55 protein-coding genes (2 of these 55 only partly in view) are annotated in these 57,502 nt (G+C 43.4%); 24 read left to right on the top strand and 31 right to left on the bottom strand.

Translation table 11 applies throughout. From position 1 onward, the window contains the following. Positions 1-795: the 5' portion of a patatin-like phospholipase family protein gene (locus LEP1GSC050_RS18420; protein WP_010569828.1), read on the bottom strand. Its footprint begins 966 nt before the window's first position; only the first 795 of its 1,761 coding nucleotides appear in the window; it begins with the start codon at positions 793-795; the stop codon falls past the left edge of the window. A gap of 134 nt (positions 796-929) precedes the next feature. Between LEP1GSC050_RS18420 and LEP1GSC050_RS18425 the strand changes: the two genes are divergently transcribed. Further along, positions 930-1,532, top strand: a complete 603-nt coding sequence (locus LEP1GSC050_RS18425) for a DUF4254 domain-containing protein (protein WP_010569829.1) — start codon at positions 930-932, stop codon at positions 1,530-1,532. After that, positions 1,529-2,587 (top strand): glycosyltransferase family 9 protein, encoded by a 1,059-nt coding sequence (locus LEP1GSC050_RS18430; RefSeq protein ID WP_010569830.1) that lies wholly within the window; start codon positions 1,529-1,531, stop codon positions 2,585-2,587. Before LEP1GSC050_RS18425 ends, LEP1GSC050_RS18430 begins: the two co-directional genes overlap by 4 nt. Before the next feature lie 8 nt (positions 2,588-2,595). Here the strand turns inward: LEP1GSC050_RS18430 and LEP1GSC050_RS18435 are convergent, their stop codons facing one another. Further along, the gene (locus tag LEP1GSC050_RS18435) at positions 2,596-3,891 is read right to left on the bottom strand and encodes a glycosyltransferase (protein WP_010569831.1); all 1,296 of its coding nucleotides are present in this window, start codon (positions 3,889-3,891) and stop codon (positions 2,596-2,598) included. Positions 3,892-4,021: 130 nt separating this feature from the next. Here LEP1GSC050_RS18435 and LEP1GSC050_RS18440 point away from each other — a divergent pair, with 130 nt between their 5' ends. Continuing rightward, positions 4,022-5,374 carry an O-antigen ligase family protein gene (locus LEP1GSC050_RS18440; protein ID WP_020987888.1) on the top strand — a complete coding sequence of 451 codons (1,353 nt, stop codon included), beginning with the start codon at positions 4,022-4,024 and terminating at the stop codon, positions 5,372-5,374. Here the strand turns inward: LEP1GSC050_RS18440 and LEP1GSC050_RS18445 are convergent. The 8 genes from LEP1GSC050_RS18445 to rpmB are packed head-to-tail and all read right to left on the bottom strand — an operon-like array spanning position 5,330 to position 14,449. Further along, positions 5,330-7,117, bottom strand: coding sequence for a phospholipase D-like domain-containing protein (locus tag LEP1GSC050_RS18445; RefSeq protein ID WP_232225830.1), 1,788 nt, complete (start codon positions 7,115-7,117; stop codon positions 5,330-5,332). The two genes, LEP1GSC050_RS18440 and LEP1GSC050_RS18445, sit on opposite strands and share 45 nt — an antisense overlap. After that, the gene (locus LEP1GSC050_RS18450) at positions 7,114-8,523 is read right to left on the bottom strand and encodes an LA_2168 family protein (protein WP_051185003.1); all 1,410 of its coding nucleotides are present in this window, start codon (positions 8,521-8,523) and stop codon (positions 7,114-7,116) included. The genes LEP1GSC050_RS18445 and LEP1GSC050_RS18450 overlap by 4 nt, the downstream gene beginning before the upstream one ends. Then, the gene (locus tag LEP1GSC050_RS18455; protein ID WP_010569835.1) at positions 8,520-10,700 is read right to left on the bottom strand and encodes an LIC11755 family lipoprotein; all 2,181 of its coding nucleotides are present in this window, start codon (positions 10,698-10,700) and stop codon (positions 8,520-8,522) included. Before LEP1GSC050_RS18455 ends, LEP1GSC050_RS18450 begins: the two co-directional genes overlap by 4 nt. A 51-nt stretch (positions 10,701-10,751) precedes the next feature. Beyond that, complete coding sequence (uvrC, locus tag LEP1GSC050_RS18460) at positions 10,752-12,608, bottom strand: excinuclease ABC subunit UvrC (RefSeq protein ID WP_020987924.1); 1,857 nt, start codon at positions 12,606-12,608, stop codon at positions 10,752-10,754. Position 12,609: 1 nt separating this feature from the next. Next, complete coding sequence (locus LEP1GSC050_RS18465; protein WP_010569836.1) at positions 12,610-13,065, bottom strand: peptide chain release factor family protein; 456 nt, start codon at positions 13,063-13,065, stop codon at positions 12,610-12,612. A gap of 2 nt (positions 13,066-13,067) precedes the next feature. Then, positions 13,068-13,493 carry an acyl-CoA thioesterase gene (locus tag LEP1GSC050_RS18470; protein WP_039934537.1) on the bottom strand — a complete coding sequence of 142 codons (426 nt, stop codon included), beginning with the start codon at positions 13,491-13,493 and terminating at the stop codon, positions 13,068-13,070. 7 nt (positions 13,494-13,500) lie between these two features. Then, positions 13,501-14,238: an endonuclease III domain-containing protein gene (locus tag LEP1GSC050_RS18475; protein WP_040911931.1), complete on the bottom strand. Its 738-nt coding sequence runs from the start codon at positions 14,236-14,238 to the stop codon at positions 13,501-13,503. After that, positions 14,168-14,449 (bottom strand): 50S ribosomal protein L28, encoded by a 282-nt coding sequence (gene rpmB / locus LEP1GSC050_RS18480; protein ID WP_010419731.1) that lies wholly within the window; start codon positions 14,447-14,449, stop codon positions 14,168-14,170. Before rpmB ends, LEP1GSC050_RS18475 begins: the two co-directional genes overlap by 71 nt. A 140-nt stretch (positions 14,450-14,589) precedes the next feature. On the opposite strand from rpmB, the gene LEP1GSC050_RS18485 reads away from it, so the two are divergent. Beyond that, a complete protein-coding gene (locus tag LEP1GSC050_RS18485; protein ID WP_010569838.1) occupies positions 14,590-15,015 on the top strand; it encodes a hypothetical protein in 426 nt (141 codons plus the stop codon). On the opposite strand, the gene LEP1GSC050_RS18490 is transcribed toward LEP1GSC050_RS18485, so the two are convergent. Further along, a complete protein-coding gene (locus LEP1GSC050_RS18490; protein WP_010569839.1) occupies positions 15,012-15,788 on the bottom strand; it encodes an LOG family protein in 777 nt (258 codons plus the stop codon). The genes LEP1GSC050_RS18485 and LEP1GSC050_RS18490 overlap by 4 nt on opposite strands. A 68-nt stretch (positions 15,789-15,856) precedes the next feature. On the opposite strand from LEP1GSC050_RS18490, the gene LEP1GSC050_RS18495 reads away from it, so the two are divergent. Then, positions 15,857-16,996: a hypothetical protein gene (locus LEP1GSC050_RS18495; RefSeq protein ID WP_198012862.1), complete on the top strand. Its 1,140-nt coding sequence runs from the start codon at positions 15,857-15,859 to the stop codon at positions 16,994-16,996. Here LEP1GSC050_RS18495 and LEP1GSC050_RS18500 read toward each other — a convergent pair. Both LEP1GSC050_RS18500 and LEP1GSC050_RS18505 read right to left on the bottom strand, forming a co-directional pair. Beyond that, entirely contained in the window at positions 16,894-18,036 is a 1,143-nt protein-coding gene (locus tag LEP1GSC050_RS18500; RefSeq protein WP_010569841.1) for a pyridoxal phosphate-dependent aminotransferase, read from the bottom strand. The two genes, LEP1GSC050_RS18495 and LEP1GSC050_RS18500, sit on opposite strands and share 103 nt — an antisense overlap. Positions 18,037-18,057: 21 nt before the next feature. Beyond that, a complete protein-coding gene (locus LEP1GSC050_RS18505; RefSeq protein ID WP_010569842.1) occupies positions 18,058-18,423 on the bottom strand; it encodes a hypothetical protein in 366 nt (121 codons plus the stop codon). An 81-nt stretch (positions 18,424-18,504) separates the two neighbouring features. Between LEP1GSC050_RS18505 and LEP1GSC050_RS18510 the strand changes: the two genes are divergently transcribed. Genes LEP1GSC050_RS18510 through LEP1GSC050_RS18525 form a run of 4 tightly spaced genes read left to right on the top strand, consistent with a single transcriptional unit; the run spans position 18,505 to position 23,026 of the window. Then, positions 18,505-20,271: a phospho-sugar mutase gene (locus LEP1GSC050_RS18510; RefSeq protein WP_010569843.1), complete on the top strand. Its 1,767-nt coding sequence runs from the start codon at positions 18,505-18,507 to the stop codon at positions 20,269-20,271. Beyond that, the gene (locus tag LEP1GSC050_RS18515) at positions 20,268-21,494 is read left to right on the top strand and encodes an acetylornithine transaminase (protein WP_010569844.1); all 1,227 of its coding nucleotides are present in this window, start codon (positions 20,268-20,270) and stop codon (positions 21,492-21,494) included. The genes LEP1GSC050_RS18510 and LEP1GSC050_RS18515 overlap by 4 nt, the downstream gene beginning before the upstream one ends. Before the next feature lie 17 nt (positions 21,495-21,511). Further along, positions 21,512-22,588: a 3-isopropylmalate dehydrogenase gene (leuB, locus tag LEP1GSC050_RS18520; RefSeq protein ID WP_010569845.1), complete on the top strand. Its 1,077-nt coding sequence runs from the start codon at positions 21,512-21,514 to the stop codon at positions 22,586-22,588. Between the two features lie 30 nt (positions 22,589-22,618). Further along, entirely contained in the window at positions 22,619-23,026 is a 408-nt protein-coding gene (locus tag LEP1GSC050_RS18525) for a response regulator (RefSeq protein ID WP_010569846.1), read from the top strand. 22 nt (positions 23,027-23,048) lie between these two features. Here the strand turns inward: LEP1GSC050_RS18525 and LEP1GSC050_RS18530 are convergent, their stop codons facing one another. Further along, positions 23,049-23,747 (bottom strand): polyphenol oxidase family protein, encoded by a 699-nt coding sequence (locus LEP1GSC050_RS18530; RefSeq protein WP_010569847.1) that lies wholly within the window; start codon positions 23,745-23,747, stop codon positions 23,049-23,051. A gap of 95 nt (positions 23,748-23,842) precedes the next feature. On the opposite strand from LEP1GSC050_RS18530, the gene LEP1GSC050_RS18535 reads away from it, so the two are divergent. Both LEP1GSC050_RS18535 and mutS read left to right on the top strand, forming a co-directional pair. Beyond that, entirely contained in the window at positions 23,843-24,502 is a 660-nt protein-coding gene (locus tag LEP1GSC050_RS18535) for a phosphoribosylanthranilate isomerase (RefSeq protein ID WP_010569848.1), read from the top strand. After that, positions 24,474-27,038 carry a DNA mismatch repair protein MutS gene (gene mutS, locus LEP1GSC050_RS18540; RefSeq protein WP_010569849.1) on the top strand — a complete coding sequence of 855 codons (2,565 nt, stop codon included), beginning with the start codon at positions 24,474-24,476 and terminating at the stop codon, positions 27,036-27,038. Before LEP1GSC050_RS18535 ends, mutS begins: the two co-directional genes overlap by 29 nt. A gap of 27 nt (positions 27,039-27,065) precedes the next feature. On the opposite strand, the gene serB is transcribed toward mutS, so the two are convergent. The 9 genes from serB to LEP1GSC050_RS18580 all read right to left on the bottom strand — a co-directional run bounded on the left by serB (position 27,066) and on the right by LEP1GSC050_RS18580 (position 35,398). After that, positions 27,066-27,929 (bottom strand): phosphoserine phosphatase SerB, encoded by an 864-nt coding sequence (serB, locus tag LEP1GSC050_RS18545; RefSeq protein WP_010569850.1) that lies wholly within the window; start codon positions 27,927-27,929, stop codon positions 27,066-27,068. A 6-nt stretch (positions 27,930-27,935) separates the two neighbouring features. After that, a complete protein-coding gene (locus LEP1GSC050_RS18550; RefSeq protein WP_010569851.1) occupies positions 27,936-28,682 on the bottom strand; it encodes a GDSL-type esterase/lipase family protein in 747 nt (248 codons plus the stop codon). Positions 28,683-28,709: 27 nt separating this feature from the next. Next, positions 28,710-28,883: a hypothetical protein gene (locus LEP1GSC050_RS21050; RefSeq protein WP_010419775.1), complete on the bottom strand. Its 174-nt coding sequence runs from the start codon at positions 28,881-28,883 to the stop codon at positions 28,710-28,712. Positions 28,884-29,043: 160 nt separating this feature from the next. Then, entirely contained in the window at positions 29,044-30,135 is a 1,092-nt protein-coding gene (gene bioB / locus LEP1GSC050_RS18555; RefSeq protein ID WP_010569852.1) for a biotin synthase BioB, read from the bottom strand. A gap of 63 nt (positions 30,136-30,198) precedes the next feature. Further along, the gene (bioA, locus tag LEP1GSC050_RS18560; RefSeq protein ID WP_010569853.1) at positions 30,199-31,503 is read right to left on the bottom strand and encodes an adenosylmethionine--8-amino-7-oxononanoate transaminase; all 1,305 of its coding nucleotides are present in this window, start codon (positions 31,501-31,503) and stop codon (positions 30,199-30,201) included. After that, positions 31,500-32,165, bottom strand: coding sequence for a dethiobiotin synthase (gene bioD, locus LEP1GSC050_RS18565; RefSeq protein ID WP_010569854.1), 666 nt, complete (start codon positions 32,163-32,165; stop codon positions 31,500-31,502). Before bioD ends, bioA begins: the two co-directional genes overlap by 4 nt. Before the next feature lie 2 nt (positions 32,166-32,167). Beyond that, entirely contained in the window at positions 32,168-33,310 is a 1,143-nt protein-coding gene (locus tag LEP1GSC050_RS18570) for an aminotransferase class I/II-fold pyridoxal phosphate-dependent enzyme (RefSeq protein WP_010569855.1), read from the bottom strand. An 18-nt stretch (positions 33,311-33,328) separates the two neighbouring features. Then, positions 33,329-34,309, bottom strand: a complete 981-nt coding sequence (locus LEP1GSC050_RS18575) for a malate dehydrogenase (protein ID WP_010569856.1) — start codon at positions 34,307-34,309, stop codon at positions 33,329-33,331. A gap of 27 nt (positions 34,310-34,336) precedes the next feature. Then, positions 34,337-35,398 carry a DsbA family protein gene (locus LEP1GSC050_RS18580; RefSeq protein WP_010569857.1) on the bottom strand — a complete coding sequence of 354 codons (1,062 nt, stop codon included), beginning with the start codon at positions 35,396-35,398 and terminating at the stop codon, positions 34,337-34,339. 343 nt (positions 35,399-35,741) lie between these two features. On the opposite strand from LEP1GSC050_RS18580, the gene LEP1GSC050_RS18585 reads away from it, so the two are divergent. Together LEP1GSC050_RS18585 and LEP1GSC050_RS18590 are read left to right on the top strand one after the other, a co-directional pair. Continuing rightward, positions 35,742-36,059 (top strand): hypothetical protein, encoded by a 318-nt coding sequence (locus LEP1GSC050_RS18585; RefSeq protein ID WP_010569858.1) that lies wholly within the window; start codon positions 35,742-35,744, stop codon positions 36,057-36,059. A gap of 3 nt (positions 36,060-36,062) precedes the next feature. Next, positions 36,063-36,704, top strand: a complete 642-nt coding sequence (locus tag LEP1GSC050_RS18590; protein ID WP_010569859.1) for a hypothetical protein — start codon at positions 36,063-36,065, stop codon at positions 36,702-36,704. A 17-nt stretch (positions 36,705-36,721) separates the two neighbouring features. On the opposite strand, the gene thrB is transcribed toward LEP1GSC050_RS18590, so the two are convergent. Next, positions 36,722-37,678 (bottom strand): homoserine kinase, encoded by a 957-nt coding sequence (thrB, locus tag LEP1GSC050_RS18595; protein WP_010569860.1) that lies wholly within the window; start codon positions 37,676-37,678, stop codon positions 36,722-36,724. Between the two features lie 94 nt (positions 37,679-37,772). On the opposite strand from thrB, the gene LEP1GSC050_RS18600 reads away from it, so the two are divergent. After that, positions 37,773-39,230, top strand: coding sequence for a sodium:solute symporter family transporter (locus tag LEP1GSC050_RS18600; RefSeq protein WP_040911934.1), 1,458 nt, complete (start codon positions 37,773-37,775; stop codon positions 39,228-39,230). Here LEP1GSC050_RS18600 and LEP1GSC050_RS18605 read toward each other — a convergent pair. The 5 genes from LEP1GSC050_RS18605 to LEP1GSC050_RS18625 all read right to left on the bottom strand — a co-directional run bounded on the left by LEP1GSC050_RS18605 (position 39,205) and on the right by LEP1GSC050_RS18625 (position 44,958). Continuing rightward, complete coding sequence (locus tag LEP1GSC050_RS18605) at positions 39,205-40,014, bottom strand: alpha/beta fold hydrolase (RefSeq protein ID WP_010569862.1); 810 nt, start codon at positions 40,012-40,014, stop codon at positions 39,205-39,207. The two genes, LEP1GSC050_RS18600 and LEP1GSC050_RS18605, sit on opposite strands and share 26 nt — an antisense overlap. Beyond that, complete coding sequence (locus LEP1GSC050_RS18610; RefSeq protein ID WP_010569863.1) at positions 40,011-41,000, bottom strand: hypothetical protein; 990 nt, start codon at positions 40,998-41,000, stop codon at positions 40,011-40,013. The genes LEP1GSC050_RS18605 and LEP1GSC050_RS18610 overlap by 4 nt, the downstream gene beginning before the upstream one ends. 5 nt (positions 41,001-41,005) lie before the next feature. Then, positions 41,006-42,223, bottom strand: a complete 1,218-nt coding sequence (locus tag LEP1GSC050_RS18615; RefSeq protein ID WP_010569864.1) for a pyridoxal phosphate-dependent aminotransferase — start codon at positions 42,221-42,223, stop codon at positions 41,006-41,008. 56 nt (positions 42,224-42,279) lie between these two features. Further along, positions 42,280-43,977 carry a DNA repair helicase XPB gene (locus LEP1GSC050_RS18620; protein ID WP_010569865.1) on the bottom strand — a complete coding sequence of 566 codons (1,698 nt, stop codon included), beginning with the start codon at positions 43,975-43,977 and terminating at the stop codon, positions 42,280-42,282. 78 nt (positions 43,978-44,055) lie between these two features. Next, positions 44,056-44,958, bottom strand: a complete 903-nt coding sequence (locus LEP1GSC050_RS18625; protein ID WP_040911986.1) for an aldose 1-epimerase — start codon at positions 44,956-44,958, stop codon at positions 44,056-44,058. 138 nt (positions 44,959-45,096) lie between these two features. Here LEP1GSC050_RS18625 and sppA point away from each other — a divergent pair, with 138 nt between their 5' ends. From sppA to LEP1GSC050_RS18655, 6 genes are all read left to right on the top strand, one after another. Next, entirely contained in the window at positions 45,097-46,074 is a 978-nt protein-coding gene (gene sppA / locus LEP1GSC050_RS18630; protein WP_020987958.1) for a signal peptide peptidase SppA, read from the top strand. Between the two features lie 33 nt (positions 46,075-46,107). After that, positions 46,108-47,526: an MBOAT family O-acyltransferase gene (locus LEP1GSC050_RS18635; protein ID WP_010569868.1), complete on the top strand. Its 1,419-nt coding sequence runs from the start codon at positions 46,108-46,110 to the stop codon at positions 47,524-47,526. A 122-nt stretch (positions 47,527-47,648) separates the two neighbouring features. Further along, positions 47,649-48,263, top strand: coding sequence for a hypothetical protein (locus LEP1GSC050_RS18640; protein WP_010569869.1), 615 nt, complete (start codon positions 47,649-47,651; stop codon positions 48,261-48,263). Continuing rightward, positions 48,260-49,240, top strand: a complete 981-nt coding sequence (locus tag LEP1GSC050_RS18645) for a PP2C family protein-serine/threonine phosphatase (RefSeq protein ID WP_010569870.1) — start codon at positions 48,260-48,262, stop codon at positions 49,238-49,240. The genes LEP1GSC050_RS18640 and LEP1GSC050_RS18645 overlap by 4 nt, the downstream gene beginning before the upstream one ends. Positions 49,241-49,301: 61 nt before the next feature. Beyond that, complete coding sequence (locus LEP1GSC050_RS18650) at positions 49,302-49,592, top strand: hypothetical protein (RefSeq protein ID WP_010569871.1); 291 nt, start codon at positions 49,302-49,304, stop codon at positions 49,590-49,592. 88 nt (positions 49,593-49,680) lie between these two features. Beyond that, positions 49,681-50,973: a hypothetical protein gene (locus LEP1GSC050_RS18655; RefSeq protein ID WP_010569872.1), complete on the top strand. Its 1,293-nt coding sequence runs from the start codon at positions 49,681-49,683 to the stop codon at positions 50,971-50,973. A gap of 272 nt (positions 50,974-51,245) precedes the next feature. Here the strand turns inward: LEP1GSC050_RS18655 and glpK are convergent, their stop codons facing one another. Next, on the bottom strand, positions 51,246-52,736 hold the full coding sequence (glpK, locus tag LEP1GSC050_RS18660) for a glycerol kinase GlpK (RefSeq protein ID WP_010569873.1): 1,491 nt from the start codon (positions 52,734-52,736) through the stop codon (positions 51,246-51,248). Between the two features lie 38 nt (positions 52,737-52,774). Further along, positions 52,775-53,731 carry an MBL fold metallo-hydrolase gene (locus LEP1GSC050_RS18665; protein WP_010569874.1) on the bottom strand — a complete coding sequence of 319 codons (957 nt, stop codon included), beginning with the start codon at positions 53,729-53,731 and terminating at the stop codon, positions 52,775-52,777. Between the two features lie 285 nt (positions 53,732-54,016). On the opposite strand from LEP1GSC050_RS18665, the gene LEP1GSC050_RS18670 reads away from it, so the two are divergent. From LEP1GSC050_RS18670 to LEP1GSC050_RS18685, 4 genes are all read left to right on the top strand, one after another. Further along, positions 54,017-54,331: an STAS domain-containing protein gene (locus LEP1GSC050_RS18670; RefSeq protein WP_010569875.1), complete on the top strand. Its 315-nt coding sequence runs from the start codon at positions 54,017-54,019 to the stop codon at positions 54,329-54,331. A gap of 5 nt (positions 54,332-54,336) precedes the next feature. After that, complete coding sequence (locus LEP1GSC050_RS18675; protein ID WP_010569876.1) at positions 54,337-55,152, top strand: hydroxyacylglutathione hydrolase family protein; 816 nt, start codon at positions 54,337-54,339, stop codon at positions 55,150-55,152. Positions 55,153-55,261: 109 nt separating this feature from the next. Next, positions 55,262-56,641, top strand: coding sequence for a dihydrolipoyl dehydrogenase (locus tag LEP1GSC050_RS18680; RefSeq protein ID WP_010569877.1), 1,380 nt, complete (start codon positions 55,262-55,264; stop codon positions 56,639-56,641). Positions 56,642-56,713: 72 nt separating this feature from the next. Then, positions 56,714-57,502 carry the 5' portion of an ABC transporter ATP-binding protein gene (locus LEP1GSC050_RS18685; RefSeq protein WP_010569878.1) on the top strand. It continues 129 nt past the right edge of the window, so only the first 789 of its 918 coding nucleotides appear in the window; the start codon lies at positions 56,714-56,716; its stop codon lies off the right edge, out of view.

Below are 57,502 nucleotides of genomic sequence, written 5' to 3' on the forward strand. Positions count from 1 at the left end.
GTAATTACGTATACGAGGTCTCCAATAGTCGATGATTTCGGTTTTCTGTTTTACGTTTCTTTCAGGATTATCCTCCCAAAAAACGATCTGATCGCATTGCTGCACGACCTTATCAAATTCAGGCATTATGCTCGGGGTGCGAAAATAAATATGCAGGACCGGTGATTTTTTTCTGAGCTGGGAAATCATCCGAATCATATCCGACAGAGATTTATCTTTGAACGCATCGATCTTGAATAGAGAGACATTTCCTTCATGGGATCGCCTCCCTGTTTCGACAATCGAATCTAGGTGGTGCTTAAAATCCTCGATCTCTTCGGTAGGAATGTGGCAAATCAATCTTCGCGGCACCGAAGGGTTCTTAATGACTCCTTCGATTACTTCGCGCATCCTAATTCCCATGAGACGCATTAGATTTTGAGATAAGATCTTTTCCTTCGCAGCCAGGCGGAGAAAATATTCACCGTCCAATACATACAGTAAAGTGTCCAAGACGGCCGTCGCAGAACCTGAGTGGACCGACCTTGTCAGAACGCTATTTTCCGCAAAAATATCACCCTCACCTAAATATCGAACAGTCTGTCCGGCTTCTCCTAAAGTGACCATGACCTCGCCGTGTCGTATTAGATATAATTCCTTTGAAATCTCGCCCTTGTAATAAATCACATCATGATTATAAATATTCCGCTCTTCGATATGCTTATAGATTTGAACCAGTAGCTTTCGTGGAAGATTTTTAAATAAGGGAATTGAGGCAAGAAATTGCAATGCTTCGGGAGGGACGAAACGTATCATTCCGGCAAATCCTATGGCCCCTCTAACGTTTTGTAAAGTCTATCTCGTATCGAGAATGAAATACGAACGTAAAGGTCCTTGTTTCCTGCTGGAAATCTCTTGATTTCTGAGTTTATAGGGAAATTCTAGCTCCGATGCACTTAGATTCAGCCTCCGTTGTTTCGATTTTTCAAAAATCCATCCAAGATTGGCATGCAAGCGAATCCTTATCAAAAAACCCCTATCCTCAAACTAGTTTAGAGCATTTATTCTATAAAAAGAACCAAATTGATACCGTCCAATGGCATGTCGAAGACGAAATCCGAAGGCCGGATTTGCCGGACTCGAATCTAGTTCAGTTTAAGCGTCAGATAGACGCTTTAAACCAGGAAAGAACGGATACTGTAGAGTTAATCGACGATTTTATTTCCTCTCGGTTTAAAGATGTACCCCGCAAACCGAATGCCCGCATGAATTCCGAAACACCGGCATGGTTGATAGATCGAATGAGCATTTTGGAGCTCAAAATCTATCATATGGAAGAGCAAACACGTAGGACCGACGCGACCACAGCGCATATCGAGGCTTGTAAAACGAAGCTAAGTATACTCCTCGAGCAAAGGAAGGATTTGTCGATTTGCCTAGATGAGATTTTGGACGATCTTTCCAAAGGCGAGAAATATTATAAAGTATATCGTCAAATGAAAATGTACAACGATAAGAATCTTAACCCATCTTTGTATACCAATAAAGCATGAACCTTCTTGTTCTTCGGTTTTCGGCAATGGGAGACGTTGCCCTAATGGCGCCGGCTCTGATAGCGGTCGTTGCGAAATATACGAATATCCAGCTTACCGTTGTGACGCGAGGAAATTATGCTCCTTTTTTCTATAATATACCGAACGTTCACGTAATCGGAATTAATCTTAAAAAATATAGAGGGATTATGGGCCTTTACCGATTATTTCGGGAGCTGAATAAGCTCGGCCCTTACGAGAAAATAGTCGATTTACACTCGAGCGTCAGATCTAGATTTATCAGTTTATTTTTCCGATTTAGGGGCGTACCTATTTTTCAAATCGTAAAAGGAAGACGTGAAAAATTACGCCAGATTCGTAGAAATAGAAAAGTACTTCGAAAACTCCCACACACCGTTGATAGATACTTGAAGGTATTCGATAAGGCGGGATATCCAGCTTCCGTTCGAAAAGGACCCTGGATAAACGTAGATCCCGAATCCAAGATTTTTGCAAAGGACTTCCTGCTGTCCAGAAAAATCGACAAAAAGGAAGGCCTTTGGGTCGGATACGCACCGTTTGCCGGTCACAAACTAAAAGAATGGCCTCACGAAAAAAGTATCGCGTTGCTTAAACTGCTCAAGGAAGAATTCCCGAATATTAGAATTTTCTTATTCGGTTCGTCCCAGGAAGCCTCTATCATGGAGGAATGGAGAAACGGCGATCAATCGATGACTATCGTTTCCGGAGGAAAACTCGGAATAAGAGGAGAACTCGGTATCATGGAAAGAATGGATGTGATTATAGGAATGGATTCATCCAACATTCACATCGCCGCGCTTCTGAAGCGTCCTGTCGTGGCACTCTTCGGCACGACACATCCTTATTCGGGTTTTGCACCTTTCGGTCAGGAAGATACCGGCGTGCTACAAATAGAAGATCTTAACTGTAGACCTTGCAGCATTTACGGAAATACAACTTGCTTTAGAAAAGACTTTGCCTGTATGGAGTGGATCACTCCCGAGGACGTTATCAAACGCATTAATGTGATCATAAACATCAATACACTTTTCTAAATTCGGCTTTAGCCGAATAGACCGAACGGGTCGAGCGAGAAAATCATATTAAAAAGCGAAGGGCTCTTTTTCTTACCTTTTAACTCGGCAACAGCTTTATAAACATCTTCCATTCTATCCACGCAGGCTTTAATTTCGTGACTTTGAGCGATTCTAATCGATTCGATCGAAAATGCTGCAAATAACTCGGGATCTTTAAGTATCTTAACCGATTTCTCCGCGATATCTTTCACATCGAACGGCTTAGCGATATATCCGTTTTTGGCATTGTGAATCAATTCAGGAATAGCGAAAGAATCCACACCGACCGCCGGCAAACCGCAGGCTATCGACTCTAAAATAACCAAGCCTTGAGTCTCCATTGTGGATGCGGTTAAAAATAGATCATAATTCGGATATTCCTTCGGTAAATCCTTTCGATCGATAAACCCTTTAAAGAAGACGGATTTTTCAATTCCGAGTTTTTCCGACTGCAATTTTAAGGAGGCAAGAGCAGGGCCATCTCCGATAATCGTCAAACTCGCATCAGGAAGCGAATCCTTAATCAATTTAAAGGAATTGATGATTACATCGCAGTTTTTTTCGTAGGAAATTCTTCCAACGTGAAGAAGTTTCGGGCCCCCTTCCAATTTTTTAGGCTGTCCTTTGAATTCGGATAGGTCCAATCCGTTAGAAATCACTGCAACCGGTTTTTTAATCCCGAATTCTTCCAGCTGCTTTTTTATGAGATGCGAGGGAGAGATTATTAGATCGCATCTATCATACAAATTGTTCGTAATCTTCAATATGATTTTTTTCCGAATATTGAATCTGTCGAACTTTTCAAATTTTATCAGATCCTTAATCCGCAGTCTTTTATTAAGCTTACCGACTTTCATAAAGAGTTTGTCTAACTTCAAAAGTCTGTATAAAGACAAATACATATCCTGCTCGGACATCAAAGTGTGATAGGTTCCGATGCTCGGTATTCCATAACGTTCCGTAGCATTAATTCCGTATAAGCCGAGTAATCCCGGAGTGTGAATATGAACTAAGTCAGGCTGGAATTCTTTGATAATTCTTTTGATTTTTGCGGGAGAAGGTAAAACAACCTTTATATCCGGATAGCTAGGTAAATATCCGCTGCGAAATCGTTCTATGCGAATACGATCTCCCATCCGATCGAAGTCCCCATCTCCATATTTGGGACAACATATCAAAAATTCATGCCCTCTCTCGGCAAGCAACTCAGCGAAATTCCGCATCGAGATTGCGACCCCGTCGACTTTAGGAAGGAATGTGTCCGAAAAATAAAGGATTTTCATCGTAGCCCTGATGGGGAACCAATCTCATTCAAAGGAGGGATTTTTCCACTCCATTCTACTTTATGTCGGGAAAAATAATCGAATTTACAAGGAAGAGCGAGTTTACATTCTGTTACAGGCATTTCTACCAATGACAGAATTCTTACGTAAGGCGCATGTATTTTGTCTAATTGCTACGTTCTGCACGATAGGCGTTTCTGTAAGCATAAGCCAAGCTTTTTTAGTATTCTCCTTCTGCTTCGGATTGGGGCACGCGATTCGTTCTCGATCGGTTTCAAACTGGTTTCCCAAACATCCTATTTTTTATCTATCTGTTGCCCTCTTTATCTGGTATTTTCTAGATTTCATAATTCATTTCCTCTCCGGCGAAGATGCATCCTATTTTAGTCGAGCATTTAACGGCGAGCTAAAGGACTTTTTTCTATTCTTTGGATTCCTGTCAGTTTGGTTCTTAAAGGAAGAGGATATTCCAAAAGCATTCACAGGATTACTGGTTCTTTTCTTAGTATTAATTTTCACCGGAATCGTAGGCGGTTTTTCTCCCGTTAGATTGTCCAGATTGGTTAGCGATTTATACAAGGAGTCCAGCGCGTATAAATTTACGCATCCGCTAGGAACTTTTGCGAAGATTCCTTTATATATTTCTATCGGCCTGATGAATACTCATTTGACGTTTGGGGGATTACTCCAGTTCTTTTCCGGCTTTGCCGTATTTCGCTTTTTAAAGGATCTCGGATCGGAAAACAAAAAGAAAATTTTACAAAGCGGTCTCTTTTTGTTTCTCTTTGTATTTGTTTGCCTACTAAATCAGGCCCGTTCTAGCCTGATCGGCGCGTTCTGCTCGATTTTACTGGCAACATTACATCTATTCTGGATTCGCAAAGAATTACCGATGTCGTACCTGATACGAGGTGGATTTGCCTTTTTGACGATTTCTATTTTATTAGGCCTCGGTCTCGCGTTTAGCCCGGCGGGAAAAAAAGTGTTAGGGCCTATCTTCGGAAAGGAAAAACATACGGATTCGGGCAGAACCTTCATTTGGGATTCAACGTTTCCTATAATCGCGGCCCATCCAATCATCGGAGTCGGACCGGGTAATTATAATCGATCCATCGAAAAGGTTCGGATGGAGCATTCTGAAACCTACCCCGAGCTGGCTTATTTTTATGAGGTTACCCAAAGGGGACATGCGCATAATGACTATTTTCATTTTACGTCCGTTTTCGGAGTTCCGAGCTTACTTATTTACCTATCGATTGCCGCGCTTTTTTCGTACTTTCTCCTACAATCCCAACAACCCTTGAATCGACTCATCTTTTATTATGGAATATTTGGATTCTTCGTTTCCGGACTGTTTCAATGCTATTTTCAAGATGATGAAGTCGTTATCCTTTTTTGGCTTATCATAGGTTTATTCGTTCGGGGAGAATTGAAGTCTTCAGATTCCGACGGCGCAAAGGCGATCTCTCCTTCGATGCGGTAATCCGGGCAGCGAGAAAAAAGATCGATCAGCATCTTCTAAGATACGTCGATTGCTTTCTGAAAACGAGTAAGGTCGAGTTATCGCATATGCGGCATCCATTAATTCCTCCGTCCATGAAAGTTTTGATGTCTCCGATTTAAAGCAAAAGAACACAGTAAATCCATTGTAATCGATTAATACGGCGCCACTGCCTATGGGCAACGAATCGTTGGTTCGAAGCAGGTTCCCGTTCGAAATAAGGCTACTTTTGAACGGGAGCTTCCCTCTTCCTATAACCCATGCGGAATTTGCAGACTGGCTTGCGGAAAGATTTTCAAGAATCCTATTATCCGCATTTTTCCAAATCCAAGCCGATTCGTTCGGCAAAAAAACTTCCGGACGGAGAAAGAGCAACGGTTTGCTCAGAACCGACAAAAATTCTCTGCCGTTATCCGATCCTACCCCGGACAACAAAACGTTTCCGAACCTGTCGGATATAGAGAACGGAAAAAAGGAAACCGCTTCCGTCGGAAATTCGAACTTTCCTCCGAATAACCTCGCACTTGCAGTTTCAAAGTTGTCGATCTTTCTACAGATTTCATCAATTCCAAATTTATAATATAATTTCCAGCGCATCCAAGATTCCCCAATATCCAAAAGAAATTCCCGCTCATTCAAATCTGCTCGGCAAAATCCGGATCGATCGCCGGTTAAGTAAATTTCGAGATCCTCCCTATTTCTCCGAAATATAGGCAGGGGATTTGCAGCTTTTTGAATGCGTAAATGTTCTAATTCGAACTCTTTAACTAAGTTCGTATGGCTAGTCCGAATCAAAATTTCCCGATTTATATCTCTGGCGCTTACCGAATAATTGAAGGAGCCAGTAAGTAACGTAGAAGAATCTAATATCATAGTCTTATGATGTAATAACCCACCCTTACCGAAAGAAGGGTCGTCCAGGCGATCTTCGTTACCGTCTTCTAAAATTCTCACTCCTTCTAGTGCAGATAATTGAATTCCTTCCGGATCCACCGGGCGATCATAGATGCCTTCAATCTCTCCTCCTTTCTTGTTAAAAAGAGAGAATTCAAGACTTAGAACCGGATCATAGTGATCGAAAATCAAGAATTTTGCCAGTCGTTCAGCTTTCCGAACAGATTCGGTTAGGACATGTTGAATGATTCTGCCGTTGTTCGGCGAATTCCAGAATTCAAAATCTCGAAGGATCAATTTCGAAAAAGGATACTCCTCTCGTAAAAAAGAATGGAATTTTTCCTGTTCTGATTCGGTTAAATTAAATAATAAGTATCCATTATTATCTCTTTCCAGCCCGTAATATGTGAAATTGCCTGTCCCGATAAAGACCAGTTTTCCGTCCGAAACCAGGACTTTAGTATGTTGCAACCCGCTTCCCTTCCAGTACCGCAGGTATTTATAAAAAGAACTCGGATAGGTTTTTCCGAATTCTCCCATAATTTCCAAACTTATACCTCGCTTTGTCGCTGAGAGTATCGCCTCTTCGATTTCAGGATCATCAAAAGAGTAAATGTGAAGGTAAAGAGAGGATTGAGTTTGCTCAATTAAGCGAAGAATCACATCTCTAACCTCCCTTTTTTTCCCGACCGGAGTGAAACGACCTGGATAAGAGAAATATGCGACCGGATAGCCGCTCTGGTCCATCCAATGAGCTAGGAAATCGGCCTTCGCATCCTGAGTACAATGGATTAAAAAACCCAATATCGGAATTATTTTTGTCCGCATCATAGAACCCATCCTAATTTTAATAGTAGGTACCATTCTCTTAGCCCTAAAGAAGGATCGGATTCGAAACCGCCCACTTCTAATTCTAAGATGGATGTTTGATATTCCGGCGGAATCCAGCCAAACGAAATGACGCCTTCCCGCAGAAATGAATTCGAAAAAATTTTCTTTGAACTAGACCATGATCCGCTCGAATCCTTCTCAGTTGTTAAAAACGCAATGTAACTAGTCCGAATTCCTAATTTAATATGCGAAATTCGTAAAGAGCTTTGAATTCCAAAAACACCAGCAGGACGTTTAGTCGGAAAAAGCGACTGATCCCTTTCCAAACCGGCCCCGGTTATCCACGCGGACGGCGTCCATCCCCAGATTTGATTGAGTAAAGGATTAGGTAACGGCGAGGCTCCCATACCGACGAAACCTAATTCCAAAATCTCTCCGTTTTTGTTTCTCTTATCAGGATTAGGAAGGAAACCGAAAACGGAAAAATGCCCGCCGGACCCTTGAAGACCTATATCGAATCGGACCGCCTCTCCGCTAATCGGTAAACTTTTCTCCGGTCGAAGCGGATGAGATGCCGTTTTGTCTAAACCGCGAACTAGGAATGCTTCTAAATGACTAAAGAAAGGACCGGATAAAAATCCTATCCCGGTCTTTGCCTGCGTAAGATAGTCTTTATCCCCGTCCAAGCGTTCAGATCTTGCCTCCTGAACATCTTTCCCGAATCTTCCCCAATTTCCTAAAGAAACGTACCGTATTCCGATATTATAAAATACTCCCGATTCTTCTCTTGCCCAAAAACCGATACCGGCCCTATATCTAAACTCGGTTTGCGTAAGATCCTTTACTGGTATCGAATTCAAGCCGAACTCGCTTCGTGCGGATTTCGGCAAAAAGGAATCCCGTCCTTGTGCAAGTAGCCAATTGTTTTCGGCCAACGGGAACCCTCGGTAGAAATCCAAAACGTCGAATCGAACTTTAAAACGTCCATTATCTTTCGTTTCGACAAAAACTCCCTCGACTCCGTCTTTCCAATAAAACCATCCGGGTAACGAATTGGGATCGGACCTTCTACCGAAACCCCAACGGAACCCCTTAGCGATTAATGCAAAATATGCGTCTTTTCCGGGAAGAATCTTCAATCGATTATCGGAGACCGAGAAAACATCCATTTGTAGATTCGCTTCCCAAAAATCACGCTGGTGCTCTCCTTTTACATTTATCCAGAATGGAAGTGCAATGCCACTTACCCTTTCCGCTTCCTTTGAAGTTTTATCGCTTGAATTTAGTCGTCCCTGCGCTTTAAAACCTAAGAAATAAATATTGAGATCCAATTTGTCCGAAACGGTTTCTGCAGCCAAAATACTTGGAATGAATGAAACGAAGAACATCGCTATCCGTATTCTCATTCTTGTCGTACCGGAGACAAATTCGAGGTCCCGGGACTCGCGTGAGTATTGGGGCATTCAGGAAGTCTGTCTATAGAGTCCGAAATATCGGAATCTTTCCAGGACCGATTCCCGTTCGAATCTATGATCTGATAGCCGGACCGTCTAATTTTGTTTTTTGTATCATTTTTGCCCGGCCCGGCGGAAGAATATCGTAGCTCATCCCAGAGTTCTCCCGTGACCGGGTGACGCAGCATAATAAGTGTCGAATTAGTTTGGGGAAGGGAGAAAGCGGAATCCTTCCAAACCTGACTTTTCGGAAAACAAGTGAGTTTTCCCGAGGCCAAAACGCTGAATCCGGAATCTATCGGAAAAAGAACGGAGGCGATGGATCCGCCCTGCGTCTCCACTTCTAAAATTCCCGATTGCGCTCCCTCAATCTCAGAGTGAACTTCTAAAAACCGATCGCTTGCAATCGGTTCGCTGCCTTTATAGGAACCTGCCCAAGAAATTTCAGAAAGAACTGAACGACCGATAAACTCGAACTTCCCTTTTTTACCCGGAGAAATCCTATGCAAATGATTTACTCCGGCCGGGACCTCGTCTCGGAGAGGTAAATAGATTCTAAAGTTCCGAAGTAACAAGGACGAAGTCGCAACTCCGGGAATTTCGAGTGCGAATCTAGTAGAAGCATCGATAAGACCTCCGTTCCAGATCGAGTGAGTGATGCCGGTCGTTCGATCTCTGAGTCGAAACGAATCCGACAGCTTTAATGAAGAAAGATTTCGATACGAAAATGTAGTTGCACCGAACAGGAAAGGAAGAGCGCCGATCGTTAAAATAGATTGCTCCGTCACGGATCCGGAAATCGAAATTGGAACAGTTGACTGCGCCCATTGAAATTCCAAATTCTCCGGTTTACATTCCCTTGAACCGATATATTCTAAATCGATAAACTTAAAATCCGTTCTGAGCTTTCCTTCCCAGTAAATCCCGATCGGATTTAATTCTTCTAAAATGAAATCTTTCGGATTACAGTCGGGAAGTTCCTTGCCTGGTAAACGATTTATTCCATCCGGGAAACCTGGATCCATACAATAGGATTCCGGGAGATTTGTCAGTTGTCGATTTGATCCGCATTCCGAAAAGCCTGACGGTTTCCAGGAAAGGGTCTCCTCTCCATAACGATAACCTCCTCCCGGAAGAATTCGTTCCGTTACCGATTGCTGTATGGAAAGTTGTAGACTCCCGTTGCGTTTCAAATCTCCCCATCGAAGACCGGATACCGTAATTCTTTCAAGCGGAGATGATTCTTCCGCGTAGATACGGGTCTCCCCTGGCAAAAGATAGCCGGTAGTTTTCGGAACGGGGATACGATTACCGAAAAGAACAAAGTCCATTCGATCTTCACAAATCGGATATTGTTTAGAATTGAATAATTCGATCCAGCGGCCGGTAACCGATTCCGTCTCGCCGAACACTTCCGAGATTACCGGTAGCTCATATTTACAGTTCGATAAAATCCTTTCATTCCTTGCTGGAACGGATCCGATTACATTCTTTAGCTCGTCAACTAGATCAGCCCCTGACTGGATTTTAATCGAGAGATATGAGTCGCCATTTTCGCTAGGAGGATGTATCCAAAGCATTTCCGTATCCGAAAGAAGGAAGATAGAAAAACTGGCAGTATGGAATTTTCTGGAAAAATTATTTCGATCAAGGAAAAGAATTCCATCGGTAAGACCTTTGCGAATTTCTCTACTTCCCAGAACCCCCGAACGAGCGGGAAGAGCCTGCTTTCGCAATTCGTTTATCTTATAAGTTCCGATCGTAATAGAAATTCGATTCTGCGAATCTTCAAAGGATAAAGGAGCCAATAGTTCATTTTGGCGCCATCCTATAAGAAAGCGATTCAACTCCTCCCAAAATGTTAATCGCGAATCTTCCATGCAAAGACTCGCAAAATAGTTAGGATGCTCACCGGCCTCCATGCAGGTTTTTGTATCCCTAACCTTTACCGATAGATTCGCAAATTCACTATCGCTTACATCTTCAGGTTCGTATTGAAACTTAAATGCGGAGGAAACCGGAGATAATTCCCACCAGTCCGTCTTTGCCGAATGTTGGCAATAATACGCCGTAACACCGATCAAAAGAAAAATCTTATAAGTGTTCGCTCTTTTTAAATAGGATCGCATTCTCCCCCCCGTTTACACACAGGTAGGGAGAATCGTTCGGTGCTGAAAAAATTAGGGAGGGGTTAGAGAATTTTCTTCGCTTTCCTTAGAATGAAAATGTCGGAAAATCTTTTCTGCGAGAGTATCTCCGATACCCGGAACTTTCTTAAGCTCCTCGATCGTGGCATCTTCGATTCTTTTTTGTCCGGTAAAGGAACGCAGCAACAGCTTACTTCTTTTCAATCCGATATCGGGGACGTCTTCGATTAAACTACGAAGAGCCTCCCGATTTCTTCGGGAACGATGATGTTCTACGCCGAATCTATGAGCTTCGTCGCGAATATGCCGTAAAAGCTTCATTCCGGGAGAATTCATATCGAAGTTATAAGGCTCGCTTTGCCCGGGAAAATAAATCTCTTCTCTTTTCTTCGCGAGTCCGACCATTGGCAAATTCGGAACACCTGCTTCGACGGCGGCTTCGCAGGCTTTGCTTAACTGTGTGGGACCTCCGTCAATGACTACTAGGTTTGGCAGAGCGCCGTCTTCGTTTAAAATTCTTTGCAACCTTCTGGAAATTACCTCGTGCATCATTCCCGGATCGTTAATTCCCTCGTAACCTCGAATATTGTATTTTCGATAGCCCTGCTTAAGCGGTTTACCTTCTACGAAAATAACTCCGCTAGCTACCGGAAAGGAACCCTGAAAATGCGAGATGTCATAACATTCGATGATATGCGGCGGTTCTCCAAGATGGAACATTTCCTGAATTTCCTTGAGAGCCACGGTTTGATCGCGGTATTGAGTGGCAAGTAATCTCTCGGTTAAACCTAGCTCGGCATTTTTTTCCGCGATTTTTAAAAGCGATTTTTTTTCGCCGGCTTTAGGAAAACGTAATTTTGGTCTGAAGCCGGTTTTTTCCTGTAAAAAATCCAAAACGGTTTCCGCTTCTTCCTTTAAAGCCAACGGCACCACTATGTTCGACGGAACTAAACCAGCTCCCATATAATAATCTCTAAAAAAGGAAGCTAGAATTTCGTCCTCGGAAGAATTCGCAACCCCTTGAATCGGAAACGATTTTTTATTTTCAAGCCTTCCTCCTCTCACTTCCATAAGAACGACCTGCCCTTCGTCTTCCCGTCTTGCAAAAGCGACTATATCCTCGTCTCCTCCATCCAAACTTACGACGGTCTGCTTTTGACGGAAAGATTGAAGTTTTAAAAGCATATCCCTATACCGAGCCGCATTCTCGAATTCCATCCTTTCAGAATAGTCGTCCATTCGACGGGTTAGCTCGTTAACGAGTCCGTCTTTCTTCCCTTCTAAAAATTGGATGACTTGATCAACGATGATTCGATATTCCTGGACCGGAACGTTACCTTGGCAGGGGCCGAGACAACGTTTCATTTGAAAATTCAAGCAAGGTCTACGCGGCTTAGGTAATGGTAAAACTTGCTTGGTCTTACGAATGGGAAATATTCTCAGGATAACATCGAGAGTTTCCCGGGTCGTCTTCACGTCAGTATAAGGACCGAAGTAGCGATCGCCGTTATCCTTTAATTTTCGCGTAACAAAAACCATCGGATACGGTTCGGATAAAGAAACGCTAATATACGGATATTTTTTGTCGTCCTTGAGTCGAACGTTGTAACGAGGATTATGTTTTTTGATTAAGGTAGCTTCAAGAATGAGAGCTTCCCTTTCGGTAGAAGTGGCGATCCAATCTAGATCGAAAATTTCCCGCCGGAGAAACCGGGTCTTTAAATCGAAATGATTTTCCTTTAGATAACTGCGAATTCTCTTATCAAGATTCTTCGCTTTTCCGACGTAAATAATCTCGCCTTCGACGTTCTTCCAAAGATAGCAACCGGGAGAGCCCGTAAGATTCTTGAGTTTTTCGACGATCAGATTGTGATTTAGAACATCTGCCATTCTAGTCTTCTCTTATTGGACTATCCCAATCTTCGCCGTATTCTTCTTTCCAATCTTCTTCGGGATTAAATTCTCTTTTAGCTGCGCCCGAAGATTTAGCCGCCGCTTTACGTTTTGCCCTTCTTGCGCGATCCGCTTTGGCCTTCCTTAATTTGGCGTGAGCCGGGTCCTCGATTTTATCGGCCAACCGCGCTTCCTTTTCCAACCGTTCGCACAATAAAATTCGCGCCTTATAGCGGTTCATTCCCTGTGTTCGATAGATCGAACATTTAATTTCTTCGCCGGTCGGTCGGTGAAACAATCGAACGGCAGTAGAAACCTTATTTACGTTTTGGCCGCCCTTTCCTCCGCTTCGCGTAAAACTTTCTTCCAAGTCGGATTCGAAGACTTTGAGCGATTCCATTCTTGCCAAAAGAGCGGATTCCTTTTCGGAAGAAACGGGAAATCGAGCGGACATGACTAACGAGCAAAAAGTTCTTGCGAATCGAATTGCGTAAAATAGGGAAACGGTCTTCCCTTATCATCTAAACAGACGTAAGTGATCGTACAATCGATAATCTCGCGGACTTCCTTCCTTTTTTGGCTTTTAGAAATTGAAGCATTGCGAATGGTTATGGAACTCTTTCCGATTTTCTCTATTTTCGAGAAAATCTGTATAATATCGCCGGACAATCCGGGACTTTTGAAAACGACGTCATCCATACTAACCGTTACGATATTCGAGTATCGTATTTTTTCCATGACGAACATTGCACACCCTTCATCAATCCAGGCTAACATTTGACCGCCGAAGAGAAATCCGTGTTGATTCAGGTCTCGGGACATCACTATATGCTGGGTGCTCAGTTCCATCCCTTCCAGTTTCTTATCTAAGAAGACTTCCAAATTCAATTCATTCCTCCTCGATTTTTGCGGCCGACTTACCCTGAGTCGATGATGGGCAAATCTTTCCCAACACGCATTCGTCACAAAATGTATGATGCGCTTTGCAATAACGTCGACCCAAAAAGATAAAATACAACGAAAGATCCATCCAATGATCGGGCTGAACGACTTTCATTAAATCCTTCTCGACCTTGATCGGATCGGTTTGATTTGTCAGCCCTAACTTTTTGGAAACACGTTTTACATGCGTATCCACGACGAAACCTTCAGAGATGCCGTGTATCTCGTTCAAAACCACGTTCGCAGTCTTACGACCGATACCAGGCAGTTGAATAAGCTCGGAAATCGTGTTCGGTAATTTGCCTTTATACTCTTTTAAAAGCGTTTTAGCAAAATTGACCACTGACTTGGCTTTATTCTTATAGAAGCCTGTGGAGTAGATGATCTCTTCGATTTTTTTGAGAGGAGCCTTTGCTAATGATTCTAAGCTAGGATAGGCTGCGAATAAACGCGGAGCAACTTCGTTCACTCTCGCATCCGTACATTGTGCGGAAAGAATGACTGAAATCGCGAACTCGTAGTCTTTTTGGTAGTTTAAAGGAGAATTTACTTCCCCGAACTCTCCCCGTAACAGGGAGCAAATTCGGGAAACGTACTTGGATGTTGGAACAAACTCAGGCTTTGGCTGCCTGTTTTTCGATTCCGACGTATTTTTTGGGGGCAAGAGCTTGTAAAGAACCGCCATTGTCTTTAATCGCGGCCTTGATTCCTTTTTTACGAAGAGTACGGAGGGCACGAGTAGAAATTCGTACGGTCACCCAGCGGTTTTCATCTTCTAAAAAGATCCGCTTTTTGATCAGGTTGATTTTCCAGGTTCTACGGGTCTTAAGGTGAGAATGGGAAACATTATTCCCAGCAATGGTACCTTTCCCGGTAACGACACACTTTCTGGCCATATTGCGACTATAATTTTCTGTATGGGGAAGCTGTCAAGAAAACGATTCTTCCAATGTATTTTTTGCCTAAGGTGTAGCATTTTCGGGTTAGTAAATCCGGATGGAATTAGAATTCGCAATTAGGATCGGAATTCTCATTCATGAAAGCCGAAAACTGTGCGGGAGGATTGCGATTTGTAGGAACTTCTACACCCCAGATGATCCAATTCCAATGGAATCATAATTCGCAATTAGGATCGGAATTCTCATTCATGAAAGCCGAAAACTGTGCAGGAGGATCGCGATTTGTAGGAACTTCTACACCCCAGATGATCCAATTCCAATGGAATCATAATTCGCAATTAGGATCGGAATTCTCATTCATGAAAGCCGAAAACTGTGCGGGAGGATTGCGATTTGTAGGAACTTCTACACCCCAGATGATCCAATTCCAATGGAATCATAATTCGCAATTAGGACCCGAATTCTCATTCATGAAAACCGAAAACTGTGCGGGAGGATTGCGATTTGTAGGAACTTCTACACCCCAGATGATCCAATTCCAATTCGTCGACGCCTATGGTTAGTCCTCGAACGGGACTTTTTTCTTCAAAACTTCCAGCACCTCGTTAGGCTCGTCGCAATACGTTATTAAATTAATGTCGTCCGGATCGATCAGCCCATATTCTTTCATTGGACCAATATGAAACACCTGGTCCCAGTATTTTCTCCCATACATAATCACCGGAATTTTCAGATTATTTCTGCCGGTTTGAATTAAGGTAAGAGTTTCGAAAAGTTCATCCACCGTACCAAATCCGCCCGGGAAGACTACGATTCCCTTGGAAAGTCGTAAAAACCAAAGCTTACGCATAAAAAAGTAGTGAAACTCGATGCTAATTTTAGGATCAGCAAAGGCATTTATAGTTTGTTCAAACGGAAGCCTGATATTCAAGCCGAGACTCGGACCTCCCCCTTCCACCGCTCCACGATTAGCAGCTTCCATAATTCCGGGACCACCCCCCGTACAGACTGCCATCCTTCGAACCTCTTTAGAGATTTCCTTTCCCCAAAGCGTGATCAATCTTGCGGTCTCTCTTGCTTCCTCGTAATAGCGAACCAATTCGCCTTGCTTCTCATGTAGTCTCAATTCCTTGGGAGTCAATTTTTCACGCAACTTATCTCTTGCCGCGTACTCCTCAGTGCTCAAAATTCTCGCGGATCCGAAAATACAAATCGTATCTTTAATTTTTGCGTCTCGAAATAGAGCTTGAGGATAATTAATTTCGGCCAAAACCCGAAGGTGAAACGCATCTACGGAATGTAAAAATTCCTCGTTTTCAAAGGCTGCCCTTCCCATATTCCATCCTTGTTCTTATTACTTTCTATTAGTATCGTCCGACTCCGTATAGGGCTCGGAACTAAAGCTTGCCTGAAAAAGGGTTCTTCCATATCCTTTTCCCAATGACTCCCTTTTCCGGCTTCGGAAAAAGACTTCGATCCAAGTTTGTTCGGTACGTCTATCTCCTCGATACGAAATTTCGCGCGGGTAAGATCAGACTCGAAAAAAAATTAGAACCTTACATTTTGGAAAAAAGGATTTCGGAGAGGATTCAAGCAATCGGATCCGTACAAACTGAAGCGGAACCGGATTGGTCCCAAAATCTACCTCCTTTTACGTATTGGGAATCTCAAGAAGAAACGGTCTTTCCGAACGCAAAGCGGAAGGTAAGAACGAAAACGTTTCAAAGAACCCGCCCCTGGCTTTTCTGGGCCTTTCTCCCCTGGAAAAAGAGAGCATTAGACGCAAATCCTCTTTCACTAGGATTTTCTCCTATAGACCAAGATTCCGCCTATCCCGTTAATTCTCGAAAATTAAAGAAATCGTCTTTCCGAAGTAAGCCGTATTTCTGGGAGGCTTGGTTTCCTCAAATTTCTACCTTAACCTTGTCTCCTCTCGTTATTTGGGAGGCGGAAGTAAAAGATTCGACATTCAAAGATTGCCTTCCGGAGACCATCATACCGTTCGGAACGCCGGGAAAATGGAAGGTTAGAATCTACTCGATGAGAGTGCTAAGCCATCAATTGGGGTCGCTGTACGAAGATTTTTATCCAAGCCCGTATACGGTTCATCGATCCGAAGTTTGGGTCTTCGGATATCCCCAAGGCCCGGAGATCCATACCGAAGAATTAAAATTATATCCGTTAGGAGTCTGGTTGCAGCCTAGCTTCTTGCAAGATGAGGCACCAAGATTAAGAGTCGGATTACCCTTCCGAACGGGAGAAACGTCCTGGCAGATTCAAGGAAAGATAGTGTCGATACGGATCCGAGAATTGCAATGGAATTGGAAACAGGACGAAAATCCCTTACAAATTCAACCGAATTTCTCTTCGCCGCATATCGCATTAGGAAAGCATAATATTCGATTGGTTCCGGAATCGTATCGTCCGGACGTATCCGAAGCCTACTTATTTAAGAGAGCCTTAGTCTCGGATCCTAAATTTCTCCATCGTTCCATCCCTTCTAAAAATCGTTCGGGCGTTTCCCCGAAACCGACACGAATATAACCTTCCGTCTCGAAGTCCAATCCTGGTAAAACGAAAACCCCCGCCTTCTCAAAGAGCATATCCGCGTACGCCTTCGAAGCCAATCCCTTTGTCAATTTTGGAAAGCCTACGATCCCTCCTGCCGGAGATCGAAACGTATCTAATCCGGGTAAATCCGATGCGCACTCCGAAAAGAAAGTAATGTTGCGATTCAAGTTGCTACGAATTAGCTTCTGTAATTCTTTCCGTTTACGAAGAATTTGCAATGCCAGAAATTCCGAAATCGGCGAGACGGTATGAGTCAGATAATCTTTCATGGAGCGAGCCTTTTCGATAAATTCCCTCGGCCCGACTAACCAGCCGATCCGAAGCCCCATTACCCCGAAGCATTTCGTTATCGATCCGGTAGCGATACTTCGATCGGAAATTCCAATACCTGTCCAACCTAATTCCGAATCTCCGTCCTGAAATCTGTAATGCTCGTCAAAGAGCATCCAAGTTCCTTCTTTCGATCCGAAATTTACTTCTCTTAACGTTTTACGATCGGATTCAGTGGTAGAAATCCCGGTCGGGTTATGGGGATGGTTGAGTATTACGAGTTTAGGATGTTCTTCGAATAAACTTCGAATATTTTTCTCTCCAAAACCTAGTTCAGCCTCGTCCATGCGATCCAAAAGACTGACGGTATTTAATCGAGCATCTCGGAATAAAGGTATTTCATAGAGAGCTTGAAAAGCCGGCCAGAATAAGGAAACGGTATCTCCTTTTTCAACCAGCAAACAAAAGGCGAGAAAAAGCGCCTCACCTGTACCTGTAGTAATCAATACTTGATCCGGTGAAATATTCGGATAAAGCGCGACAATCTCTTCTCGTAGGTCGACTCGTCCTTGGTTGGGGGAATCTGCCAAGGAAAGCGAGCCTAGTTCTCTTAGATCCAGTCTTAGTAAGGACGCAAGTTCCGAGAGATATAAATTTCGAATTCCACTTTCCCCCAAATTGCAAGGCGCATTGGTTCTAAATCGTTCTAGTCGATCTTCGATAAAGAAATCGCGCAAGCCCATATGGAGCGAGACTCGGACAGCTTACGAAAGAAGCAAGGCGAAAGCGCCGAAAAAGGAGAATAGAAACAAAGCCACAAGTATCCAGCCTAGCCAGAGCAAAAAAAATCTGAGATCCTTCAATGCAAATAGAAGCTGCTCGGGATCCTTTCCTTCCAGAGCAAGCGTCCGCTTAAAAGAAACGGACGCACTATAGCAAAGAATTCCTAGGATAAACGTCAGTAACGCCGAGCTCGCCGAAACGACGATTTTTCCAGGGTTTTCCATAAAAAAAGCTCCGAATGCTAAAGCTCCGGAAAGTAAGAATAGGACGATTGCAATATTCCGAAGTAAACCTCGGAGAGAGTCCAATTCTCTATGCTGATCTCTCGAAAATTCGGTTGATTCCATACTTTTAGAATCGGCGAAAAAACGGGTTGAACCAGGGGGAAACCGGATTTTTATGAAAATAGACGATAGTTAGGCATGATGATGAATCAAGAGAGCGCAAATATAGAAGCCTGGACACGGAAACCGTTTTCGGTTAGCGTACAAAAGGAAGCCTCGGACGTTTTAGACAAATTCGGAAAGGGTGTTAAGGGACTCGAAATCGAAGCCTTTACTGTCCCTCTGGAGTTTGGGACCGGAGGAATCCGGGGTCGTATCGGAAACGGAATCGGTCGAATGAACGAGTATACCGTCGGCCGAGCCGCTCTAGGTTTTTCCAGATATCTGGTAAAGAAGTCCAAAAAACCTGTACTTGTAATCGCATATGATTCAAGACGTCGATCTCGCGAATTTGCGGAAGTGACGGCAGGAATTGCCGCCTCCTACGGAATCAAGGTCTATTTATTTCCCGAAGTCGCGCCCACTCCGTTACTATCGTATGCGGTTAGATATTATAAGGCCACCGGAGGGGTCGTCTTAACCGCCTCTCATAATCCGCCGGAATATAACGGTTTCAAAGCTTATCTTTCAAAGGGAGAACAGCTAGTACCGCCCGACGATAAGAAAATCATAGGCCTGATCGAATCAATCCAGGATTGGAATGAAATTAAGATCATATCCAGCAAAGATGCTCAATACAAGAAATTCGTGAGAAAGGTGGAACCCGCATGCTTTGCTTCCTACTTAAAGGATTTAAAGAAAGCGGGAATCCAATCCGATCGAGTGACCACCAAGCAAAGAGCTTCCTTAAAATTGGTATATTCTCCGTTACATGGGACAGGCGGAAAATATATGAAATTTTTATTAAATACATTCGGTTACAAACAAGTCACTCTCGTTCCGGAACAGAAGGATCCGAACGGAGAATTTCCGACCGTAAAATATCCGAATCCCGAAGAAGCGGAAGCGTTAGAGCTGAGTCTGAAATTATCCCAAAAAATCGAAGCTAAGGCATTTATTGCGACCGACCCGGATGCGGATCGTTTAGGTATCGGAGTCCGCAATCTCGACGGGTCCTACACATTACTGAACGGAAATCAAATCGGTTCGATCCTTGCGGCATATCTTTCAGAAAAGGTCGCGTCGAAAAAGAGAAAAGGAAAAAAGCCGGTTCTCGTTAAAACCATAGTCACTACGGATCTCCAATCCGAAATTGCTAAAAAGAACAAGATCGCTCTAAAGAACGTTTTAACCGGCTTTAAATATATTGCGGAAGTAATGGGTAAACTGGATGGAAGTAAGACGCAATATTTTCTTTTCGGCGGAGAGGAATCTTACGGCTATCTGCCGGTAAATTTCGTTCGAGATAAAGATAGCCTCTCGTCCGCTCTACTGCTGTTAGAAGTTTTAGCCGAAAAGGAAAATCTGGCGGACTATATAAACGAAATTTATCTGAAATACGGCCTCTATCAGGAAAGTCTTAAATCTTTAAATTTAGAGGGATTAGCCGGAAAAAAGAAAATTCAGGATTCATTGAATTCGCTCAGAAATAGCGATTTAATCGGACAAATATTAGGAAAGCGCAAAGTAATCGGCTTTCTGGATTATAAAAATAAGATCGCAAAAGGAACTTCTTCCAAATCCGCTTTTTCGGGACTTCCAAGTTCCGATGTGATTCAATTGGAATTGGAAGGTTCCGGAAAGCTTACTATCCGACCTTCCGGAACTGAACCGAAGATTAAAATCTATTCGTCGTTTAAAAGTTTACAACATCCGAATTCGAAAGAGGAGATTCCGGCTTTGACCCGGACTCTTTCCGAGGAACTTAAACAGACCGAAACCGTATTTTTAAAGATAGCAGGGTTATCATGAAAGAAACAGCGACCGAATTTCAAAAAACGAAAGAACTAAGTAATAAGTATCTACTGGATCTAGTCCACCGCTACCCTGTCGCATTTCGATACGGAGTGAACGAGCTTTTATTCGACCAAGAAAATAAACAGTACATCGATTTTCTTTGCGGAGTAGCAGTCACTAACCTGGGCCATAGCGATCCGGACATCATCGAAGTCATTCGCACTCAATCCGATAAGTTAATGCATACCTCCAATTGGTTTTATTCGGAAGAAGCGTCTAAATTGGCCGAGCTTCTCATTTTGAATACGTTTCCTGGAAAAGTATTCCTTTGTAATTCCGGAACCGAAACTACCGAGGCTGCGTTCAAACTTACCAGAGCCTATGCAGAGCAAAGACAAATCGCTAATCCTGTCATCATTTCTCTGCAAAAAAGTTTTCATGGAAGATCGGTTTCCGGAATCAGTCTTACCGGCCAAAAGAAAATGCATACTGGATTCGGGAAGCTTTTGGATGGAATCGAATTCGTTACACCGAATAACGAAAAAGAACTAGTTGGCGCATTTGAACAATATTCAGGTCATGTGGTCGCGTTCTTTGCCGAACCGATTTTAGGTGAAAGTGGTATCATTCCACTGACTCATAATTTTCTTACCTTGGCTCGAGAATTGACGCAAGAGAACGAGGCCTTAATGATTTTAGACGAGGTTCAAACGGGCTTCGGAAGAACAGGAACCCTTTTTGCCTTCGAAACTTTCGGATTCGCTCCCGATATTATGACACTGGCAAAAGGTCTTGGTTCGGGGTTTCCGATCGGAGCTATGATCGTTTCGGAGAAATATCAGGACGTGCTTGGAAAAGGATCTCACGGTTCCACCTTCGGCGGAAATCATTTAGGTGCGGCTGTCGCTTACGAAACGATTCGGATCATTCAATCCAGGGATATTCTCGCGAACGTCAACGCTTGCTCAGATATCGCTTTCAGTCGATTGAACCAAATGAAAGGTAAATTAAAGGTAGTAAAAGAAGTCAGAGGAAAAGGCCTCCATATCGGAGTAGACCTTACGATTCCGTCTAGACAAGTCGCGGAACGATGCTTGCAAAAAGGATTAATCGTGAACGCTACGGGCGATACGGTGATTAGAGTCATGCCTCCTCTCACGATATCGACTAAGTATTTAAACGAAGGTTTGGATATTCTTGAAGAAGCCCTGACCGAGTTCCAAAACGAACAGAAGTAAAAAGGAAAGCAAATAGAATGAAGAAAGTCGCCGTTTTAGCCGGAGACGGAATCGGACCGGAAGTTATGAAAGTAGCTCTTTCGGTTCTAAAGAAAGCCTTAGGAAAAAAAGAATCGGACTTTAAATTTGAGGAGGCGTTCGTCGGCGGAATTGCGATCGATAAGACCGGCGGCCCTCTTCCTCAAGAGACTCTCAAACTCTGCGAAGGCTCTGATGCGATTTTATTCGGGAGCGTGGGCGGCCCAAAATGGGAGTCCTTACCTCCCGAAAAGCAACCGGAACGTGGGGCGCTATTACCCCTTAGAAAACATTTCGATTTATTTGCGAATTTAAGACCCGCGATTATTTACCCGGAGCTAAAAAATGCGTCTCCGATCAAAGCCGAGATTATCGGAAACGGCTTGGATATTTTGATCTTAAGGGAATTAACGTCCGGAATTTATTTCGGCCAACCGAAAGGACGCGAGGGCTCCGGCGCGGAAGAATTCGCTTACGATACGATGAAATATTCACGGCGAGAAATAGAAAGAGCAGCTCGCGTCGCGTTCGAAGCGGCTCGTAAAAGAAATAACAAAGTAACTAGTATCGATAAAGCCAACGTCCTGACTACCTCCGTTTTTTGGAAAGAAGTCGTCATCGACTTGCATAAAAGAGAGTTTTCCGACGTCCAACTAGCTCATCTATATGTGGATAATGCCGCAATGCAATTGATTGTGAATCCGAAACAATTCGATGTTATTCTTTGCGAAAATATGTTCGGCGATATACTTTCGGATGAAGCCTCGATAATTACCGGATCGATCGGTATGCTTCCTTCGGCTTCGCTTTCCGAATCCGGTTATGGATTGTATGAACCGTCCGGCGGATCGGCGCCTGATATTGCGGGAAAAGGAATCGCAAACCCGATCGCACAGATACTTAGCGCGGCTCTTATGCTACGTTATTCCTTCTCTCTCGAAGAAGAAGCGCAAAGGATCGAGAGCGCCGTTCGCGCGGTTATCTCACAAGGTAAGCGAACGAGAGACATCGCCGAAGCAGGTGCAAAAATTCTCGGAACCGAAGAAATTGGAAAAGAAATAGAAAACGCATTGTGAATTTCTCGAACAACTTAGGATGGTGGTAAGATGAAAGGTGGAATTGCTCCCTCAGGAAGACCATATCAGGTCATTATCGCTGAGAACTCCAAGTTCCAAGCCAAACAACTCGCGCAAATCTTGGAATCCGAAGGCTACGAAGTCGTAGCATTTGCGGAAACGGGAAAAGAATTAATCAATCTTTATAAAGAAAATAAAAAAGTTGATCTTATCACCCTCGATCTTCATTTACCGGTTATGGACGGGTTCGCGGCTTTTTATGAAATTAAAGACTTAGGCGTTTTACCTCGTATTTTAGTAATTAGCGAGGAGAATACGCCTGCCGTTATCAAGACTCTCTCGGATAACGGAGTAATGGATTATATTGTAAAACCGATCAAGCGGGAAAAAGTCTTAGAAAAAGCGAACGCGACCGTTCGGAAAGCTATTAAAGTATAGCTCCCCCAATTAAAGACCGGATTCACTCCAACCAAATGCAATTTAAGTTTCGCCCGGTGTCTCCTCTTCTATGACTGAAATACCTTGAGTTAGAGGCCATCGTGCATGCTCCTGACGTTTCTACAAATGGCTCCGTTCCGAGTTTACGAATGCGATTCATTAGAAAGGCTTTTTGTTCCAACAAAAACTTCCCTTCTTCGGGTAATGCTTTAAGTGCACCCGGAAATTCCTTTCTAAATTCACCAGCCACATCTTCACCGACTTCGTATTGTTTTCCAGTGGCATAAGGTCCGATAAAGAATTGCAGAAGTTGTAAATCGACCGAGTATTTCTTCGATATTTCTAGTAAAGCCGATTCCGTTACTCCTGCCAACGTACCTTTCCAGCCTGAATGAACGACTCCGACCAAAGCCGGCCTTCCCGTCCAGAAAAAGATCGGCATACAGTCTGCAGTTTTAACCACTAATACCTTTCTCGGTTCAGTCGAATATAATGCATCTCCTTGGGAAATTTCCTCAGGCTCCGAAGAATCGGCATTTACGATGGTTTTCCCGTGAACTTGGTCTAATAAATAGATCCGATCTTCGGGGATCTGGCTAAATCGAGCGACTTTTCCCCGAATGTATTCAGGGGTCGAGGTATAGTCGCTTAGCTCCCGGTTTCCCAGAATTAGAATCCGCAGACTCCTTTTGTCTTCGAGAAAGAATCGATGATCGATCATACTTGACGGGAAGAGCTTCTAGTCTTGTATAGAAAAGACGGAAAATAATTCGAGTCAGAAATGGTTGCCGACGATCTTTTTCCGCGAAGCTTAGAATGTCAAAAATTGTAAAAGTAAAAATCTGCGGTATAAAAGATCCGGACATCCTAAAATTATGCGTAGCGGAAGGTGCGGATTTTGTAGGTCTGAATTTTTCTCCCGTAAGTTCACGAAGTATATCCCGCTTCCAGGCGGAGCATTTACTATCATATCTCAAAAATTCCGTTCCCGAATCGGCTCGCCCTAAAATAGTATTCCTATTCTACAAGAATTCGATATCTTTTGTGGAATCCATCCTAAAAACTCTTCCTTACGATTATTTGCAATTCGTGAACGATGACCCTCTACTACCCGGTCGCTCCTCACCGCTAATAGGTCGAAAAAACCGAAGAATTTTATCTTACCGAGTAAAGAACCCGATCAATGACGATTCCCTAGCGTCCTTAGATTCGGAACTGTTGATCTTAGACAGCTATGTTTCCGGCTCCGGTGGAGGAACGGGGGAAGCGTTCCCATGGCAGTATGTTCGAGATGTTCGACGTCCTTATTTTCTTGCAGGAGGATTGCGGGCCGATACCGTCGCTAAAGCTATCCAGGAACTCCTACCTTATGGAGTCGATGTTGCGAGCGGAGTAGAATCTTCTCCGGGAGTTAAGGACCCTAAGCTGGTCCGAGAATTTATTAAGAATGCCAAAAGAGCTAGCAATAGAAACTAACGAACCGAATTTATCGGAAGCTTTAGATACGCCTATGATGCGCCAATACTTGGACATCAAGGCGCGATTTAAGGATTCGATTCTTTTTTTTCGTATGGGCGACTTCTATGAAATGTTCCTGGAAGATGCGAAGATTGCCTCCAATATTCTGGACATCGCCTTAACAAAACGTCAGAACTCCGTTCCAATGTGCGGGATCCCTTATCACAGCAAAGATGCTTATATCGCACGCCTACTCGCAGCGGGAAAAAAGATCGCGATCTGCGAGCAATCAAAGCCGGATGACTCGAATCCGAAATTAATGACTAGGGACGTAGTTCGTATAATTACACCCGGCACCGTCATAGAGGAAAATTTACTTTCCGGTTACCAAAACAATTACCTTTGCGTCTTATTGCCGAAGGCAACCTTGATATTCGCCGGTATGGCGGATGTTTCTACGGGAGAAGTTTTGCAGTTCACCGTTCCCATATCGAACCCGAACGCATTAATTGCCGAACTCGAAAAATTCCACCCTAGCGAGACATGTATTTTAGAAAAAGACCTTGAACGAATTCGTTCTTGGGAAGGATTTTCGGACGCCGACTTTACCTTGCTCCCCCAATCCGCCGAAGGCGGTGCGGAGGCGAAGGATCCCTTTTCCTCCGTTCGCAATTGTTTGGAATATTACATTCGCGAAAATTATAGGGATGGGTCGCTTACGCTTAGGGAAGCCAAAGTTTTACGAACCGGTTCATTTTTGGAAATGGATCGGGAAACGGTGATAAATTTAGAATTAATCGAAAATGAAAAAGAAAAAAATCACACCTTATTTGGAGTATTAAATTTTTGTCATACTCCTAAGGGAAAACGTCTACTAAAGCAAAGAATTTTGTTTCCGGAAACGGATCTTGCCGTAATAAGCTTGCGTTGGGAAAAACAGGATTTGCTGCGAAAGAGCCAGACTCATCTTTTGGTTCAATCCCTAAAAGATCTAGGGGATCTGGAAAGAATTTTAATAAGATTCAGAAATAATAAAGCCTATCCGCGTGATTTTAGAACCATTCTAACAGCGATAAGAACCGGCGAGTTCATTACGGAACAATTGAAATCCGTAGCCTACCCGATCAATTATCCTCAAGGAAAGCTCGCCGATTTAGAGATCCATATTCAAGATAGATTAAACCCGGAAGACCTGCCGGTGATTTTAGGGAATGGGAAATTCTTAAAAGATGGATATCTACCGGAGCTGGATAGAGCTAGAGAGGCCGGCACCAAAGGAATGGATTGGATCCTAGAATTAGAAGCCGCTGAAAAGAAACGAACAGGTCTTTCCACTCTCAAAATCAAGTATAACAAAATCGTAGGGTATTTTATTGAGATATCTAGAAACCAAGCTGAGCAGGCTCCAAAAGAATATCTAAAAAAACAGACTTTAGTCACTACCGAACGATTTACGATTTCCCGCTTAGAAGAGATCGAGAGGGCGATTTTGGAAGCCGACGATACGATTCGCTCGGTGGAAAAAAACGAATTCGATTTGATGACCGTAAAAGTCTTGGAGTACGCGTCCGAACTATTGGAACTATCCGAGGAATTCGGCGACCTGGATTTTCAGCTCTCTCTCTTAAAAGCGGAGGAAAAATACGGTTGGGCAAGGGCCTCCTTCAGTTCCAATTCGGGAATTTCGATGAAGGATTCTAGACATCCGGTGGTCGAAGCCAGCCTGCCTGTCGGAGCTAAATTCGTTCCCAACGATGTCCTGTTGGACGTGGGAGACAACGCAATCGCAATTCTGACCGGACCGAATATGGCCGGAAAATCCACATTTATGCGTCAAATCGCTTTGAATCAAATTCTATTTCAGATCGGCTCAAGCGTTTCCGCCACGAAAGCGCAACTGCCGATTGTGGATCGTTTATTCACTCGAATCGGAGCGGGAGACAATCTTACTGCGGGTGAATCCACCTTTTTCGTGGAAATGAAAGAAACCGCCAATATTCTAAGGAACTGTAGTTCCCAATCCTTATTATTATTCGACGAGGTGGGAAGAGGAACTTCCACTTACGACGGGATGAGCATCGCCTGGGCGATACTGGAATATCTTTCCGAAATGTCGGTCAGACCAAAGACGGTATTCGCAACTCATTATCACGAACTGACAGAACTCTCCCGCTTACCGGGAGTTTGGAATATTCATATGGAAACGTTGGAAAAAGAAGATAAAGTTCTGTTCCTTCGTAAAGTCAGGCCCGGCAAGGCCAAGAAATCCTTCGGTATCTACGTGGCCCAACTTGCAGGAGTTCCGGATCCGGTCGTAAAGAGAGCGGGAGAGATTCTCTCCGATCTGGAATCCAGGAAAAAAGAAATCCGGATTCAAACCAGAGAACCTTCCCTCTTTCAGGAATTTACCCCTTCTTCGTCCGACCAACAATTTTGGCAAGACTGGAAAAAGGAAATCATCGATCTTCCTATAGAATCGATGACGCCGATGGAAGCATTACGTTTATTGGATGATTGGAAACGACGAGCGATATCGAAAGAAAAAAGCGGGTGAAAATACTAAAGCTAAATGGTTATTCCGTTATTCGAATAAATAGAGCAATACGTCCATCGGAGCAAAATCCACCCAATTTTCAATTGTAGACTTTAAGCCCTCTTTTGCATGAAATCCGATTCCGATTCCCGCCTCGGCAAGCATCAGTTGATCGTTAGCTCCGTCACCCACTGCGACTACTTCTCCCTTCGAAATGCCGAATTTTTCTCGCAACTCGAGCAATGATCCGCGCTTTACATCCTTATCTACGATTCTACCCAAAACACCACCGGTAAGTTTTCCGTCGATTCTCTCAAGCACGTTTGCACGGACCTCGTCTATTTCATAATCCTTCTGAAAGGCTTCTAAAATATCGATAAATCCGCCGCTGAAAACAGCGCGCTTAGCCCCGTGTCGTTTCAATTCCGGAAGAAGTTCCCGTACTCCGTAATTTAAGGTTAGTCTAGGGTAGAGTTTCAAAAGCGAATCAGCCGAAAGACCTTGTAAGTAAGCACAACGTTTTTTTAATGATTCTTGGAAGTTTAGATTTCCTTCCATTGCCTCTCGAGTGACTGCGGCAACTTCTTCGTAAACGCCCGCAAATCGAGCTAATTCATCCACGACTTCCTGCTGGATCAACGTGGAATCCATATCGAAACAAAATAAAGATTCGTTCTTAATCCTACGTTCAATCTGCAAAACATCGACCCTAGCCGAGAATAAGACTTTTCTCAAGGAAACTAACTCTTCTCTTGTGATCGATCGTTCTACAAAAACAAGAAAGCAATGCCATCCACTAGGAACTACATACTCCACTTTTTTCAAGCTTATTTCGTTTCCGAAGCGACGCTTGACCTCTCGTTGTAGGAGGGAAAGAGTTTCCGACGGACGTTCTACAAAAAATAAAAGCATTAGTTGCTATTTGATAAACGGTTTAATCTGCTTGGCCCAGATTTTGTAGGCGCTTTCATTCACATGGATTTTATCTAATTTTCCGCCGAATTCCAATGCTAGGTCGTCTCGAAGAAACGGAAGTTCCTTTTTTCGAAAGTAAGGCCATATATCTAGAAAACTTATGTTCGGATTTTCCGAAGCGACTCTCGATAACCAAGCATTGACAACCGGTGACACCGAATTCACGTCCTTGCTTAAAACGGGTGGTATTCCCAAAATAACTATTTTAGTGTCGGGTAAGGCACCGTGAATTTTTGAAATGATCTCTCTATGCCTAGCTTCTATGTAATCCAAACATTTTCCTTCCCGTATGTCGTTCCCGCCGATTTCCATCACGATATAAGAAGGTTTTAGAGCAAAAACGGTACTTTCCAATCTCTCAAGAAGCAATTCAGTCATGTCTCCCGGGATTCCCCGGTTTACCGATCCGGGAAATTGAACGGATAACAAATCCGCCGGAAATCCGGCAATCAGGCTATTACCTACGAATACGATCCTAGCCGTTTTAATACGTTCGTTTTCTTTCTTATAGAATTCGACTGCCTCGCTGTATTTTACTTGATATTGGGTCCAGAATTCGACACTTCGAAACCCGAGGCTGCTCGAACAGGCAAAATTAGGATTATAATAATCTACAATCGTATCATTGCGAAAACTGGCACAGGAAGTAAGTAAGGCGAAAACAAGACTGATGCGTGTAAGAGATTTCATGCGAAGGGACGAGCCCTGAGAGGATTCTTAGTTGTCAGAATCCTTCATATGGAAACGTTTATGCCAGTCCGCAATCTGTGCCTGAAGATATTCCTCAGTGTCGCAGATCCGAAATTCGATAGGGTTGTTGGAAACGGTGTCGATCAATTTGGCTTCTATATAGCCGTTTTTAAGTTTATTGATCTCTATTTTATATTTCATCCGACAGCTCTCCGTTATATCCAGGATTTTTTTTCTACCGAGACTTTCAATCCATTACGAATTCTTCCTTCGAAAACAAAAGGTTTAAATTCAACGGTCATTCGGTGTTAGGTCCTGGAAAAACGTACTGGTTTTAATTACTATAAACTTCGAATTTTTTCTACGGTTTTTTCTTAAATTTATAAAGTTCCGGAAAATTATCCGCAGAATATAGATGATCCTTTCCTAAAATGGTTTCCCAATCTATTTCATCACCCTTACCGGAAGAAAATTCCGGAAGAAATCCCGCGTCTAAAATCGTCTTAACTGTATCTAAGGCATCCGATCCCTTTACATTCAGATAACCGCTGGCAAAAAGAGAATTGGCCGCAAACAGAGCCATACCTTGCAAACTTCGTAAGTGCCCTTCTCTTCCCGCTGCAATCCGCACTTCTGAATCCGGGTTTACAAGCCGAAATACGATCAAAGTACGCAAACAAAATTCAGGGGTCAGAGCCTGCGGATTCTTTATCGCATGTCCGGCTACTGGAATGAAAAAATTAACGGGGATCGAAATCACTCTTAGAGCCTTAATTTCGAATACTACATTTACCAGATCGTTAAGAGACTCGCCCATTCCAATGATCACACCCGAGCACATTCCGATTCCGGCCTCCGATAGATGAGAAAGAGTTTCGACTCTTTGTTCATACGTATGAGTATCGCAAATTTCGGGATAATGTTCCTTGGAAGTATTTAAATTATGATTATAGCGATCTAGTCCTGCTTGCTTCAATCGAAGTGCTTTTTCCCGATCTAATAGTCCCGCAGAAAGACAGACTTTTAAACCAAGTTCTTGACTGATTCTTTCGATCGTTTGCGCCAATCGCTCGGTTGAATGGGAATTCGGGCCCGTTCCGGCAGTGACCATGCAAAAACGATAAGCCCCGTTTTCTTTTGCTTGGATCGCGTCTTGAAATATCTCTTCTTCGGTTTTTAAAGAATATTCTTGGACACCCGAATTAGCATTCTTGCGTTGTGCGCAGTAACCGCAGTCTTCCGGGCAATGGCCGTTTTTAATATTATCGAGTATATGAATTCGAACCGACCTGCCAAAATATTGCTCCCTCGTCTTAAAAGCCCTATCTAGGCATTCGGTTAACGGAGTTTTACCTTGGAGAATGGCTAAGGCTTCTTCCCGAGAAATTAAGCTTGGGACCTCGGAAAGGACCTTCTCCTCCATCGGAAGAGACGTTTCGATCGCAGTTTTCATTCTGCCGATAGTTTCTTAGAGGCTCGGCTATTGGCAATCGATATTCCGCTAAAAAAGAGCGTATCAGGTAGGTACCCGATACGTAAGCAAAGCCTTCTTAATTGCACCGAAAATTCTATCTAAAGCTACCTGAGAAATGATATAGGGAGGAGTCACGTAGATGACATTTCCCAGCGGTCTTAAAATCACACCCTGCTCGAGACAAATTCGCTTAAATTCCTGAGAATATGCATTAATATATCCGGGCGATTCTTTACCCGTATCTAGCTCACCTACCCCTACGGCTCCTAATACTCTTACATTCTTTATTTTTTCGGGAAATTCCGCCCTTAATTTGATCCAGCCTTCTTCCAACTTATGCTCTAATTGCTTAACATCTTCTAAACGTTTCTCTTCGGTAAATAATCGAAGGGAGGCTAGCGCCACTGCACAACCGGAAGGATAACCGGTCATAGTATGACCATGATAGAAGGTTTTTAGGGGATCATCGGATACAAATTCTCGATAGATTTCTTCACGAACTAGCGTAACAGCTAGAGGTAAAATACCGCCGGTTAAACCTTTCGCTAGCGCGATCATATCCGGTTCTACTCCGGCTGCCTCGTACGCAAATGTATGGCCTGTTCGACCGAAACCCGTGAATACCTCGTCTAGTAAAAGTAAGACCCCGTATCTAGAAGTGATTTCCCTTAACCGCTGGAGAACTTTCGGCTTATGAAACAACATCCCTCCGGCGCCGGCAATTAACGGTTCTAGAACGACTCCTACGACCTGATTAGAATGGGAGGATAAATACGCTTCCAACTCATCTAGACAATCTTCGGCACAGGAGCGCGGTAATTTTCCCACAGGGCAATCGTGGCAGGCAGGAGACGGAAAATCCTTTGTCGGAAATAATAGGGTTTGAAAGACCCGATTAAAAATAGAATCTCCTCCCACACTCATGGCTCCGATAGTATCTCCATGATAAGAGGCTGAAAATTTAATGAAGGTTTTCTTCTTCTCCTCGCCTCGATTCCTAAAGTATTGCAATGCGATCTTTAACATTATCTCGAGCGCGGTCGAACCGTTATCCGAATAAACGACTTTGTGAAACTTCCAATTCGCAAATTGCAAAAGTTCGTGAGCGAGCTCCAACGCCGGCGGATGAGTAAAGCCCGCAAGCAAAACGTGATCCAATTTATCCAGCTGGTCCTTAGCCGCTTGAACCAACTTAGGATGGTTATGGCCGTGAATACTTACCCACCAGGATGATATTCCATCCACATAATCCTTACCCGTTTCATCATATAGGAACTCCCCTTTTCCGGAAACGATTTTGAGAGGCGGATCGGAACCTACAAGGGGTGTATAAGGATGCCAAATCAAGGGAATAAAATCTCCGGAAGAATACCTTTTGGATCGAACTCCTCTTCAACTTTTACGAGGAACTCCTGGCGAGCTAACCGCCTTTCCGGAAGAAGGAAAGTTCCCAAAAGGCCGATTTCGCTCGCTTCGATGATGGTTCGAATATTGTCCGACCGCAAGGGATTTTCCGGTCCAATGAAAAAAACTCCGTGACATTTGATCCCTGACCTCTTAATAGCTTCAACCGAAAGAAGGGTATGGTTGATGGTTCCTAGATCCGTCGAAGCAACGAGCACTACGGGCAATTGAGATTGAACGATTAAATCGATATTGTAGTAATACCGCTTCAATGGCACGTACAAACCACCTGCTCCTTCGATTAATATACGTTCCGATCGAATACTATACAAATGCCGGGAGAGCTCGTCCGTGTCGACTTCGACGTTGGCGAGTTCCGAAGAAAGATGTGGAGACGCGGGAATTTCAAAGGTATAATAATTTTTTAAAAAATATCTTTCGTTTAAACCGGTCAAATTCATGATTTTAACCCGTTCCGAATCTTCTCCAGTTTGAATAGGTTTAAAATATTTAACACCGCATTTAACGGCGTATTTGGCGAGAAAAAGTGAACAGAATAAGGTTTTACCGACATCGGTTCCGGTCGCCGTCACGAAAACAGCCAAATTTATCGCTCCTTCAAAATGCTTAAGAATAATATTAGATCTTCTTTTCGAAGCTTAGCATTGATCGAAACTCGAATTCTAGATATATCGACGGTCGGGGGTCGGATCGCCTTTGCCTGAAATCCTGCCTCCTCGAATAATGATGCGAATTCTAACGCCTCTCTTTCATTCTCTAATAAAATAGGAACGATCTGAGAAGAGGATCCCCCGTATGAATACCCCTTTGCTTCGACGCCTTCCCGCAAATGAAGAGCAAATTCCTCGACCCTTTTTCTTTCCGTATCCATTGATTTGGCTAAACGAACAGCGGTTCTCCCCGCGTGTGCAATCGCAGGCAATGATCCCGTTGAAAATACGAATGTTCTAGCGGAATGAACCAAGAATTTTCTGGCCTCCGTCGCGCAGGATATCATCGCTCCTTCCAATCCAAGCGCCTTTCCCAAAGTTGCCATTCGAAAATCGATACCCTCCAATTGGGAAGAGGAAAGCTGAGAATTTGCAACCCCGGCGCCTTCCGGGCCGAATAATCCTATTGCATGTGCTTCGTCCAAATAAAGTAAAGCGCCGTATCTTTCCTTCAATTCGAGTAAATCCTTAATTTGGGAAACATCCCCGTCCATGCTAAACACCGTTTCGGTTACGATAATTTTATGCTTACTCGAGGAATGTTTCTGTAGAAGTTGCTCGAGATGGTTTAAATCTAAATGACGATAATAGACTTTTTTGGCTCCCGAAAGACGAATCCCGTCCATTAAAGAAGCATGATTCTTTCTATCTGCGAAAACTACGTATGAGGGATCGCAAACGCAGGAAAGCGTGCCGAGATTTGCTGCGTATCCGTTTGCAAAAAATAAAGAAGCCTCCGAATTTATCCAGGACGAGAAATCATTCTCCAACCTGGAAAAAACATCTCGATGTCCTCGAACCAACCTGCTAGCTGTAGACCCGGCTCCGAATAGATCGATTCCTTCTTTGAGAGATTGTATAATTTCGGGATGTTGCGATAAGCCAAGGTAATCGTTGGAGCAAAGATCAATGCCCGTCGGAGGGTCTAACGACCTGATTCGATTCGTAGATTCAAGTCGAGAAAAGAAGGCGGGTAATTCGCCATAAAAGGGGACGCTGAATGTCCGAGGTTCCCGCACTTCTTTTTCGAAAAGGAATTAGAGCATTCCCTTTACTTCATCTCGCTCGGATTTGAGTTCGTCATGGGTGATTTTAAACTTCTCTTTTGCGAAGTCGTTTAACGTCAGCCCTTTGACGATCTCTACTTTTTTCCCGTCCGATTTTACCGGGAACCCGAAAATTAAGCCTTTGTCAGCCTCGTAAGATCCATCCGAAGCCACTGCAACGCTAAACCAATCACCTGCAGGAGTCGGATTAATGATTTGACGGACCGTGTCGACGACTCCATTCGCCGCTGATGCAGCGGAGGATGCGCCTCTAGCTTTAATAATTTCAGCGCCCCGTTGCTGAACGTTTTTAATGAAATCACCTTTTAACCAGTCCTGGTCTTTGATCACATCTGTCGCAATTTTTCCGGCAATTTTAGCATTATAGAAATCCGGATATTGCGTCGCAGAGTGGTTACCCCAGATCCCCACATTAGTCACGTCTTTTACCGGAACACCCGCTTTATTTGCCAATTGCGATTTCGCGCGATTTTCATCCAACTTAGTCATTGCAAACCAACGTTCCGTAGGAATTCCTTTCGCATTATTCATCGCGATCAAGCAATTCGTGTTACATGGGTTTCCGACGACTAGAACTCTTAAATCGGCGGCGGCGTTCTTTTCCAAAGCCTTACCCTGATTCACGAAAATTCCGCCGTTAATTTTAAGAAGATCTCCCCTTTCCATCCCGGCTTTACGAGGCACCGAACCGACCAAAAGAGCCCAGTTAATGTCTTTAAACGCGGTGTCTAAATCGGAAGAAACGCTTACCTTTTGAAGAAGCGGGAAAGCACAGTCTTCCAACTCCATAATTACGCCCTTTGCCGCGGGTAAAGCAGCTTCCAATTCCAACATCTGGATTTCAACCGGAGTATCCGATCCAAACATTTGACCGGAGGCGATCCGGAATAGAAGAGAATAACCGATTTGCCCTGCGGCTCCGGTAACTGCTACTTTAACTGTGTTTCCCATAAAATGCTGTCCTACCTATTTATCAGGTTAATTTTTTAACTCTTGATCAATGATTTTAGTAAATGATTCGATCGGTTGCGCGCCTTCTACCATAATTCCGTTAATAAAAAAGGCAGGTGTCCCGTTGACCCCGTATTTTTGTCCTTCGGCAATATCGGCGTCTATTTCGATTTTTTGCTTAGCTTCGTCGGAAATGCATTTTTGAAACTCGGGCATATTTAACCCGCTCTTTTGAGCAAGTGAAATGACATTACTTCTTTCTAAATTACCACTGTTCTCAAAAAGTTTGGAAAAGTAATCCCAATATTTCCCCTGAGGAATCGCGCAATTTGCGGCGATATGTGCAAACATCGCATTTTGGTGAAATGGAAGCGGAAAGTCGCGGAATACCCAACGGATTTTTCCCTGATATTTTTCGCGCAGTTGTTTTGTAACATCCTGGCTTCTTTTACAATAAGGACATTCGAAATCGGAAAATTCGACTACGGTAATCTTTGCGTCCTTCGGTCCAATGGACGGATTATCACCGGTCGAGACGTCTATCTTAGTGGGCGCCAGTTCCTGCACGCGAATATCGATATCGTATTTAGAACGAAGCTGTTGGTAGAACGCCTGGCGCTCCTCGTCTTCCTTAACTCTCTTTAAGAAGCTGGAGATATCACCCTGCACCTGCTGATACGATTTTCCTTTCAGAGCGGGAATATTATTTTTATATTGATTATAGGTTGCGATCTTCTCTTCTTCGGTGGGTTCGTAATTAGCCGCAAATTTTGTCAGTTCCTGAACTGCGACGCCCCTATCCTTTGCTTCCAATTCCAATACTTTATCGTTGGCGAATTGGGAAAAGACTCTATAGATTTTATCGTTGTTCTCCGCGGCGTATTTACGATAAAGCGCCGCATTCGAATCCTTAACATCGTTTAATGTATAGTACCGATGTCCGATTTTTACATACTGTTCCGGAGCAAAAAATTTATAAATCGGGTAGGCGGTAAGTAAGACATAGAATCCGAAGGATCCCGCTATTAAGATGGTTTTATTTACTTTAGAAAAAAGGTCGCTAAACCGGGGAGAACTCTCTTCCGACATAATCTCCTGTCCTGGGAAAAAAATTCCCTTACTACCAATTTAGAAACCCGGTCACCTCTGGCAAACGTTAAATTCCGGTGATATTTGAAGGCAAATCGGCCATTTTGAAAAAAAATTGAAATATGTTCGAAATTTAAAATTAGAAGAATTTGTACGTGTTTCGAGCTAATTAAAGTTCAAAAAATTATTAAGCATCCGAATCCCTTACCGATAGAATTATATAGAGAGAACCGAAATGGGAAAGATTCTCCTAACAACGGGAACCATTACCGGATCTTGCGAACAAAAGCGGAATCTATATTATGGATTCGGTATCGGAACCTGAAAACGGAGGTTTAGGTTTATGAATGTCAACGGAATACAGACCGGCGGAGCTTATTCCCCGCAATGGTCCCCTCCTGTAAAAGAGGTAGGGAAAGAAGAAATTCTTGCTACGGATTTGATCCGACTCGGGTTTCAGAAAAATGAAGATATCGGTTTAAAAGAGCCGAAGCCGGAAGAACTAGTAATGAAACCTTCTCCGGTGAGTGCGGAAGAAAGAATGAGTCAAGTCATCAGTCCGGAACAAATGAAAGATTTATTATCAATGATCGTTCATTCGCGGTTTAGCGCAAATTCGAGCGGGGCCAAACTCGGACAAAGGTTTGATCAAAAAGGATAATCTTTGCTCTTCTTGCCTGCTCTATTCTATTCACCGAAGTTAGATACTTTTTTAATTGTACTCGCGATCGTTTCAATTGCGGGAATGGGTTTCTTTTTCTATTGGGAAGTTCTCCGCCCCTACTCCGCCAAGATGCGTCCCGGAGAAATGGATCCACCGGAAGAGGGCGATGTCCACGAAGTGGTTGTTCCGGAAAGTACGAGGTATTTCCGATTTTCAGTCGGTCAGATTAGCGGAAATTTGTTAACCTTATGCCGTTCCATTCAGGACGATCATCTAGTCTTTATTCTGAAAAAAGGAAAAGACAGCGAGGACTACGATATTCAAATCCAAAGGTTCGGCCCGGCTCTCGTAAGACCGCCTAGAATGCAATTCTTCACAAAAATGGAATCCGTAGAAAAATTGGAGAGTCACGAAATCATCGGACAAACGGCCGTGTTCCGTATATCCGATAAAATTACTCGGGAAAGGATGACTCAGTATTTTGAGATCGCATTAACGACAGCTTTTTTTATCAACAAATTGGGGAAAGAGCGCATGAAGTTTTTGTTTACCGTTCAAAAAATCCATCCCGGGCTTTCCCTTAGATCTAGGGATAAGAAGGGACTCTATTCCTTCGGCAAAGAAAAGGCAGATGAAGAGTAAATGAACTCCGGATCGTCTTATAGTTTCCTGGCTCGATACTGTATTCCATTCGAGTCGACGCCAATCTGAAGCAACCGGCAGGAAATTCCGGTTTCTTCGGAAAATTGCCTGGTTAATGATTCTAATTTTCCGGAGACTCTCTTCGAATGCTTTCGCTGGCAGTAGAGCAGAATTGACGGGCCGCTCCCGGACAAAGAAACCCCCAAAACTTCTTTTCCGGCTTTTTCCACCAACGGTAAAATAGGAAATTCCGAATTCATTCTATAAGGAGTATGAATTCGGTCTTCAAGAGCCTTTTGCAAAAGCCCAGGCTTACCCGATTCTAAAAATTCCCACCAGGTGCCGAAACGACTCATATTAAAAATAACGTCTTCCACAGGATATTTTTCTGGAAGACATTTTCGAGAATGGTTCGTCGCAATCTCGAATTCGGGTATTAAGAAAAAACAATGGATACCCTTCGGAAATTTTTTCTTAAAATAATAAAGTCTCTCTTCGGCAAAGTAGGAAAAAACGAATCCGCCCAGGTAGGCCGGTGTGGTATTGTCGGGATGACCTTCCAACAATGCGAGATTGTATAAAAAATCCGACTCGCTAGGAGCTTTCGTTCCTTTGAAATAAGTTTCTTGGGCAAAACGAGCAGCCGTATAACCCGCGACTACCGCACTGGCGCTGGATCCTAGACCGCCTCTCATCGGAAGATCCAACTCCATCTTTACAGAGTACGGCAGCGGAGAAATTTCGGGAATGAAAAGAGAAAAATAATTTTTATACGCTGCTAATACTAGATCTTCGTCCTCGGAAAAAGGCGGAACTTCATATCCTTTGACGCTTCTCTGGAAAGATTCAGAAGCTCCAAATTCGAACGAAAAGCGATTATAGATTTTAAAGGCGAGACCGAAAAGGTCGAAACCGGAGCCAAGATTTGCGGATGTGCCCGGAACCTGAACTTGAAACTTATATTTCAGACTCATATCGACCTGGTAATCGCCATTGTTTGTTCTCCTGCTCGATCGTCATTTGCTTTTCTTCTTTTCAATCTCGGATGAAAAGAAACGATGCGTTCGTATGCATTTTGATTGGTTAGATGCCTTTGTCGTACTTTTATATTTTGCTCTTGTCCTTTACTCCGGCTGGACTACCGGAAAAAAGAATCAGGATTCTCATGAATTTTTTTTAGCGGGCAGAACTCTTTCCTGGATTCCACTTTCACTTTCCATTGTAGCGACGGAAACCTCTGCTCTTACATTTTTAGCAGTGCCCGGGATCGCATTTGCCGGCAATTTCACATTTCTGCAAGTCGTGCTAGGTTATATTTTTGGACGAACGATTGTAGCTTTCTTTCTTCTTCCCCTTACCTATCACGGCGGTTTTATGTCCGTCTATGAATGGGTCGGAAAGAAATTCGGAAGAAACTCTCAGAGAACGATGTCGGCCCTTTTCTCAACCACAAGGATTCTAGGCGACGGAGTTCGACTGTACGCCTCGACGCTGCCGATCGCGCTTTTATTGGAGCTAGTATTGGCAAGACGGTTTCCGAATATGATTTCATCGTATTGGATAGGAACGCTCTCGCTGGTGATCATTACGTTGGTGACCTTGGCCTACACGATGCAGGGAGGATTCCGTTCCGTAGTTTGGGTGGATACCTTGCAATATTTCGTTTATATTTTCGGAGGCGTATTTGCTTTCGGACTCTTATTCTACGAAATTCCCGATAGTAAGGCTTCTTTTTTACAGGCTTGGGAGGCCGGAAAATTTAGATTCATTGAATGGCAAAAACCGACTGCCACGTATTTCTTTCCGTGGGCGGTTATAGGCGGCGCCTTACTAAGTTTAGGAACGCATGGAGCGGACCAGATGTTCATTCAACGCGCGTTAGCTGCAAAAAACTTAAACGCTGCGAAAAAGGCGATGATCGTTTCAGGAATCGCTGTCTTTGTTCAGATGCTCTTATTCCTGGGAATCGGAACTCTACTTTATTTCCATTATTCCGGTAAACCGATCCACCAAGATAAGGTATTTTCAGAATTCTTAATAGAGGAAGTTCCCTCTCCGCTAATCGGATTGCTTCTATCCGGAATTCTAGCCTCGACGATGTCCACGTTATCCAGTTCGATCAATTCCCTTTCCTTGACCGCAAAAGTCGATTTCGGATGGAATTTTCTAGGTCCGAAAAGCGGCAGCTTATTATTCGGAATTCTTCTATTCCTTAGCTCTTTCTTTTTCTTTTCCTTGCCCGAAGAGAAAACCAAGGGGTTATTGGAATTAGGTTTAAAAATTTCCTCGTTTACGGTCGGCTCAATGGTAGCCGTGTTTTTAGTGGAAGTGATTCCTTTCTTTAGAAAGAGAATTATTACGAGTGATTTAGGATTAAGCTTGTCACTGTTAGGTGCAATTCTTAGCACAGGGACTCTTGGAACCGTTTACAACCTAGGATTCACGGTCCTTGTGCCGATCGGAATGATACTATTTTGGATCTTGGCCGGAACGGCTACTTTCATTTTACCGAGAAAAATTCATTAGAATGAAAAATCCCGGTGATGATCTCTTTGAATTCATTCGCCTTCGTAAAATGAATATAATGATCACCGCCCGCAATGCTGTAGAATTTAGCATTGGGAAAGTATTCTAGAGTAGGCGCTCGATCTTCTTCGCGAAAATAACCGGAAATCGCTCCTAATATAAAGAAGGTGGGCTTAGAAAACCGAGATTTTCCCGCATCAAATTGCGATTCGAACATCCTCCGGGATTTGGCGAGCGCCTCTATGTTTAACTTCCAGCGATAACCGCCTTCTTCTTTCCTTTCTAAATTCATAAGCAGAAAATTTCGAATGAAAGAATCCGGAACGTAAACTGCCATTTTCGAATCTATCTCTTGTCTGGATTTGGAAACTGAAACGTCGATCATCAATGCCGAGAGCTCGGCGTCGTACGCAAATTCGTAGTCTCTCGGTGCAACGTCCTCAACCAATAATCGGGAAACTTTGTCGGGAAACTTCAGGGAAACAGTCATTGCGGTCAACCCGCCCATGGAGTGACCGAGCAAGATCGCGGAAAAAATATTTCGATCCGTGAGAAATTCGTCCACGTCGGCCGCCATTGCTTCCAGTGTATGTTCGGGAGAATGAGGGGAATCTCCATGATTTCTCAAATCAAGGCAATAGACGTCCGAGAACTCGGTCAAATACTCTGCGACAGTAACCCAATTCTTGGAGGAACCGAATAAGCCATGAAGAATTAGGATGGGATCGATGGGGGCGAACGAGGAGTCCTTTTTTCGGGGATAGAACTTAGACGCAAGTTTCACTTAGAACCGCATTCCTCATAAATGATCTTCAACTTAGAATGAAATTTCTTACCATAGCGATATGGAAGTTCTTGGATTTTGGCTTTGAACGAGCTGAGAATTTCCGCCTTCGGCAATTTCGTATCGCATAATAACGTTTCCCGATCTTTCACAAACTGTTGTAGTCGTTTATCAATTTGGGTGGAAAAAATCCGTGCATAATTTCCGTTCGGATTCAATAAAAGATATTTTAATCTACGTGAGCCTTCGTCGTTTAAAACACAAATCGGATCCTTACCGCATTTAACCTCGGGCGTATACTTGACACCGAGATAAGCGGCAAAATCCCCCGGTTTCGTATTAGGGTATGATTCCGCTACTCGCCAAAATGCTTGGGGACGAACGCGAACTTTGGAACCGTCTTTCGCATTCGTCAAAGCATCTCCCCATACTCCGTCTTTGGATTGAACCCCGATGTCCGAAGGGAAATTACGTAATAATTCCTCCAGTTTCGAACCGACTTTACTTCGTATCTCCGGCGATTGAAGTTGCTCCAAATATCGCTGTAGAACGACCAATCTTTTAATTTTTAAGAAAAGGTATTCGTCGCCTTTAAAAACCGGCCCATCTTCGACACGAGTCAGATAGGCAAATACGGATTCAAGTTCCGAAAACGTGGAGTCCTGATATAAAAGGCGATCGATCGCCTTGGTAATCACCAAATAGCTTCCATGATCGCCGATCTTGAAAATCGCTTTAGATTCTATCCAACCTTTCAAGCCATCCTTGTCGGTTAGTAATTGAAACTTGGACTTTGACTCGCGTAAATTTTCGGAAGTTAGAATCTCTCCGAAGGATAATTTACGTAATACTTCCGATTTTCGCTCGGGAAATAAATATAGAGACGTTCCGACTTCTAATACGATAAATTCGCCTCTCGCCTCTCCTAAAACCGGAGAGGAAAGAAGTCCGATAAGGACTAAAACAATTCCGAAGAATCGTCGCATGTTAATTATTGGGATAAGTCCCTCACCATTTCAGCGATGCGGGAGATTCCTTTTTTAATATCCTCTTCGCCCATTGCATAAGAAAGTCTTAATGCATTGTCGTCTCCGAACGCGATACCCGGTACTGCGGCAACCTTGTATTTTTCCAATAGCAACGCGCAAAACACTTTACTCTTACTCTTTTCTTCAGAGGATAAAAGCAGCTTTCTGAATCCTTGAGTTTCGTAAACCTTGGTTAGATACGGAAATACGTAAAACGCTCCTTGCGGAATGTTAACTTCCACTCCGGGAATCGCGCGTAGAAGGGCTACAATTAAGTCCCTACGTTTTTGAAAGGCTTTTGCCATTTCGTCTACACATGTTTGGTCGCTTATCAATGCTGCTTCAGCCGCCGCTTGGGAAATGGAAGACGGATTTGACGTAGATTGACTTTGAATCGTATCCATATTCCGAATGATTTCCGCCGGCCCCGCTCCGTATCCGATTCTCCAACCTGTCATAGAATACGCTTTCGAGACTCCGTTCGCGATGAAGGTTAACTCTTTCAATTCCGGAGACAGCATCGCGGTATTCGTAAACTCGAACCCGTCGAATACGATTCTTTCATAAATATCATCGCTCAACACTAGAAGTTTGTGCTTAAGAATTACTTTTCCTAAGGCTTCCAACTCTTTTCTGGAATATGCCGATCCGGTCGGATTGGAAGGGGAATTCAATATAACGACCTTGGTCTTAGGAGTAATCGCCTGTTCTAACTGCGCCGGAGTAATTCTAAATTCTTGCTCTTTGGTAGTAGAAACGATAATCGGATTTCCTTCGGCCAGACGGACGATATCTGCATAACTTACCCAGTAAGGAGCGGGAATGATAACCTCGTCGCCGATATTTAAAGTAGCTAGAAAGAAATTATAGATAACCTGCTTTCCGCCTGTTCCAACGATAATCTGGTTTCTATTATAATCTAAACCGTTATCTCGCTTGAATTTCGTAATAATGGCGTCTTTGAGTTCGACTGTACCGGAAACCGCGGTATATCGGGTCATTCCCTTATCAATGGCTTTCTTAGCGGCTTCGCGTATATGGTTCGGAGTTTCGAAGTCAGGTTCCCCAGCTCCGAAACTAACGATGTCTTCCCCTTTCTTTTTCAATTCCGCCGCCTTAGCGGAAATAGCCAACGTCGGAGAAGGCTCGATTACGTCTAGCCTTCGCGCATTCCATTCCATTTCTTCCTCTCTTTTTATTCCAAGCAGCATGTTTAGTCGAAACCCCTATGCCTATTTTAAGCTCCGACCTTTTCTTCCTGTTGAGCTTCGCGGAATTGGTCGAGCGTATAAATTTCGTATTCGTATCCTTGTTCGGTAAGAAAGAGCTGTCGATTTTGACCGAATCTTTCTTCGTTCGTATCTCTCGAAATTAGAGAATAGAACACCGCAGTGTTGTCCTCACCTTTCGGTCTTAAGATACGACCTAAACGCTGCGCCTCTTCCTGACGGGACCCGAACGTTCCGGAAACTTGAATTGCAATGTTCGCGTCCGGCAAGTCGATGGAAAAGTTTGCTACCTTACTTACAACCAGGGATTTGATTCTGCCGGAGCGGAATGCGTCGTACAATTCTTGGCGTTCTCCTAAAGGAGTTTTACCGGTAATCAGCGGAATCTTAAAGTATTTCGAAATTTCCTCTAACTGATTGATGTATTGCCCGATTACCAACAAATGCGATTCGGAATGTTTTTTCATAATCAAATCGATAGCTTTCATTTTTTCCGGATTCTCGGATGCTAAACGGAATTTTTCGCGGTCGTCGGCGATGGAATAACGCATTCTTAGATCGTCGTCCATGGAAACACGTATTTCGCGGCATTTTGCTTCTGCAATCCAGGATTTGCTTTCTAATTCCTTCCAAGGAACGTCGTATTTCTTCGGACCGATAAGGCTGAATACGTCTTCTTCGAGCCCGTCTTCACGGACCAGAGTCGCCGTCAACCCAAGCCTACGTTTGGCCTGCAATTCGGAAGTCATACGGAAAACGGGAGCAGGAAGTAAATGGACCTCATCATAAACGATTAAACCCCAATTATTGGCGCTGAATAAATGAAAGTGAGTAAAATCACCGCCCTTCTTCTTTCTATGAGTCAGGATATTATACGTCGCAATCGTAATAGGTTTAATTTCTTTTACTTCACCGGAATACTCGCCGATATCCGATTCAGGAATATCGGTTTTATCCAAAATCTCGTTCTTCCATTGGCGAATAGAGAGAGTGTTCGTAACTAGAATCAACGTTTCCGCCCCGACGATTTGCATGACTCCAATTCCTACAATCGTCTTACCGGCGCCGCAAGGTAGCACGACAACTCCCGAGCCACCTTCGTTACCGCCACCCGCATGGAAAACCTCTACGGAGGCTCGCTGATAGTCACGCATTCCGAATTTTCTTCCGGATTTCGTAGTCGGTTTTAGATTGAAGCCGTACTTGTTTCCTTCATCGTAACCGGCTAAATCTTCCACAGGGAAACCGATCTTAATCAGAGCCTGTTTAATATGGCCTCTAAACTCTTTTTTAATATAGATTTTGTCGGCGATAGTGCTTTCTATATAAGGTTGCACGGCTCTATGATTAGAGATTTCTTGTAGAAATCCTTTTTCATTTGAGATGATACAAAGATCTCCGTTCTCTTCTTTGACTAGCTTGACCTTTCCATACCGGCCAATCTGTTCTCGAATTTCATTGATTACGTTTTTTGGAACCGAATATCTAGAATACTGCTCTAGACACTGGACGATCTCATCGGCAGTCATTTTGATCGAAGCAGCGTTCCAGAGTGAAAGCGGTGAAATCCGATATGTATGCAGATACTCTGGGCTTTTTTCGAGTTCCGCAAATTTGGAAACGACAGTTTGGCAGACTTCGAATTCGGGATTATCGACCTCGAGCAGCATAGTCTTGTCGCTTTGAACTATTAATGGTTTACTCATTTGGATGCGGAATCTCCCTGTAACTTAGACTGAAAATGACCCCTTCTATGTCAAGAAGAAAGCCTATATATGCAAGAATCACGTAGCTTTGACTATAATTCTAAACTCTCCCGCTAGTTCCGAGTAGCCTTTCAGTTCGATTAATCCTTGACCGGAGAGCAAGGCATTGCCGGGACCGCTACAAGGTTCGATTGCAATGGATTTTCGATCCTCAGGAGTATAAATTTGGTAATAATTTAGCGGAATTTCTCCTTCCTCTCCGGGAGGACTCAGAATCGTAATCGAGTATTTTTCCTTTCGATTTTCTAATATGATTCTGGGATCCTTCCCGTAAAAAAGGTGATCTAACGCTACGATCCTACCATCCGTAATGGACTCTATCGGGTTGGAAACGGTCGGACTGTACGGAAGCAGATGTTCATCCAATTCCAAATTCTTATCTAGATGCATACTAATTTTCCAATCATCCGGATCCCCGTCCAAGCAGAAGTACGGATGATATCCATACACAAAACGAAACGAATTACTTTTAAGATTATGAAATTTAGTTCGAACGGTAAGCAATGTTCCGAAATTGACTTCTTGCAAAGTATATTCCTCTCGAATCGCAATCGCTGCGGCCGGACTATCTTCCCAACTTTCCGGAATAAGAATACGAAATTCAGCACCCCTTCCGTTCGGTTGAACCTTCAAAGCTTTCCTCGGCAATGAATGAACGAAACCGTGAATTAAATATCCGCTTTGATCCTTTACAATTCCGGAAAGTTCCGTTCTCCTTCCACCTAGTATTAATTCGGACGAAGCATGGCGGTTTACCCACGGAAACATCAAAAAGCTTCCGGCCCCGAAGGGGGCAAGCTCCGCTCTCCAAGGTGCAAGAATTTCAATCTGCTTAGAAGTCTTTGGATGGACCCAATCCCACGACAGCCAATGGGTGCCGTCCGTGACAAACTTAGAACTCTCTGTTCGAAATTCGAGCATCGCGGAAGGAGGTTGGGAAAAACTCGCAATAGGGAAACAAAAAAACGAGTTTACTACTATTTTTTGCGAAGTTCCTAGATTTGGAAAGGAATTGATGATACTGTATTGTCTTTCAGAATGGGTATCTTGAGGTTCGCGATGACCACGGTTAGAGTCTTTTTTAAAATTTCTTTGATTCTTAGTACTATCTTTTTCTTTACATGCATTTCTCTTCCAAATCCGCGACAATTGATCCCGGTTGAAAAAACTGTCTCCGGTCGAGATAAGGATAAGATTCTCGTTATACCGATCGAAGGAATCATTTCCGACGATTCGAGGGAAGGCTCTTTCCTGACCGGTGAAAAGGATTCGGTCCTCGCCGCCGTTAAACTCCAACTCCATTATGCAATGGAAGACAGCAACGTAAAGGCCGTGATCTTAAAAATCAATTCCCCGGGCGGAACGGTTACTGCCAGCGATATTATCTACCGAGAGGTTCTCGAATTTAAGAAAAAGAAACGAATTCCCGTGCTGGCGCTATTTATGGACACTGCTGCGTCCGGAGCCTATTACATCTCCATGTCTAGCGATTATCTAATGGCTCATCCCACCACGGTGACTGGCTCGATCGGAGTCATTATGCAGGGAATCAACGTGAAGGAGGGTCTGGATAAACTAGGAATAAAAGACCAGTCGATCCGCTCCGGCGAAAATAAAGCCGTCGGCTCGCCTCTGGAAGAATTGACCGCGGAGCAAAGAAAACTTTTACAAAGCGTCGTAGATAATCTTTTCGACCGATTCTTTGATGTGGTCAAAATAGGCAGGCCAAAGGTAAAAGAATCCGACCTAAAGAAATTAGCCGACGGAAGAATATTCACCGCCTCTCAAGCGATCCGGCATGGATTGATAGACAGTATCGGCTACTTTGAAGATGCAGTTGCCACGGCCACTCGCCTTCCCGGTTACGTAATGACTCCCGGAAATACGAATCCTCGGGTCGTATTTTATTCCTACTCGAAGGAAAAGCCCGAGACAGTTTATCATATCCAAGGAGTTTCTGCGGAGAACCCGACCTTGCTAGAAAGAGTGGGATTCGGAGCGAGTAAGGTCCGTTTTTTATATCTGTTTGCTCCTTGAGGGAATTTCGGTAATCTCGGTAAAGCCTAAAGCATGCTATTTAATTCACTCCCTTATCTTGCTCTCTTTTCGATAACATTTTTACTATATTGGTCTTTTCCGCAAAAATGGAGAAAGTACCTTCTTTTAGTATCTTCCTTACTCTTCTATTTCTATTCCGGTCTTGCGTTTTCGATTCATTTTTTAACCGTCATCGGAGTGAATTTTTTCTTTTCTCTAAAGCTTTGGGAGAAGAAATCTGCGGGCTTGCCGACTGCGCGCCTGCTGACCTGGATTATCGTTTTAAACTTTTTGAATCTTGCTTTCTTTAAGTATTTCTACTTTGTACTGGATTCATTGGATTTAGTCGGAGGAAACCATTTCTTTTCCGATTTCGGGAAAGGAATCAATATCCCTCTTCCGTTAGCGATAAGCTTCTACACTTTCCAATTGATCGCCTTGCAAGTGGATATTCACAGAGACCATGTGCCCGAGCGTATTAGCTCCCTCGATTATTTTCTATTTATTTTATTCTTTCCCCAATTGATCGCCGGTCCGATCATGAGAACCACCGATTTTCTTCCTAAACTAGATAAGCCTTGGATCGATTTCGATCGAATTAAGTGGGGTGTCTTCCTAATCCTATCCGGGTTATTCAAGAAAGTGGTGATAGCGGATAATATTTCCGGTATCGTTAATCCGATTTACGCTCATCCTGCGGAATATAATGCGAGCTCACTCTATTTGGTTCTTTTCGGATTCGCAAGCCAGGTCTATTGCGATTTCAGCGGATATACCGATATCGCCAGAGGTTCTGCATTCTTACTTGGTTATGATATTCCCGAAAACTTCCGGGGTCCCTTTCTCTCTCCTTCCTTTCGCGAGTTTTGGGGAAGATGGCATGTTACATTATCTACATGGTTAAAAGACTATTTATATATTCCGTTAGGCGGAAGTCGCGGCGGAGTCTGGCGGACCCAATTGAACTCCCTCTTGACGATGACCCTAGGAGGGCTTTGGCACGGTGCGAATTTCGGGTATTTATTTTGGGGCGCTTATTTAGGACTTCTCTTGGGGATCGAAAGACTCATTTCTCCTGAGAATCCCAAGACAGCCGTAGAACCGAGAGGATTCCATCGCTTTTGGCGCGTTGCTCTCACAATTCATCTTTTCTCCCTTTCGGGAATATTCTTTAGATCGGCAGCTATGGGAAAGGATTCCTTACGATTGACCGGGGAATACTTCGTCGGCTTCGGCAATTTGTTATCAGGAAAACGAATTGCCCGATGGGAAGAGTTATTATTCTTCATTTTACTTGCGTTTTTATGGAATGCGGTACAATACTATCCGGTAATTCGAGATAAAATTCGTTCCCAATTCACCTGGCTTTTACCTGTTTTCTCTTTCGTGGTTCTTCTTTTAATGGGTATCTTCGGCGACGGGGGCGGAGACTTTATCTACTTCCAATTTTAATGATATTCGGTTTGCGCTTAGAAAGCGCTTTTTCGAGTATGTATACACGATTGGCTGCGGAAGTTTAGAAATTTACCGATCAGCTTAACATATTCGCGGCAAATAAGAATAAGGTAAGTACGATGAAAATCTTTCGATTTCTATCCGGTATGACCATTCTTAATCTGCTTATATCTTGCTTCCCGCCTACCTGGATACGCGAACTACCTTCCGACAAACAGACCGCAAATGATGTTATACTTTCAGGAACATATTCAAAGAAACTCCCGGGGTTTTCCCCGCTAAAGTCCTTAACCTATGTAGAAAAACATTCGGAATCCATTGAATTTTCAGAAAAGGATAAAACATTTCGAAAAACGTATATTAGAGAGATTGAGGAAGGAAATAAATTTCGTCGTATTCGGATAGATGGAAAAGGAACGTTCGAAACCAAGGGAAATTGGGTGCTTCTGAGGACTTCAAGTATCGAAACCGAGGAAAATACTTGGGAAAGAGGAAAGCCTTTGCAATCCTCGGGCACATCTAATACATTATCTAAGTATAAATTACTCTATCATTACGACCGGGAAAGCGAGACGATAATTCCGATGGTGTACGAAACGGGTTACAAAGAAAAGCCTTTCGGTGTCGTAGAAGGCATCCGGACTCCCTATGCGGAGGACGAAGCTTTTCGAATCTCTCGAAGAAATTATTCCAGAAAAGAATACCAAAGTCACGCGTATTTTAAAAATAAATGAGAGCGGCCTACACTATCAAACAGTATTTTAAAGGAGCATGGAGAATCATTCTCGTATTAAATTTTTCCCTGTTGGCTTGCTTTATTGTCGGATTTTCATATTATAATTTTCTTGTTCGACTGCCAGTATTGATTCTAGCTGCGGCGGCATTCACTCTGTTTCTTAATTACGTTGCATTTGCGTTATACTTAACGGAAAGAATCCTTCCCGAAGAACAGGAATACGGAAAAATCATTAAGCGGTTCCGACGCGGCGATAGTCGAATGCAAAACTACGTTTTTCCACTGGACTTCAAGGACGAACACTATGAAGTTTTCGGTCGTTGCCTTACGTATAATCCTATCGGGGGAGATTTCTATAATTTCTTGAAGGATAAATCCGGAAACTATTGGTTCGGAATCGGCGATACCTCCGGACACGGTTACGTAGCGGGTCTATTTAGCATGATGGTGATGAATCAAATGTCTCATTTAGTTCATACATGTACCAAACCGGAAGAAGTGATTCATGAAATCAATCTACATCTGGAAGAAAGAACAAAAACGTTTCCAACGATTCACCGAAGTCTTTATGCCACGTTTCTTCTAATGAAGGCCGATTCGAACGGTAATTTTTTACAATCAGGAATACATCCAAGTTCGGTACTTTTTCGGAAAGAGGATCGTTCCACCGAAATCTTGGACACGGACGGATTCTTTCTTTCCACCGTAATGAATCCACCGCTAAACAGAGAAAAACCGTCCAAAAGTTTTCGAATGGAGTCGGGAGACGTACTATTCAGTTTCACCGACGGCCTTTTTGAGCAGAAAAGCAGAATGAAAAACAGTTTTTACGGAGAGAATTTGTACAAGTTCCTGGAAACGGCTCCGAAAGAAAATCTAAGAAAACTAATCGATAGTCTATTTGAAGAAATCGCCCTATACGGAGGCGGTCGTATTCAGGACGATATGAGTATTTTAGCTATCCGCAAGCTTTAGAACTTTCCTTACGAATATATTTCTCAGTTGAAATACTGGAGAATTCCCGCAGAATATCCTTGTGAGTCATATCGAATGGACAGCCAGGTTAGTTACGATCCTGGCTTGGAATGAACGGGATGTTCGAAAAATTCTCAGAACAGTCACCGATACTTCCCTCGTTACCGGTCTAACCGAACAAGAAATCGTCGATTTCATTCAATACGGTTTCGACGATGAAATTTCCGAGCTTAAGGAAACCTATGATTGGACTAGATTTAAAGGTCAGCTCGTGGGTAAACTTTCTAAAAGAAATCTCGAGCCTCCGGGTTTATCGATCTTACATCCGGATTTATTGGAAGAAGAATATTGACCTAACGGAGAAGCTTCACTGAAAGGCGGACATGAAATCGCCGAAGCGCTTTAGAGCTACCCAATCCATTCCAACTTAAATTGCCGTCATGATTCACGTCGAAGGAATAAATTATCACTTTTTTCTATGCAACTCCGATTCGGTAGCCAGAGTTAAGACCAAAATTTCTCCTTTCTACGATTTTCCCGTAATGGAAATCGAAGAATTACCTTATCTATATTCTCAACCGGCCATAATTCCTTCCTTTTTATATGAAATCGACTATGCAAGGAGAACGTACCAAAGTCGACCCATGAGTAGCCCACCCTATCTTTCCTTTCAAAACGGTAGGCTTTGGAAAGAAGACGGAAAGTTCCCCCAGGGAGCGAGAGAGCTCAGCAACGGAAGTCTATTTTTGATAGATTCGAATCCGTATAAAACCAAAGGAAATCCGCCTATTATTGTTCTAAGAGCTCCCGGGGAAGCGACTCAGATAGGCGTTAAACGTAATGTGGGTACGTTTCGATTATTTAGACAAAACAGAACGAGAATGAACTCTACTCGTTATTTATCACTCCGAGACGTAGTGAATCCAGAACTGAATGAAAATGAAGTTTCGCGAAAAATCGAATCCTTGTACTTCGATCCCAAAAGTAAAAATTATCTGTTTAGATTGGTAAAGATTCTGTATGCAGGTACTCCCGTGGAAGAGCAAACGATCGTTTCCAACTTATTCGCGTTCGAGCCCGAATTCGCGGCATTTTTACGCGATAGAATTTTCTCGATAGAAATTCTCCCCCTAATCCATGGTCCTTTTTTAAACTCGATTCTTAATTCAGTCGATGAACGAATTCTGAAATTTTCAATCCCTAGCCTTTCTCTTCCGGTACGGAATATGGTCGAAAAAAACGTTTCTAAAAATCGATGGAAACAAATCTTGGACGGTCCGTCCAAGCAACCGAATTTAGGCGAATCTTTTGAAGAAGTAGTGGAAAAAGAAATTTTCAGAAGGTTTTCGAGAAAAATATATTATGAAGAAGGAATATTTCATATTTATTGGGAGCAAAGTGAAGAGAGTCAAATAGAACTCGGAGCACGCCAAGAAATTCAATTCTCGAGTATCCCTTCCGATAAGTACAATTTCAATCGAGAAGGTGAAGGTCTGGAGTTATATTCTGTTACCGGCGATAAGATCTTGTTTCAAACCAACAAAAGCCTGGAAATTCTCCGTTTCGATATACTCATCTCGAAGCGCGAAAAGGACTCGTACGAAATGTTCCGCATCCCTGAAGGAGGAATTGTGGATATTCCGAGGTACGATCAAACAAAACTCGTCGTGGGGGCGGGAATTGCAAGCGACCGGAAACCCTTCGAGTTTTCGCTTTTGTCCTATAACTACTAGGGATAAAAGAAGAACCGGAAAAGTCTGTCCCCAAACCGATTCTTCTCAATTTAAGAAACATGAAAACGGGTCCGGTTTTTCTTCGGAAGATAAGCAGGTCTTCCTTTTTTAAATTCTTACAAAAATCAGCGGGTCCTACGGCAATGCCAAACGATAACATTGCATACGGGAGCACCGGAATCCGTTTCGAATAAAACCTTGGTTTCCCGTTGATTCTTAATTCCGACCGCGATCCCATCTTCCCGGCGAAGTTCTCCGACTTTTTTGCCCGCTTAATTACCGGTTAAAATTCGCTTGACCGATTCTTTCCAGACACGAATTTCTTTTTCTCTTTGTGCATTTCCCATTTTCGGAGTAAATTCCTTACTGGCTTTCTGCTTTTTCTTCAAGTCCGCAACGCCAGCGTAAAATCCTCTTTCTAATCCGGCCAGATATGCCGCGCCCAAAACTGTCGTATCCAAATTCGAAGGGCGAACGATTCTTTTTCCGAGAATGTCGGATTGGTATTGCATTAGCCAATTATTGGCAGTCGCTCCGCCGTCAACTTTGAGAATCTTCAGCTTGGAGCCCGTATCATTTTCCATAGCTTCCACAAGTTCATAAGACTGTAAAGCGATGGATTTCAGCGCGGCCCGTGTTATCTGTTCTTGGGTCGTATCACGGGTCAGACCCAAAATAGCGCCCCTCGCATTCATATCCCAATATGGAGCTCCAAGGCCCGCAAACGCGGGAACGAAAACAACTTCATCCTCTTTTGTAACCGAAGCAGCCAACTTCTCGGAAAGCTTAGATTCTTTAAAGAACCTGAGATTATCCCGTAGATATTGTATGACAGCTCCTCCGATAAAAATAGAACCTTCCAAACAATACACCGTCTTGCCTTCAGGACCGCAGGCTAGGGTCGTAATCAGGTTGTTCTTAGAAATCTGTAATTTATTTCCCGTATTGAAAAGGAGAAAACAACCCGTACCATACGTGTTCTTTGCCTCTCCAGGTTCCGTGCATAATTGTCCGAAAAGCGCCCCTTGCTGATCTCCTACGAGTGAAGAAATAGGAATTCCATCCGGTAGACCCTTTACTCCTTCGGTTCTACCGAATAAATTACTGGAATTATGAGTCTCGGGAAGAATGGACTCAGGGATATCTAGAATTTTTAGAAGTTCCTTATCCCATTCCTTCTTTTCGATGTTGAAGATTAACGTGCGACTCGCATTCGTGTGATCCGTTTTATGGGACTTTCCGTTAGTCAATCGATATAATAGATATGTATCGATGGTTCCAAAGAGTATCTTTCCTTTCTCCGCTTTGGCTCGTACTCCTTTCACATTATCCAAGATCCAACGTATCTTGGTCCCGCTAAAATACGCGTCCACAACGAGTCCGGTTTTTCTTCGGAAGGTAGGTTCTAAGCCTTCCTTTTTTAAATTCGTACAAAAGTCCGCTGTCCTCCGACATTGCCAAACGATGGCATTGTATACGGGAACACCCGAATCCTTTTCAAACAAAACCGTAGTTTCCCGTTGATTAGTAATTCCGATCGCAATCGCATCTTCGGGACGAAGTTTTCCGTTACGAATCGCTTTTACGACCAATTTTTCCGTCTTTGCCCAAATCTCTTCGGGATCATGTTCGACCCAACCCGGTTTTGGAAAATATTGTTTAAATTCCGAATAAGCGCTGGAAATAACGGCTCCGGATCGATTGAAGCAAAACGTACGAATTCCGGTGGTACCTGCATCGATACCTATGATATACTCACTCATGAGATCCTCCGCTATATGCAAAAAACAAGATAAAGATCTTAAACTTGAATCTCTAAGCCTTCTCTTGCCATAATGATTTCCAACTGATTGTCGGGATCGAACATTTCTTTATATTTAATTGCGCGCAAATATACGGCGTCCAGCTTTTCGTCATCGTAAGAAGGGTCGTGATGGAACATGACCAGTTTTTTAACGTTTGCGCGAAGAGCGATATCGGTCGCCATCGAAGCGGTGCTATGACCCCAATCGATTTTCTGTAAAGATTCTTCGAATGTATATTGAGTATCGAAAATAAGAACGTCCGCGCCGCGGAAGTAATTTAGGTAATCGTCGATATTCTCCATCTCATCCAAATTAAACTCCGCGTCCGACGCGAAAATAAGCGATTTGCCGTCTTCTTCGAACCGGTACGAATAGCTTCCGCCCGGGTGACGAACCGCTTTCGAAATGGAAGTGACCGAATCTGTGGCTCGAAAGGCTCTCCCTTCGGGTACATGGCGGTAGGTTTTCTCTGCCTGAAATCCCTCGAAAGGAACCGGAAAATGAGTGAACGCGTGCTGGTATCTAAGTCTCTCTTCTAAATTTTCGACGGAGCTTACAAACTCGAACTTATTACCTGGGGTATAGAGAGGTACGAAAAATGGAATCCCTTGAATATGATCCCAATGCGTATGAGTGAAAATCCAGACCGCGGAACCTTTTCCCTGTAAATATCCCTCTTGCAGGATGGAATTTCCTAATTCTCGAAGGCCTGTACCTCCGTCGATTATGATAAGACGATCCTCTTTATCACGAATTTCAATACATGTCGTATTACCGCCGTAGGTACTCCAATTTGACAAAGCTAAGGAATCTAAAAAATCCTCAATCGCCTCCGGACTTTGAAGATCCGACGGCGAGGCCAGACTCAGAATTTTCAGAATCTTCGCTCGGATTAAATCGCCTTTTACCGGGGAAGAGATGGAGCCCCGAACTCCCCAAAATTTAATTCGCATCTCAATTCAATTTATCGGTCATAATACTAGAATTGGTCATTCGTAAAACGCCCACTAAATTTTTCCTTACTGGGTGAATTTTCCAGCTATTTCTTGTTTTTATCCACTAAGAATTGACCTATTTTCAAAGGAAAAAAGAGTTTACCTCCCCTTTGCCACAATTTATGCTCAATGATCGGATTCCCTCCCCGTGTAACCTTTCGAAATTTCTTATTTTCGAGACGGTTCGGATGCATTAGCAACTCGAGGACGGTCATATAAATAGAAAAATCGGAGCCGTTTCCATTGGAAGGTTTTCAAACAGATGTGTCCATAGAGGACGGAATATGCATCGTAAAGATCCAGGGCAACGTTAGTTTGAAGAACGCGTTCGCGTTAAAAGAACTTATCATCAAACAATTTGATGAAGGCAACAAGGAAATTATCATAGACTTTGAAGGAGATGTATATCTGGATTCGTCCGGTATCGGTGCTATTTTTAACACCCAGAAATATGTGACTGAACGCCAAGGTAGCCTTAAATTAAGAAATTTAAGCAGAGACGTAATGACGATTCTTAGAATCGCCAATCTGGACAAACATCTAGATATTATTCCTTAGCGAAGATGCTTGAAATCGTCCGAATTTACACTCATAGTTCGCTTCGAAATTTCACCTATTTAATTCGACAACCTGATACGACAGAGACTCTCTGTATAGACCCGTTCGATTCTTCACAAGTCAGTGTCGTACTAAAGCAAAAGAATTGGTCTCTCGAATACATCGTCAATACTCATGAGCATTGGGATCATACGGCCGGAAACGAAGGGCTGGTTCAAGAATTCAAGTCGATAGTCCTGACGCATCCTAAAGGAATGGAAACTGTCCCGTTAGCAAGTCGCGCTCTTTATTCGAGAGAGCGGATTCTTTCCGATCGGGAAGGAAATTCCTATTTGGAAGTTTTGGATACTCCGGGACATACCTTCGCTCATATATGTTTACTTCAGGTCGAAAATAATGCCCCGGTAGGCGTATTTACCGGGGACACGATCTTTAATTGTGGTGTCGGAAATTGTAAGAACGGAGGAGATCCAACGACACTCTATCAAACCGTCTCCCGGATATTTTACCAATTTCCGGACGGAGTGAAACTCTACCCGGGTCACGATTACCTTCAGAATAATCTAAAATTCAGTATAGCTCTAGACCCCTCAAACTCGGCGGCGCATGCAGCTTTGAAAAAAGTGAATTCTCTGAAATCCGAGGCGGAATTTTGGACTACGAATTTCGCGGAGGAACGAACCTTTAATCCTTTTTTCCTCTGTTCCAAACCGTCTGCATCGCTTTTATCCGGTATTCGAAACAAATCGGCTCAGCCGAATTTAGCTGAGGATGAACGTACTCTTTTTCTGACTTTGAGGTCCCTTCGAGATAAGTGGTAGAGTCTAAAATACGACTCTCTTTTTTGCTCGCCAATCTTCTCACTCTAAATGCAGAACGTATTCGGAGGAAAACGGATTGAATGGAGAATCTTCCGTTTCCAGTCTCAACATGAAAAAATATGATATTCTTGTAATCGGTTCGGGCGGTGGAACAAAGTTAGTCACCCCACCCTCAAAATTAGGATATAAAGTCGCAATTTTAGAAAAGGATCGTTTAGGTGGAACCTGTTTGAACCGAGGTTGCATTCCTTCTAAAATGCTTATCCATCCCGCTGAGATCCTCGCCCTAGCCTCGGATGCAAACCGCTTTCAATTGGAAATTCCCGGCCCCTTTACTGTGGATTTTAAAACCTTAGTGGAAAGGGTTTCTAGAACCGTCGACGCGGACTCGGATAGCATTCTCCCCGCCTATGAGAAAAATCCGAACATCGATTTCTATCCGTACGAAGGTCGCTTTATAGAGGACAAGGTCGTAAAAGTAAACGACCAACTTTTGACTGCCGACCGAATTTTCATCGCTGCTGGATGTAGGCCCGTTATTCCGGATATCCCCGGCCTCGCAGGAACGCCGTATATGACCAGTCGGGAAGCCCTCCGAAGAACCGACCTTCCTAAACGTCTCCTAGTGTTAGGGGGCGGGTATATCGGCTTAGAATTAGGATTTGCTTATGCGTCGTTCGGCTCCAAAACCACTTTCATTGTTCGAAATAGAATGCTTTCCCAGGAGGATCAAAGCATAATTGATGGATTTGAAAAAGCATTCTCAAAAAAACACGATGTTCGTTTAAGGACGATCGTTAAAACTGTAGAGTATCAAGCCGGAATTTTTCGCCTAACTTGCGAGCAGGAAGGTCGAAGTTTCGAAATAGAAGGAGATGCTCTATTAGTCGCAACCGGAATCCGACCGAATTCCGATTGGCTTGATTTGAATAATACGAATATTCAAACCGATGATCGCGGATATATTAAAACAAACGAGTTTCTTGAAACTACCGCAGATGGAGTCTATGCTCTTGGCGATATCATAGGGAAATATTTTTTCCGTCATTCGGTGAATTTCGAAGGAGAGGCCTTATTTCAATCTTTGTACGTGGATAAAAAGCGTATTCCGATTGAATATCCTCCGGTTCCTCATGCGGTATTTACCCATCCTCAAGTAGCGGCAGTCGGCAAGACTGAACAACAACTCATCTCGGAAAGAGCCGATTATATTTCCGCGATCAATCCGTATTCTGCCAGCGCAATGGGTATGGCCCGATTATCGGAAGATTCCTTCGTGAAAATTTTAGTAGACCGGAAGACAAGAAAACTTATAGGAGCCCACGTTTTGGGAGACGAAGCTTCCAACCTAGCTCATTTATTTATACTCTTAATGACGATGAACGGGACTCTAGATGACTTGCTTAAAATGATTTATATTCATCCTGCACTTCCGGAAATTGCGAGAAATGCCGCAAGGAGAGCCAGAGAAATTCTGAGCGTTCCGTAATTTGAATTACCAAAGGATTGCGTTAAACTAGCGTCTTTCAGGATGCTTACAAAGGAGCCGATTTCCTTCAGAATGAAGAAAGCATTAGAGATTGAAAATTTAGTCAAAACGTATTCCGGAGGCGTTCAGGCCTTAAAGGGAATTCATTTAATTGTGGAAGAGGGAGAATTCTTTGCTCTATTAGGGCCGAACGGCGCCGGCAAGTCCACCACCATCGGAATATTAAGTTCATTGGTGAACAAAACTTCCGGAAAAGTAAAGATCTACGGGGCCGACATCGATAGCGACCTAGCTCTCGCAAAATCGTTTATAGGAGTCGTTCCCCAGGAATTTAATTTTAATATATTCGAGAAAGTCGAGCAGATCGTTATCAACCAAGGCGGATACTATGGTTTGGAAAAATCGATCGCGACCGAAAGAACTTACGAATATTTAAAACAGCTAGGGCTTTACGATAAAAGGCGAGAAACCGCCGGTCGTCTGTCGGGTGGAATGAAGCGCCGACTGATGATCGCAAGGGCTCTAGTGCATAACCCGAAGATTCTAATTCTGGACGAGCCGACTGCTGGAGTGGATATAGAATTTAGAAGATCTCTTTGGGAATTTCTAATCAAATTGAACGAATCCGGAATTACGATCATTCTTACCACTCACTATTTGGAAGAGGCGGAGACCCTTTGCCGTAAAATTGCGATCATCGACAAAGGACTTATCGTCGAGAACACTACGATGAAAGAACTGATCGTACAATTAGACACGGAAACTTTCATATTAGATTTAAAGGAAGCCGTTCCGATTCCGACGGCTCTCAACGGTTTTTCTTTACGCAAAGTGGACGATTTGACTCTCGAGGTCGATATC

This window comes from Leptospira broomii serovar Hurstbridge str. 5399 (genome assembly GCF_000243715.2).
GTDB classification, from domain to species: domain Bacteria; phylum Spirochaetota; class Leptospiria; order Leptospirales; family Leptospiraceae; genus Leptospira_B; species Leptospira_B broomii.

Coding starts and splice junctions, on each gene's coding strand:
- LEP1GSC050_RS18425 (WP_010569829.1), top strand. CDS start 930: ATGCACTTAGATTCAGCCTCCGTTGTTTCGATTTTTCAAAAATCCATC.
- LEP1GSC050_RS18430 (WP_010569830.1), top strand. CDS start 1,529: ATGAACCTTCTTGTTCTTCGGTTTTCGGCAATGGGAGACGTTGCCCTA.
- LEP1GSC050_RS18435 (WP_010569831.1), bottom strand. CDS start 3,891: ATGAAAATCCTTTATTTTTCGGACACATTCCTTCCTAAAGTCGACGGG.
- LEP1GSC050_RS18440 (WP_020987888.1), top strand. CDS start 4,022: ATGACAGAATTCTTACGTAAGGCGCATGTATTTTGTCTAATTGCTACG.
- LEP1GSC050_RS18445 (WP_232225830.1), bottom strand. CDS start 7,117: ATGATGCGGACAAAAATAATTCCGATATTGGGTTTTTTAATCCATTGT.
- LEP1GSC050_RS18450 (WP_051185003.1), bottom strand. CDS start 8,523: ATGAGAATACGGATAGCGATGTTCTTCGTTTCATTCATTCCAAGTATT.
- LEP1GSC050_RS18455 (WP_010569835.1), bottom strand. CDS start 10,700: ATGCGATCCTATTTAAAAAGAGCGAACACTTATAAGATTTTTCTTTTG.
- uvrC (WP_020987924.1), bottom strand. CDS start 12,608: ATGGCAGATGTTCTAAATCACAATCTGATCGTCGAAAAACTCAAGAAT.
- LEP1GSC050_RS18465 (WP_010569836.1), bottom strand. CDS start 13,065: ATGTCCGCTCGATTTCCCGTTTCTTCCGAAAAGGAATCCGCTCTTTTG.
- LEP1GSC050_RS18475 (WP_040911931.1), bottom strand. CDS start 14,238: ATGGCGGTTCTTTACAAGCTCTTGCCCCCAAAAAATACGTCGGAATCG.
- rpmB (WP_010419731.1), bottom strand. CDS start 14,449: ATGGCCAGAAAGTGTGTCGTTACCGGGAAAGGTACCATTGCTGGGAAT.
- LEP1GSC050_RS18485 (WP_010569838.1), top strand. CDS start 14,590: ATGAAAGCCGAAAACTGTGCGGGAGGATTGCGATTTGTAGGAACTTCT.
- LEP1GSC050_RS18490 (WP_010569839.1), bottom strand. CDS start 15,788: ATGGGAAGGGCAGCCTTTGAAAACGAGGAATTTTTACATTCCGTAGAT.
- LEP1GSC050_RS18500 (WP_010569841.1), bottom strand. CDS start 18,036: ATGGGCTTGCGCGATTTCTTTATCGAAGATCGACTAGAACGATTTAGA.
- LEP1GSC050_RS18505 (WP_010569842.1), bottom strand. CDS start 18,423: ATGGAATCAACCGAATTTTCGAGAGATCAGCATAGAGAATTGGACTCT.
- LEP1GSC050_RS18510 (WP_010569843.1), top strand. CDS start 18,505: ATGAATCAAGAGAGCGCAAATATAGAAGCCTGGACACGGAAACCGTTT.
- LEP1GSC050_RS18515 (WP_010569844.1), top strand. CDS start 20,268: ATGAAAGAAACAGCGACCGAATTTCAAAAAACGAAAGAACTAAGTAAT.
- leuB (WP_010569845.1), top strand. CDS start 21,512: ATGAAGAAAGTCGCCGTTTTAGCCGGAGACGGAATCGGACCGGAAGTT.
- LEP1GSC050_RS18525 (WP_010569846.1), top strand. CDS start 22,619: ATGAAAGGTGGAATTGCTCCCTCAGGAAGACCATATCAGGTCATTATC.
- LEP1GSC050_RS18530 (WP_010569847.1), bottom strand. CDS start 23,747: ATGATCGATCATCGATTCTTTCTCGAAGACAAAAGGAGTCTGCGGATT.
- LEP1GSC050_RS18535 (WP_010569848.1), top strand. CDS start 23,843: ATGTCAAAAATTGTAAAAGTAAAAATCTGCGGTATAAAAGATCCGGAC.
- mutS (WP_010569849.1), top strand. CDS start 24,474: ATGCCAAAAGAGCTAGCAATAGAAACTAACGAACCGAATTTATCGGAA.
- serB (WP_010569850.1), bottom strand. CDS start 27,929: ATGCTTTTATTTTTTGTAGAACGTCCGTCGGAAACTCTTTCCCTCCTA.
- LEP1GSC050_RS18550 (WP_010569851.1), bottom strand. CDS start 28,682: ATGAAATCTCTTACACGCATCAGTCTTGTTTTCGCCTTACTTACTTCC.
- LEP1GSC050_RS21050 (WP_010419775.1), bottom strand. CDS start 28,883: ATGAAATATAAAATAGAGATCAATAAACTTAAAAACGGCTATATAGAA.
- bioB (WP_010569852.1), bottom strand. CDS start 30,135: ATGAAAACTGCGATCGAAACGTCTCTTCCGATGGAGGAGAAGGTCCTT.
- LEP1GSC050_RS18575 (WP_010569856.1), bottom strand. CDS start 34,309: ATGGGAAACACAGTTAAAGTAGCAGTTACCGGAGCCGCAGGGCAAATC.
- LEP1GSC050_RS18580 (WP_010569857.1), bottom strand. CDS start 35,398: ATGTCGGAAGAGAGTTCTCCCCGGTTTAGCGACCTTTTTTCTAAAGTA.
- LEP1GSC050_RS18585 (WP_010569858.1), top strand. CDS start 35,742: ATGAATGTCAACGGAATACAGACCGGCGGAGCTTATTCCCCGCAATGG.
- thrB (WP_010569860.1), bottom strand. CDS start 37,678: ATGAGTCTGAAATATAAGTTTCAAGTTCAGGTTCCGGGCACATCCGCA.
- LEP1GSC050_RS18600 (WP_040911934.1), top strand. CDS start 37,773: ATGCATTTTGATTGGTTAGATGCCTTTGTCGTACTTTTATATTTTGCT.
- LEP1GSC050_RS18610 (WP_010569863.1), bottom strand. CDS start 41,000: ATGCGACGATTCTTCGGAATTGTTTTAGTCCTTATCGGACTTCTTTCC.
- LEP1GSC050_RS18615 (WP_010569864.1), bottom strand. CDS start 42,223: ATGGAATGGAATGCGCGAAGGCTAGACGTAATCGAGCCTTCTCCGACG.
- LEP1GSC050_RS18620 (WP_010569865.1), bottom strand. CDS start 43,977: ATGAGTAAACCATTAATAGTTCAAAGCGACAAGACTATGCTGCTCGAG.
- LEP1GSC050_RS18625 (WP_040911986.1), bottom strand. CDS start 44,958: ATGCTCGAATTTCGAACAGAGAGTTCTAAGTTTGTCACGGACGGCACC.
- sppA (WP_020987958.1), top strand. CDS start 45,097: ATGACCACGGTTAGAGTCTTTTTTAAAATTTCTTTGATTCTTAGTACT.
- LEP1GSC050_RS18635 (WP_010569868.1), top strand. CDS start 46,108: ATGCTATTTAATTCACTCCCTTATCTTGCTCTCTTTTCGATAACATTT.
- LEP1GSC050_RS18640 (WP_010569869.1), top strand. CDS start 47,649: ATGAAAATCTTTCGATTTCTATCCGGTATGACCATTCTTAATCTGCTT.
- LEP1GSC050_RS18645 (WP_010569870.1), top strand. CDS start 48,260: ATGAGAGCGGCCTACACTATCAAACAGTATTTTAAAGGAGCATGGAGA.
- LEP1GSC050_RS18655 (WP_010569872.1), top strand. CDS start 49,681: ATGATTCACGTCGAAGGAATAAATTATCACTTTTTTCTATGCAACTCC.
- glpK (WP_010569873.1), bottom strand. CDS start 52,736: ATGAGTGAGTATATCATAGGTATCGATGCAGGTACCACCGGAATTCGT.
- LEP1GSC050_RS18665 (WP_010569874.1), bottom strand. CDS start 53,731: ATGCGAATTAAATTTTGGGGAGTTCGGGGCTCCATCTCTTCCCCGGTA.
- LEP1GSC050_RS18675 (WP_010569876.1), top strand. CDS start 54,337: ATGCTTGAAATCGTCCGAATTTACACTCATAGTTCGCTTCGAAATTTC.
- LEP1GSC050_RS18680 (WP_010569877.1), top strand. CDS start 55,262: ATGAAAAAATATGATATTCTTGTAATCGGTTCGGGCGGTGGAACAAAG.